Origin of the sequence: Nostoc sp. NMS9, assembly GCF_017114995.1 — a bacterium.
Lineage (GTDB): Bacteria > Cyanobacteriota > Cyanobacteriia > Cyanobacteriales > Nostocaceae > Nostoc.
On sequence record NZ_JABXKL010000061.1, the window covers coordinates 1 to 57,671 of the forward strand.

The 57,671-nt window shown below is 41.4% G+C and carries 49 protein-coding genes, 1 tRNA gene, 6 pseudogenes and 2 riboswitches (1 of these 58 running past the window's edge); of the genes and pseudogenes, 20 read left to right on the forward strand and 36 right to left on the reverse strand.

Features of this window, described 5'->3' with window-relative positions:
• Positions 1 to 53 precede the first annotated feature (53 nt).
• The 11 genes and pseudogenes from HWQ40_RS18450 to HWQ40_RS18500 form a co-directional block, all read right to left on the reverse strand.
• A pseudogene (locus tag HWQ40_RS18450) lies at positions 54 to 1,016 on the reverse strand (ABC transporter substrate-binding protein); the annotation flags it as partial.
• A gap of 130 nt (positions 1,017 to 1,146) precedes the next feature.
• A pseudogene (locus HWQ40_RS18455) lies at positions 1,147 to 1,551 on the reverse strand ((2Fe-2S) ferredoxin domain-containing protein); the annotation flags it as partial.
• Positions 1,552 to 1,967: 416 nt separating this feature from the next.
• On the reverse strand, positions 1,968 to 3,089 hold the full coding sequence (locus tag HWQ40_RS18460) for a fatty acid desaturase (protein ID WP_292780183.1): 1,122 nt from the start codon (positions 3,087 to 3,089) through the stop codon (positions 1,968 to 1,970).
• Positions 3,089 to 4,744, reverse strand: coding sequence for a radical SAM protein (locus HWQ40_RS18465; RefSeq protein WP_292780185.1), 1,656 nt, complete (start codon positions 4,742 to 4,744; stop codon positions 3,089 to 3,091). The genes HWQ40_RS18460 and HWQ40_RS18465 overlap by 1 nt, the downstream gene beginning before the upstream one ends.
• A 50-nt stretch (positions 4,745 to 4,794) precedes the next feature.
• Complete coding sequence (locus HWQ40_RS18470) at positions 4,795 to 5,250, reverse strand: hypothetical protein (RefSeq protein WP_292780187.1); 456 nt, start codon at positions 5,248 to 5,250, stop codon at positions 4,795 to 4,797.
• Positions 5,251 to 5,255: 5 nt separating this feature from the next.
• Complete coding sequence (locus HWQ40_RS18475) at positions 5,256 to 6,116, reverse strand: bifunctional 2-polyprenyl-6-hydroxyphenol methylase/3-demethylubiquinol 3-O-methyltransferase UbiG (protein ID WP_292780188.1); 861 nt, start codon at positions 6,114 to 6,116, stop codon at positions 5,256 to 5,258.
• A gap of 18 nt (positions 6,117 to 6,134) precedes the next feature.
• Positions 6,135 to 6,599 (reverse strand): hypothetical protein, encoded by a 465-nt coding sequence (locus tag HWQ40_RS18480; protein WP_292780190.1) that lies wholly within the window; start codon positions 6,597 to 6,599, stop codon positions 6,135 to 6,137.
• The gene (gene cobW / locus HWQ40_RS18485) at positions 6,583 to 7,641 is read right to left on the reverse strand and encodes a cobalamin biosynthesis protein CobW (RefSeq protein ID WP_292780192.1); all 1,059 of its coding nucleotides are present in this window, start codon (positions 7,639 to 7,641) and stop codon (positions 6,583 to 6,585) included. Before cobW ends, HWQ40_RS18480 begins: the two co-directional genes overlap by 17 nt.
• A gap of 241 nt (positions 7,642 to 7,882) precedes the next feature.
• Positions 7,883 to 9,241, reverse strand: coding sequence for an FAD-dependent hydroxylase (locus HWQ40_RS18490; protein ID WP_292780193.1), 1,359 nt, complete (start codon positions 9,239 to 9,241; stop codon positions 7,883 to 7,885).
• A complete protein-coding gene (locus HWQ40_RS18495; protein WP_292780194.1) occupies positions 9,207 to 10,208 on the reverse strand; it encodes a methyltransferase domain-containing protein in 1,002 nt (333 codons plus the stop codon). The genes HWQ40_RS18490 and HWQ40_RS18495 overlap by 35 nt, the downstream gene beginning before the upstream one ends.
• A gap of 22 nt (positions 10,209 to 10,230) precedes the next feature.
• Positions 10,231 to 10,485, reverse strand: a complete 255-nt coding sequence (locus HWQ40_RS18500; protein WP_292780196.1) for a hypothetical protein — start codon at positions 10,483 to 10,485, stop codon at positions 10,231 to 10,233.
• Between the two features lie 64 nt (positions 10,486 to 10,549).
• On the opposite strand from HWQ40_RS18500, the gene HWQ40_RS18505 reads away from it, so the two are divergent.
• Complete coding sequence (locus tag HWQ40_RS18505; protein ID WP_292780198.1) at positions 10,550 to 10,711, forward strand: hypothetical protein; 162 nt, start codon at positions 10,550 to 10,552, stop codon at positions 10,709 to 10,711.
• 12 nt (positions 10,712 to 10,723) lie between these two features.
• On the opposite strand, the gene HWQ40_RS18510 is transcribed toward HWQ40_RS18505, so the two are convergent.
• Positions 10,724 to 10,873 (reverse strand): hypothetical protein, encoded by a 150-nt coding sequence (locus HWQ40_RS18510; protein WP_292780200.1) that lies wholly within the window; start codon positions 10,871 to 10,873, stop codon positions 10,724 to 10,726.
• A riboswitch (cobalamin riboswitch) is annotated at positions 10,837 to 10,980 on the reverse strand. It overlaps the preceding gene by 37 nt.
• A 272-nt stretch (positions 10,981 to 11,252) precedes the next feature.
• Between HWQ40_RS18510 and HWQ40_RS18515 the strand changes: the two genes are divergently transcribed.
• The 4 genes from HWQ40_RS18515 to HWQ40_RS18530 all read left to right on the forward strand — a co-directional run bounded on the left by HWQ40_RS18515 (position 11,253) and on the right by HWQ40_RS18530 (position 14,736).
• Complete coding sequence (locus HWQ40_RS18515; RefSeq protein ID WP_292780202.1) at positions 11,253 to 12,218, forward strand: DUF4351 domain-containing protein; 966 nt, start codon at positions 11,253 to 11,255, stop codon at positions 12,216 to 12,218.
• A 263-nt stretch (positions 12,219 to 12,481) separates the two neighbouring features.
• Complete coding sequence (locus tag HWQ40_RS18520; RefSeq protein ID WP_292780204.1) at positions 12,482 to 12,874, forward strand: ATP cone domain-containing protein; 393 nt, start codon at positions 12,482 to 12,484, stop codon at positions 12,872 to 12,874.
• Positions 12,875 to 12,979: 105 nt separating this feature from the next.
• Complete coding sequence (locus HWQ40_RS18525) at positions 12,980 to 14,269, forward strand: ribonucleoside-diphosphate reductase subunit alpha (protein ID WP_292780205.1); 1,290 nt, start codon at positions 12,980 to 12,982, stop codon at positions 14,267 to 14,269.
• Positions 14,266 to 14,736: a hypothetical protein gene (locus HWQ40_RS18530; RefSeq protein WP_292780207.1), complete on the forward strand. Its 471-nt coding sequence runs from the start codon at positions 14,266 to 14,268 to the stop codon at positions 14,734 to 14,736. Before HWQ40_RS18525 ends, HWQ40_RS18530 begins: the two co-directional genes overlap by 4 nt.
• A gap of 28 nt (positions 14,737 to 14,764) precedes the next feature.
• Here the strand turns inward: HWQ40_RS18530 and HWQ40_RS18535 are convergent, their stop codons facing one another.
• From HWQ40_RS18535 to HWQ40_RS18550, 4 genes and pseudogenes are all read right to left on the reverse strand, one after another.
• Positions 14,765 to 15,166, reverse strand: a complete 402-nt coding sequence (locus HWQ40_RS18535) for a four helix bundle protein (protein WP_366934008.1) — start codon at positions 15,164 to 15,166, stop codon at positions 14,765 to 14,767.
• A gap of 8 nt (positions 15,167 to 15,174) precedes the next feature.
• Positions 15,175 to 15,615 carry a hypothetical protein gene (locus tag HWQ40_RS18540; protein ID WP_292780209.1) on the reverse strand — a complete coding sequence of 147 codons (441 nt, stop codon included), beginning with the start codon at positions 15,613 to 15,615 and terminating at the stop codon, positions 15,175 to 15,177.
• Between the two features lie 75 nt (positions 15,616 to 15,690).
• Positions 15,691 to 16,101 carry a DUF1636 domain-containing protein gene (locus HWQ40_RS18545; protein WP_292780211.1) on the reverse strand — a complete coding sequence of 137 codons (411 nt, stop codon included), beginning with the start codon at positions 16,099 to 16,101 and terminating at the stop codon, positions 15,691 to 15,693.
• A 297-nt stretch (positions 16,102 to 16,398) separates the two neighbouring features.
• Positions 16,399 to 16,547: riboswitch (cobalamin riboswitch) on the reverse strand.
• Between the two features lie 230 nt (positions 16,548 to 16,777).
• A pseudogene (locus HWQ40_RS18550) lies at positions 16,778 to 17,194 on the reverse strand (N-acetylmuramoyl-L-alanine amidase); the annotation flags it as partial.
• Between the two features lie 88 nt (positions 17,195 to 17,282).
• On the opposite strand from HWQ40_RS18550, the pseudogene HWQ40_RS18555 reads away from it, so the two are divergent.
• Positions 17,283 to 18,070, forward strand: a pseudogene (locus HWQ40_RS18555) (IS5 family transposase).
• Positions 18,071 to 18,094: 24 nt separating this feature from the next.
• Here HWQ40_RS18555 and HWQ40_RS18560 read toward each other — a convergent pair.
• The 9 genes and pseudogenes from HWQ40_RS18560 to HWQ40_RS18595 all read right to left on the reverse strand — a co-directional run bounded on the left by HWQ40_RS18560 (position 18,095) and on the right by HWQ40_RS18595 (position 31,155).
• Positions 18,095 to 18,856 carry a WD40 repeat domain-containing protein gene (locus HWQ40_RS18560; RefSeq protein ID WP_292780213.1) on the reverse strand — a complete coding sequence of 254 codons (762 nt, stop codon included), beginning with the start codon at positions 18,854 to 18,856 and terminating at the stop codon, positions 18,095 to 18,097.
• Positions 18,857 to 19,037: 181 nt separating this feature from the next.
• Entirely contained in the window at positions 19,038 to 23,282 is a 4,245-nt protein-coding gene (locus tag HWQ40_RS18565; RefSeq protein WP_366934009.1) for a helicase-related protein, read from the reverse strand.
• A gap of 51 nt (positions 23,283 to 23,333) precedes the next feature.
• Positions 23,334 to 23,732, reverse strand: a pseudogene (locus HWQ40_RS35665) (DEAD/DEAH box helicase); the annotation flags it as partial.
• Positions 23,708 to 23,908, reverse strand: a complete 201-nt coding sequence (locus tag HWQ40_RS18570; RefSeq protein WP_366934005.1) for a hypothetical protein — start codon at positions 23,906 to 23,908, stop codon at positions 23,708 to 23,710. The pseudogene HWQ40_RS35665 and the gene HWQ40_RS18570, both read right to left, overlap by 25 nt.
• A gap of 73 nt (positions 23,909 to 23,981) precedes the next feature.
• Entirely contained in the window at positions 23,982 to 24,311 is a 330-nt protein-coding gene (locus tag HWQ40_RS18575; protein WP_366934006.1) for a DUF2887 domain-containing protein, read from the reverse strand.
• Positions 24,312 to 24,327: 16 nt separating this feature from the next.
• Entirely contained in the window at positions 24,328 to 28,191 is a 3,864-nt protein-coding gene (locus tag HWQ40_RS18580) for a DNA methyltransferase (protein WP_292780215.1), read from the reverse strand.
• A gap of 117 nt (positions 28,192 to 28,308) precedes the next feature.
• Positions 28,309 to 28,677, reverse strand: coding sequence for a hypothetical protein (locus HWQ40_RS18585; protein ID WP_292780217.1), 369 nt, complete (start codon positions 28,675 to 28,677; stop codon positions 28,309 to 28,311).
• Positions 28,671 to 30,788, reverse strand: a complete 2,118-nt coding sequence (locus HWQ40_RS18590) for a helicase-related protein (protein ID WP_292780218.1) — start codon at positions 30,786 to 30,788, stop codon at positions 28,671 to 28,673. Before HWQ40_RS18590 ends, HWQ40_RS18585 begins: the two co-directional genes overlap by 7 nt.
• Positions 30,742 to 31,155: a hypothetical protein gene (locus tag HWQ40_RS18595; RefSeq protein ID WP_292780220.1), complete on the reverse strand. Its 414-nt coding sequence runs from the start codon at positions 31,153 to 31,155 to the stop codon at positions 30,742 to 30,744. The genes HWQ40_RS18590 and HWQ40_RS18595 overlap by 47 nt, the downstream gene beginning before the upstream one ends.
• A 130-nt stretch (positions 31,156 to 31,285) precedes the next feature.
• Between HWQ40_RS18595 and cas12k the strand changes: the two are divergent.
• Positions 31,286 to 33,178: pseudogene (cas12k, locus tag HWQ40_RS18600) on the forward strand (type V CRISPR-associated protein Cas12k).
• Positions 33,179 to 33,656: 478 nt separating this feature from the next.
• Here cas12k and HWQ40_RS18605 read toward each other — a convergent pair.
• The 4 genes from HWQ40_RS18605 to HWQ40_RS18620 form a co-directional block, all read right to left on the reverse strand.
• On the reverse strand, positions 33,657 to 33,872 hold the full coding sequence (locus HWQ40_RS18605; protein WP_292780221.1) for a hypothetical protein: 216 nt from the start codon (positions 33,870 to 33,872) through the stop codon (positions 33,657 to 33,659).
• 334 nt (positions 33,873 to 34,206) lie between these two features.
• A tRNA-Ala gene (locus HWQ40_RS18610) sits at positions 34,207 to 34,279 on the reverse strand.
• Between the two features lie 65 nt (positions 34,280 to 34,344).
• Positions 34,345 to 35,073, reverse strand: a complete 729-nt coding sequence (locus tag HWQ40_RS18615; RefSeq protein WP_292780222.1) for an HAD family phosphatase — start codon at positions 35,071 to 35,073, stop codon at positions 34,345 to 34,347.
• Entirely contained in the window at positions 35,070 to 35,957 is an 888-nt protein-coding gene (locus HWQ40_RS18620) for a class I SAM-dependent methyltransferase (protein WP_292780224.1), read from the reverse strand. The genes HWQ40_RS18615 and HWQ40_RS18620 overlap by 4 nt, the downstream gene beginning before the upstream one ends.
• 318 nt (positions 35,958 to 36,275) lie before the next feature.
• Here HWQ40_RS18620 and HWQ40_RS18625 point away from each other — a divergent pair, with 318 nt between their 5' ends.
• From HWQ40_RS18625 to HWQ40_RS18635, 3 genes are all read left to right on the forward strand, one after another.
• Positions 36,276 to 37,457, forward strand: coding sequence for an RtcB family protein (locus HWQ40_RS18625; protein ID WP_292780225.1), 1,182 nt, complete (start codon positions 36,276 to 36,278; stop codon positions 37,455 to 37,457).
• 216 nt (positions 37,458 to 37,673) lie between these two features.
• Positions 37,674 to 38,570 carry an AraC family transcriptional regulator gene (locus HWQ40_RS18630; protein WP_292780226.1) on the forward strand — a complete coding sequence of 299 codons (897 nt, stop codon included), beginning with the start codon at positions 37,674 to 37,676 and terminating at the stop codon, positions 38,568 to 38,570.
• Positions 38,571 to 38,676: 106 nt separating this feature from the next.
• On the forward strand, positions 38,677 to 39,489 hold the full coding sequence (locus tag HWQ40_RS18635) for a class I SAM-dependent methyltransferase (RefSeq protein ID WP_292780227.1): 813 nt from the start codon (positions 38,677 to 38,679) through the stop codon (positions 39,487 to 39,489).
• An 8-nt stretch (positions 39,490 to 39,497) separates the two neighbouring features.
• Here HWQ40_RS18635 and HWQ40_RS35670 read toward each other — a convergent pair whose 3' ends face one another.
• Positions 39,498 to 39,659 (reverse strand): DUF4351 domain-containing protein, encoded by a 162-nt coding sequence (locus tag HWQ40_RS35670; RefSeq protein WP_366934010.1) that lies wholly within the window; start codon positions 39,657 to 39,659, stop codon positions 39,498 to 39,500.
• Positions 39,660 to 39,858: 199 nt separating this feature from the next.
• Positions 39,859 to 41,151, reverse strand: a complete 1,293-nt coding sequence (locus HWQ40_RS18645) for a dihydrolipoamide acetyltransferase family protein (protein ID WP_292780229.1) — start codon at positions 41,149 to 41,151, stop codon at positions 39,859 to 39,861.
• A 530-nt stretch (positions 41,152 to 41,681) separates the two neighbouring features.
• On the opposite strand from HWQ40_RS18645, the gene HWQ40_RS18650 reads away from it, so the two are divergent.
• Complete coding sequence (locus HWQ40_RS18650) at positions 41,682 to 42,152, forward strand: hypothetical protein (protein ID WP_292780231.1); 471 nt, start codon at positions 41,682 to 41,684, stop codon at positions 42,150 to 42,152.
• A gap of 91 nt (positions 42,153 to 42,243) precedes the next feature.
• On the opposite strand, the gene HWQ40_RS18655 is transcribed toward HWQ40_RS18650, so the two are convergent.
• Positions 42,244 to 42,693 carry a YlqD family protein gene (locus HWQ40_RS18655; protein WP_012412623.1) on the reverse strand — a complete coding sequence of 150 codons (450 nt, stop codon included), beginning with the start codon at positions 42,691 to 42,693 and terminating at the stop codon, positions 42,244 to 42,246.
• Positions 42,694 to 42,735: 42 nt separating this feature from the next.
• Positions 42,736 to 44,712 carry an AMP-binding protein gene (locus HWQ40_RS18660; RefSeq protein WP_292780232.1) on the reverse strand — a complete coding sequence of 659 codons (1,977 nt, stop codon included), beginning with the start codon at positions 44,710 to 44,712 and terminating at the stop codon, positions 42,736 to 42,738.
• Positions 44,713 to 44,962: 250 nt separating this feature from the next.
• On the opposite strand from HWQ40_RS18660, the gene HWQ40_RS18665 reads away from it, so the two are divergent.
• From HWQ40_RS18665 to HWQ40_RS18680, 4 genes are all read left to right on the forward strand, one after another.
• Positions 44,963 to 45,208 carry a hypothetical protein gene (locus tag HWQ40_RS18665; RefSeq protein WP_292780235.1) on the forward strand — a complete coding sequence of 82 codons (246 nt, stop codon included), beginning with the start codon at positions 44,963 to 44,965 and terminating at the stop codon, positions 45,206 to 45,208.
• Between the two features lie 744 nt (positions 45,209 to 45,952).
• Positions 45,953 to 46,165, forward strand: a complete 213-nt coding sequence (locus tag HWQ40_RS18670; protein WP_292780303.1) for a DUF433 domain-containing protein — start codon at positions 45,953 to 45,955, stop codon at positions 46,163 to 46,165.
• A 27-nt stretch (positions 46,166 to 46,192) separates the two neighbouring features.
• Positions 46,193 to 46,585: a hypothetical protein gene (locus tag HWQ40_RS18675; RefSeq protein ID WP_292780237.1), complete on the forward strand. Its 393-nt coding sequence runs from the start codon at positions 46,193 to 46,195 to the stop codon at positions 46,583 to 46,585.
• Complete coding sequence (locus HWQ40_RS18680) at positions 46,582 to 49,053, forward strand: AAA-like domain-containing protein (protein WP_292780239.1); 2,472 nt, start codon at positions 46,582 to 46,584, stop codon at positions 49,051 to 49,053. The genes HWQ40_RS18675 and HWQ40_RS18680 overlap by 4 nt, the downstream gene beginning before the upstream one ends.
• A gap of 389 nt (positions 49,054 to 49,442) precedes the next feature.
• Here the strand turns inward: HWQ40_RS18680 and HWQ40_RS18685 are convergent, their stop codons facing one another.
• On the reverse strand, positions 49,443 to 50,414 hold the full coding sequence (locus HWQ40_RS18685; RefSeq protein WP_292780241.1) for an RsmB/NOP family class I SAM-dependent RNA methyltransferase: 972 nt from the start codon (positions 50,412 to 50,414) through the stop codon (positions 49,443 to 49,445).
• A gap of 163 nt (positions 50,415 to 50,577) precedes the next feature.
• On the opposite strand from HWQ40_RS18685, the gene HWQ40_RS18690 reads away from it, so the two are divergent.
• Positions 50,578 to 51,999 carry a DUF2157 domain-containing protein gene (locus tag HWQ40_RS18690; RefSeq protein ID WP_292780243.1) on the forward strand — a complete coding sequence of 474 codons (1,422 nt, stop codon included), beginning with the start codon at positions 50,578 to 50,580 and terminating at the stop codon, positions 51,997 to 51,999.
• 223 nt (positions 52,000 to 52,222) lie between these two features.
• Positions 52,223 to 52,933, forward strand: a complete 711-nt coding sequence (locus tag HWQ40_RS18695) for a GDYXXLXY domain-containing protein (protein ID WP_292780246.1) — start codon at positions 52,223 to 52,225, stop codon at positions 52,931 to 52,933.
• A 544-nt stretch (positions 52,934 to 53,477) separates the two neighbouring features.
• Here the strand turns inward: HWQ40_RS18695 and HWQ40_RS18700 are convergent.
• Positions 53,478 to 53,888 (reverse strand): universal stress protein, encoded by a 411-nt coding sequence (locus tag HWQ40_RS18700; protein ID WP_099103266.1) that lies wholly within the window; start codon positions 53,886 to 53,888, stop codon positions 53,478 to 53,480.
• An 89-nt stretch (positions 53,889 to 53,977) separates the two neighbouring features.
• Here HWQ40_RS18700 and HWQ40_RS18705 point away from each other — a divergent pair, with 89 nt between their 5' ends.
• From HWQ40_RS18705 to HWQ40_RS18715, 3 genes are all read left to right on the forward strand, one after another.
• The gene (locus HWQ40_RS18705; protein ID WP_292780248.1) at positions 53,978 to 55,180 is read left to right on the forward strand and encodes a phosphoglycerate kinase; all 1,203 of its coding nucleotides are present in this window, start codon (positions 53,978 to 53,980) and stop codon (positions 55,178 to 55,180) included.
• Positions 55,181 to 55,287: 107 nt separating this feature from the next.
• On the forward strand, positions 55,288 to 55,905 hold the full coding sequence (locus HWQ40_RS18710; RefSeq protein ID WP_292780250.1) for an NUDIX hydrolase: 618 nt from the start codon (positions 55,288 to 55,290) through the stop codon (positions 55,903 to 55,905).
• A 116-nt stretch (positions 55,906 to 56,021) separates the two neighbouring features.
• Positions 56,022 to 56,903 (forward strand): TauD/TfdA family dioxygenase, encoded by an 882-nt coding sequence (locus HWQ40_RS18715; RefSeq protein ID WP_292780252.1) that lies wholly within the window; start codon positions 56,022 to 56,024, stop codon positions 56,901 to 56,903.
• Between the two features lie 127 nt (positions 56,904 to 57,030).
• Here the strand turns inward: HWQ40_RS18715 and HWQ40_RS18720 are convergent, their stop codons facing one another.
• A protein-coding gene (locus tag HWQ40_RS18720; RefSeq protein WP_292780254.1) for a serine/threonine-protein kinase crosses the window boundary here: on the reverse strand, positions 57,031 to 57,671 show its 3' portion. The gene runs 1,534 nt beyond the window's last position; the window shows 641 of its 2,175 coding nt (coding positions 1,535–2,175); its start codon lies off the right edge, out of view; it ends in the stop codon at positions 57,031 to 57,033.

Consider the following 57,671-nt stretch of genomic DNA (forward strand, 5'->3'; position numbering starts at 1 on the left):
CTTACGACTTTATTCTTGAAGCCTTATTTGGCGCAGCTTCATAAAGAATTGGTATCAGCATTGGCTGCACGTTCGAAAACAACTTCAAAAGATAAAGGTAAACTACCAGAGGATTTATCATCACTCCAGAGATAGTTTGCTCCTGCGTCAGCCAGATATTTAGCTACATAACTTTTACCTCCAGGCATATACCAAGTTCCTTTAAAATTGAACCCCACAAATACAATTGGACGATTTTTTACAGATTTAGCTTTTTGAGCTACTCGTTCATATTTATTGGCAATTTCACTAAATATTGTTTCTGCTTGCTCGTCTTTATTAAAAAACAGAGCCGTAAATTTTAACCATTCGCTTCTTCCCAGTGGTGTGTCTTCCATATATTCAGAATTTATCGCCACTTTCAAACCCGCCTCTGTGAGTTTAGTATAACTATCAGTTTGGGAATTTCCAGTACCAAAAGTTGTCACAAAGTCAGGATTTAATTCTAGTACTTTCTCTATATCCACATTTGAATTATCACCTACTTGTGTTAACTTTCCGGCTTTGATTCTCTCGAATACATCAGGATTATTGACTTGTTTACTATTACTAATACCAATCAGTTTATCAACTACACCTAATTTGGCTAGGTGGGGTAAATGAGTAGTAGATAGAGAAACTATGGAATTAATGGGAACTGTAATTACCCGTGCTTGATTAAATCCTTTTGGTGTGGGAGTTCCACATTGGACTAAAACATATTGAAACTTTGTGTTGGCATTCTGCCAAGGATTTTTTATCGTGATAATTTTGTAGTGTTTATGATACTCTACTGCAAAGCCTGTTGTACGAGTAATCTTGATTTTATTAGGAAAGTAATCAGTATTGTGGTCATATTTTTGAATACAGCCGTTATTATTGGTATTTGTAGATGTATTAATTTCTGTACTATGGCAAGCAATAATTAAAGTGGCAATTAAGAAGAATTGGCATAAAAAAATAATGGGTTTTAAGTGATGATGATTTACCAATTTCATAGGGTTTGAGGAAATAGAATTTTTCTCACACAGAGGCGCAAAGCCGCAGAGAGTTACAAGAGAAGAAAAAAGAAGATGAACTAAATAAAATCTGTTTTATGTCTTCGCGTGAGATTTTTAAAAATAGAAGTTATACGGAATCTGGTGGATAACAATGTTCAATAACTTTGTTGCCTTTGATTAAGTGTTCATTGACAATAATTTCAGCTATATTTGAGTTAACACGAGTGTACCAAGTCCTATCATCAGAATAAAATACAACTGGCCCTTGTTGGCAAACTTCCAAACAGCCAGATGTTCTCACTTCTATGTCTAAACCTGCATTTTCAACTGCTGATTTTAAAGCATCAAATGTGGGTTGCCATTTGCGTGAAGGAAGACAGCGAGTAGAAGTGCAAACTGAGATATAAGAATGTTTTAGGGGGTTTTTAGTAAACGGTATAGGCTGGTTTCCCAATATATAAATATCTCGTAGTTCCTCATAAAGAGCTAACTTTGATAAATTCGGCTTACCTTCTGGTAATAAATTCTCACCTAAAGGAACTACCCCAGCAAACATAGAAGCATTGATTGGTTTAGTGAGTATATCTGGTGGACTCAGTTTATTAATAGTTGCAATATCTTGTAAAGGCGCTTTACTTTGGAATAAGAGAACTTGGCGTTTTTGCTGGAGATTAGGGGTAATGGAAATTGGTGTTTGGGAGGATTGTTCTCCAGCCCTTATTCTCCATTCCACAATTCCCGTTGCGGGCATTTTTTCAATTGATGATAGTTTTACGACCCAATGAGAGTCAGAATCTCTTCTGACTATTACACTTTGGGGAGAGACAGTGTAACCGGGTGCTAATTCAATTACGAGTCGGGTTGTCTGGGGGTCAAGTTGTGCTAACCGGATTTTTTTTTATTTTTGCCAAATTGGGATGCTCCCGTTGTTTGAAACAACGGTATTCTTTACGCCTCGTTAGCTCTCTCTAGGTCGATGGATTGTGCAGCTTGACGAAACGATGCTATCGACGTGAGGCGATTGGAGGGACAATCCCACAGAATGTATTTGAAGCAATCAGGAATATCTACCATTCGCAGCGTTTTTGCACTCCTAAGCAGGTGAACATTTTTATTGTGGCAAGCTTGGAGGTTGTAATTGGGGATTCTGTCGCAAAGATGATGAATGTTATGGTAACCGATATCGGCGGAAAACCACTTTAAAACGGTGGGGAACTCCAGATAACTGCTGCCCTTAATTGCGGCTTCGAGATAGTCCCACCCTTGAGTTTTGTGGGCGTAAGAGCCATCAAAGTTGTGCTGAACAAAGAAGACGCAGATGAGGATTGCCGCAGAACAAGTTAGCGTGATTGAGTAAACGCTCACGAAAAAACCAAATCCAAGTAAATACCCCAGAAAAATCCAGCTGCCGACTACACAAATGTTGTTGAACAACAGATGCCAAAACTCAGCCGCAGTGTACCAATTTCTAGACTTATGAGAGGAGATGATTTGAGGTAAATCCATAAAAGGATCTTGCTGCAAGCAAGTCAGTAGATGAGTGATAAAATCATATGTTCCGGCAATCAGGGCGAGTCTTGGCTTAATCGCAACATAGAAAAAACCTCCCGGAAAGATCATGAATGGGTGCCTCAGTAGTTCATAACGCCTTTGGGCAGATGGACTGAGGCGAGCAAACTCCTCAGTAGAGAGTAATGCACTAGGACCGCGATAGCGTTGCCAATCACCGTTGGTTTTGTGGTGATAGGCATGTCCTCTTGACCAAGGATATTGAGGGATCGCGTTGATCACCCCTAGAATAAAACCGATAATTTGATTAACCCTTTTTGAACGAAAGAGTGAATAGTGTCCGCAATCATGCATTAAAGAAAAACAACGCGCTGAAAACAGCGTCATCAAAACTATAGTAGGTACAAGCAACCAAAAACAAATAGCAGCTGCTTTGTATGCTAAAAACCATAAAACCACATAAGGCACAACCGTATTCAGGATTTGATAAGTTGCCCGCAAGTCGCTGCTGTTCATGTAAGGAGTCAGGACAAAATCCGACTTTTTCACTGCGGTTTCCATTAAATAAAACTTTCTCCTAGCGGCTGAAGTTCTTTTTGGGGTAAGTTGAAATAACTGGTAGCATCAGCCAGATGCTTTATTAGTGTGGATTGTGGTAAAGGTCCTTGCAAGTGATTCCAAAGTAATACAATATCTGTTGACCAGTTATCATGAACGTAGAAATCTAGGTTAGGTATTTGTCTTTTAAGTTGTTTGAAAGCACGACGATAACTGCCCAAGGAGTCGCCATAATTACGGGTAAGTTCCAAAAGGTGGGATAGTCTGCGATCGCCCCTGGATAACAAAGCTTGAATGATTGACCAATTATAACTTTCCGGTCGAAACTCGATTCCTTGCGGCTTAAGTTGTTTCTGTAAAAGTTGCAACCGCTTTTCTGCTTGCCGATTGACTCCAAACCACTGAAATGGTGTATGTGCTTTGGGAACAAAGGTGCTACAGCCAAATGTTAAGCGCAATCCTGGTACAGTTTTTTTCAGAGAGCGCATCATTGCCACAGTTTGTTCTAAATCCTCTGGTTCTTCACCGGGAATTCCTACCATTCCATAAAGTTTCAAGTTTGTTAATCCACCACCTTTAGCATTAATCGCTGCTTGGATAATTTCATCATTATGTAATTTCTTGTTGATAATTCTCCGTAAATTCTCTGAACCGCTTTCTACGGCAATTGTGAGCGATCGCGAATCTCGTTTCGCCAAAATTTCTGCTAATTTTACTGTTATGGTATTTGTCCGTACTGAGGCAATGCTGAGACGCACATCATCGTACTTTGGCTGATTCAGATGATCTAGTAGTCTTTCAAACTCCGGATGCTGAGTGACAGAAGCCCCCAATAATCCGATGCGTTTTGTCACTGATAAACCTTTTTCAATCGCTGGAATGAGAGAACCTTCCACACTTGCTATCCTAAAAGGAAGCGTTAGATAACTTGCCAGACAAAAGCGACACATTTCTGGGCAACTTCTGACAACTTCCACCATATAAATATTTTCCCACGCGGCTTTTTCCGTCACAACTGTTGATGTTGAGAGGATATCTCCCCGATAGGTTTGCTTTTGCACTACGGCAGGGATTTCTGTTGAGATTGGTTGAATTGACTTGACAGCGCCGTCTAATGTATGATAGCGTACCTCGTACAAACTAGGTACATATATTTCCGGTACTTGTGCAAGTGCTTGCAGTTTAGTTTGTCGAGAGGCATTTCTGACTTCTTTGTAAACGTCGATAAAATTTCCTAGCAGGTTTTCGCCATCTCCTAGCAAAATGACATCAAAAAAATCTGCGAAAGGTTCGGGGTTAGCAGTGAGTACGGGACCGCCACCAAAAACTATGGGATGATGATCACCACGGTAAGCTGCCCTGATAGGAATTTCTAAAGATTCCAATAAATTCAAAATATTGACATAATCCGGTTCCCAAGACATGGAAAAGCCGAGTATTTCTGGTTCTCGCGGAAGTTGTTCGTGGGTATCGGTAAACAGGCGACTCACCTGCATATCAGAACGCATCGCTAAAGTTGCCCACACCACTTGATAGCCAAGGCTTGTTATCCCCACCGTGTAATCATTGGGAAAAGCGAAGATGGTGGGGATGGCGTCTGTGTTGGGAGTTGCGGGGGTAAAAAGCAGGCGTTCGGTAGCGAATACGGATGATGTCACAGGCATTTGTGTTGTAACTATACATTATTGTTGATTTTTAGCTCTTTTTTTCAGTGTATTGTTGTTCGTATTGGGAGGGTATACTGAGGTTGAAATTCTGCCCATTCCTTGCATACAGTTTGGTAACATTGCGGTGGTGTGATTGGTAATTTAGTTAAATAGAAAAACCCAGCTTGATGACCGTACTCCAATAAAAATACAACGTCTTTTTGGGGATTATACTTATCTACATCTTCGAGAATATGAGCATTCATGAAGTGTCTTTGTAACAGTACGGTATCGGGTGCTGCTAACCAAGCATTTAAGAAAGCTGCAAGATTTTTACGCGGGATAAAATACGCTTTAAATGTTTCGCCAGCCATACTTAAATGCGGAGAATTGGTACTGCAAATTACGACACCACGTTCTCCTCCTAAATAACCGACCCAAGCGTTGTAACCAATTGCTAATATATTGGTGGCGATAAAAGCTTGTTGCCAATCTTGGGTGTTTATTTCTAGGGTCATCTTGATTAAACTCCTTTTGATAACTGCCAGAGTTGAATTTCATAACATAAATAGCTCTCAAAAATTGCGCGTGCTGCTAATCCCTCGACAACTAACTTTTCTAGCCAGCGCTTAAATGCCCAACGACCGAGTGAGTATAATGGTAAAAGTGCGATCGCTACAACATCAGCAATATATTTAACTGTAGTCAGCCCAAAAGTACGGAAGTTATCAACACACAAGTCAATCGTTGGTGCAACTTGAGTGGAGATGTCCTCAGTCTTAATTAACTTGAATCCAGCCTGTTCCAACGCCGCCTGTAGTTCGCTGGCGACATGACAATTAGAAAAAATACCTTCTCGGTATTCAGCATCGAAACGCATCATGTCTGCAAGCAGCAGGTAGCCACCATTACTCAATAATTGAGCTGCACCCTGAGCCAAATTGTCAACAGCAATATATTGACTGCTTTCGCTGAATAGAACTAGATCGTAGGAGTTTGATGAGTGAAAATCTTCAAATCTCGTTAAGTAAAAAGGTACTTGACCGTTGGTATTTTGAATAAATCTCTGTTGCTGAAGTGCGTCAGGTGCTAATCCCTCAACACTGAAACCGCGCTCGCACAAATATCCTGCATTACCTCCAATCCCACAGCCTACGTCAAGCACAGTTTTTGTCCCCTCTGGGATAAAACTCAAAAGTTTGGCTGCATAGGCAACTTGCGCCACACGCAGACGAGTTAGAGTTAATTCTTCACCCTGAGTAGGTAGAGGTTCCCAATACCCGTAATGAAGATAGGAGGAATTTGTGAGTCCCATGTAATAATCTATCGCTGCATTTTGGTAGCGAGTTGCTTTGGGAATCTTGCTTGATTTTGGCTTGAGCATTGAGGAATAAAGTAAGTTTTAGGGCATTAAGCTTGGTTCAAATTCTGACCATCGCTTGCAAACTTGTTCGTAGCAATCGGGTGGAGTAATTTTTAGTTGGTGTAAAAAATTAACCTCAATCTGAGGTTCAGCCTTTAGCACCAAAAGAATATCTTGATGAGGATTGTATGTTGCGACTGCTGGGGAAATTGATGAAATCATGGATGAGCAGATTGATTGCGATATGGCTCCACAATCTTGAAACGATCGCAAGTAAAACCCAATCAGATCGGAGGGAAGAAATTGGAGCGTAAAGGGAACTGTATCAAGACTTGTAATTGTAGGGTGAGTAACTTTAGTATCCACATCACAAATAACAACTCCCCGCCCAAATGACTGAAATCCCTTCCATCCTGTGTAACCAATTACCAGCAGATTATTATGAATAAAGCTGTTTTGCCAGTAGCCAAAATTTCCTTGCCAAACACTATTGGATGGTCGCATTGACTTCCTCCCCCAACACCAATGATTCAATGTGAACCTGCTCAAGCTCTCGTCCAATCAATACTAATCGCGTTTGACGGGGTTCGTGGGGTTGCCAAAGACGATCGTAAAAGTAGTCAAATCGATTACCAACTCCCTGTAATACCAGACGCATGGCTTTGTTTGGAACTGCTACAAATCCCTTAATTCGATAAATTTCTTGCTGTTGCACCAATGTTTGCAAGCGTTTGACTAGGATAGTCGGCTCAAATGCCTGGTCTAACAGTAGTTGCACTGCATTAATTCCTTCATCATGTTCGTGGTCTTCTTCAGTATCGTGGTGACTGGGGCGACTATCTAAGTTGTCTTCTACCGCAGCGTTGAAACCGAATAACAAATCGCCACTGATTTTACCATCCTGACAAGGAATGACTTTTACACCAGGGGATAAGTTCTGCTTTAGCCAATCCTGTACCCTAACCTGCGTTTGTTCGTCAACGCGATCGCTCTTAGTCAGCAATACTAGATCAGCACAAGCCAATTGATCTTCAAACAGTTCCTCAATGGGTGTTTCGTGTTCTAGACTAGAGTCGGCTTGTCGCTGTGCTAAGAGGGCTGCTAAATCACCTACATATTGATTAGTTGCCAACGCTTCACAGTCCACCACAGTAATTACGCTGTCAACTGTCGCGCCTGTGCGAATCTCCGGCCAACGAAATGCTTGCACCAATGGTTTTGGTAATGCTAGTCCAGAGGTTTCAATCAACATACAATCAAGGCGATCGCGTCGCTTCAGTAATTCTTGCATCGCTGGCAGGAATTCCTCTTGCACCGTACAGCACAGACAACCGTTGGTGAGTTCAACAATATTACTGTTGGAGTCTTCTTCATCGTCACAAACTCGGCAATCACGCAAAAGTTCCCCATCAATTCCGATTTCCCCAAATTCATTTACCAAAACAGCAATGCGTCGTCCCTCATTGTTTTGCAGTAAATGGCGAATTAACGTCGTTTTGCCTGCGCCTAGAAATCCTGTAATTACTGTGACGGGAATTTTTTGCATATAAAGTGTGTTGTTTGTTGATTAATTTTGCTTTTCACAAGAAAGAAGTTTTAACCGCAGATATCATGCAGTGTTGCTAGTGTTAAAATCCAAATATTTATAACTAGCTGTGCCCAAAACAAAACTTAATTCGTAGTTTTTTTAACGCAAAGGAACGCAGAGGGAAGCACAGATGGGTGCTGAGGTTTGCCAATTTTAATTCGCTATGAACAGTTAAAGTTGTGTCGGTTAGGTGCAAGCACTAATTCATTTTTATCTTCTGCAACGCCGCCGAGGATGAGTGGTCAGAGGCTATATGTTTAACGCTATCGTTGCCATTGGGCACTTTTTCGGCAGATAGAGCGTTAAGTTGTGGCTGGCGACCCCACAGCCCGGTCATTAGTCGCAGCAGTAGCCTTCGTGGGAAAGACCAGTAAATTATCAGCCGCAGTACCAACCGCCGCAGTTTAACCATTGGTAGCCATTGATTAGAAAAGCTGCGGTTGAGAAGATCGGTAAAGGCTAGGATGACCCAGTTTTCATAGCGTCGCCAGCGATCATAGCGTTTTAGAACCACCAGAGAACCCAGGTCTTGTCTGTGTTGTTGTGCAGTTTGCAGCACTTGGGCTAGGGCAGCTGCATCACGAATACCCATATTTAGCCCCTGACCGCCCACGGGATGACAGCAGTGGGCAGCATCCCCCAGCAACACCAAGCGCGGCTGACAATAGCTGCGGCTCTGCATCAACCGTGCTGGAAACACCAAGGGCTGGCTTAACAAGGTTAGTTTCCCCATTTGGTCGCCGTAGCGTTGTTGCAGTTCGGTCATAAACTGGTCGCGGGGCAGAGCAACTATTGCCTGAGCTTCTGCGTGGGGTGCAATCCAGACGATTTGGCAGCGATTATCAGGCAAGGGCAAAATTGCAAAAGGGCCGCTAGTCCAAAAACGCTCGTAGCCGATATTCTGGTGCCATCGCTCTGGGGCAACGAAAGCTGTGATACAGGATTGCCAGTAAGCCCAGCCGTTAGTTTTGATGCTAGCCTGTTGGCGAATTTGCGAGTTGATGCCATCAGCAGCCACGACCAACTTTGTTTGCAACCGTTGTTGACCCTGGGAACCCTCCAGCACCACCTCTGCGGCTTGAACTCCATAGCGCACCTCAACCACTTGAGTCTCATAACAACAAGTAATGTTAGCTGCTGTTGCCACTCGTTGCTGGAGTGCCGCCATCAGTACCCCATGCTCGCCACAGTAGTAAACTGCTGCTTCACCCAAATCCTTTGGGCAAAACTCGACTCGGTGAGGATAGTCCGCGTCCGATAATAACACCCGTGAAAAGTGGCTAATTTTTGGTGCAATTTGTTCCCACAGCCCCAAATCACGAAAAATTTTGCTCGTCATCGGCGACAGGGCATAAGCTCGCGCTCGCTTTGTTACTTGCTGTTCCTGTTGTGCTTCCACTACTAAAATCAAGAGACCTGACGATCGCAGTCCACAAGCTAGTGTCAAACCTGAAATACCGCCGCCGACAATAACCACATCGTAGTTTATCGTTGGAAACTCAAAATTGGTCATCATGCAGTCGCTACCTAACCAAGCTTGAGGGATTTTGGTTGGCAAAGTTTCTGTCCATCAATTCTGTGCGTGAGTTTGCCCGCACAGCCCGGAACATTCCAAATCGACACAACCCTGCACCAAACGCCAAACGCATCAGTAAAAGCGTCGGTACCTCCCGCACAGACTTGACAAAACCAGACAGCCCAAAACGCACTAATCCCTCTGGTCGAGCCACTCCTTGCCAAATCGAATCGAACCAAGAAGGAAGGGTTTCTTGCGTCCAGTCTGCCGTAATTACCTCCCCCTCAACTAATTCTGTCCCCGCCAAAAGCTCGGAAAAGCCTTCAATACTGGAAAAAGCTGGATGCGACCACTGATCGAGGAGTTGCCGCATTACTGGTTTCTCCCAAAAATTTAGCGGCTTTTGGCGGTCATCCCTCTGATTCCAGTCAGCTACAACCAAGACTCCACCAGGCTTTAGCACCCGCATTAATTCTCTAGCAAAAACGGTTTTATCTGGCATATGGGGACCTGCTTCAATCGACCAAACCACATCAAAACTGGCATTTGGAAACGACAGTGCCATCGCATCATCGACCGCAAACTGGGCATTTAGCCCTTGGGGTGTTAACTCCTGGGCGCGTTTTACCTGAATAGGGCTGATGGTAATCCCTGTAACAGCAAACCCATAATCTCGCGCTAAAATCCGGCTGCTGCCCCCAATCCCACAGCCAACATCTAAGACGGTAGTACCATGAGGTAATTTATCTAAACCTCCCCATTTAACCATTTCATGTACAAAATCAGATTTAGCAGCTAAAAAATCCTTGCGTCGTGGCGGCGAACCGTAGTGACCGAGGTGAATGTGTTCCCCCCAATAAAACTCTAGGATGCCGTCAAGTGTCCATTGATCGTAGGAATTGGCGACTGTGGATGAGGATTGATACTTGCGGGCAGTTAGGAGATAAGCCGCAATTCCAATCACTAAAAGCACAAAAAAACCAATTATAAAATATAATAAATTTGACATTTTTTTGAACGCTACTGTACACCTATTTGAGTCGATCTAACGGTTTACTTATTGCTGCTCCTCCCGAATCAGACGAGCGATGGCCTAACCGCCCGACAGAGGCGATTGCAATATAAATCATCCGATACATCGACATTGCAATATTTTGAACATCTGGAATAATTTTCCCTTGAAGTAGACTGGGGTTGTGTTTATCTTGGGGGAGAGACGTTTGTTTGACAAAGGGATGAATAGCAGTAGGAATCTTCCCAGTTCGGTGAAGATAGAATTTCGGCATGATGATTAATTGAAGTATTAGTCTAGTAAATTAGCAATTTCTATGGGTAATGTGGAACAGGACTATGTACGTCATACACGCCATTTACTACCTGTTTTTTAACAACTTCCACCTGTTAGGTAATACAGCATTTCCTTGTTGCTGTGACTATTTGCAACCGATACTCTCATCTGGAGTAGCGATCGCGATCACTGCATCTAAAGACACAACTTGTACCGGAAATTAATCGCTTACCCTCTCATAGAAAGTCGTAATCTGTAGCGTCTTGATATGTGGGGCTATGAGAACGTAAAGCTGAGTAGTTGTAGAAATCTTCATAAGAATACTTATCTGTGCCTCGCAGATGTACAAAATTTACAAGTTCACTTCGGCGGGCATTCTGACTCACAAGGCTTGCCTTGATTACAGCTGCGGGACAGCGCCGGATTTACACCGGACTTTCCCCGTTTCCTCTAGCGGCTGTTCCCCACTAGAACCGAGATTCATCTGAATACTAACACAACTGTGATTTGCTTGCATAAAAATCAATGGTCGATCTATGACTGGCATTCGTCATTAATCGGAGCAAGTCTCATTCTTTACCAAAGCTTGCTCTGGATTTTTATTGGACAATTCTTCTAAAAATTTTTCAACCCAACAAACTTTTTCGGGTTGCCAGCGTTTGCTGACATAGCGCTGGCATTATTCCTTAGACCATTTTCATAACTTACGCAAAAATTGTTAAAAAGCTTAATTCATTTGTCAGTCCACCATCTACCAATCAACTGATGACCGAGGAACTTGAAAGAGCAGATAATGATAGTCCGTGGAAAGAAATTTTAGAAGCTTACTTTCCCCAAGCAATGCAATTTTTCTTCTCCCAAACAGCAGCATTAATTAATTGGGAACGTCCCCACGAATTTCTCGATAAAGAATTTCAGCAAATAGCTCGTGAAGCTGAACAAGGTAGGCGATATGCAGATAAATTAGTCAAAGTATGGCAAATTCAAGGACAAGAAATTTGGCTATTAATCCATGTAGAAATTCAGGCAAAATCAGAAGACATTTTTGCAGAAAGAATGTTTTCCTACAACCTGCGAATTTTTGATAGATTTGCCAAACCTGCCATTAGTTTGGCGATTTTGTGCGATACTGACCTGACATGGCGACCAAATCAATATAGTTATAATTACCCCGATACTAGGTTTAACTTTGAATTTGGCATCGTCAAGCTTTTAGATTATCAAAATAATTGGGCAGAATTAGAAGCCAGTGACAATCCATTTGCAACCGTAGTCATGGCGCATTTGAAAACACAGCAAACAAGTAAAAAGCCAGGAGAACGTAAAACTTGGAAATTTAGCTTAATTCGTCGGTTGTATGAATTAGGATTACAGGAAAGGGACATTCGTAACCTGTACCGATTTATTGATTGGGTTATGATTTTATCAAAAGCCTTGGAAGCAGAATTTTGGCAAGAGTTTAAGCAATTTGAGCAGGAGCGGACTATGAGCTACATTACCACAGGCGAACGCATTGGCTACGAGCGTGGGAAGGAAGAAGGAAAGCAGGAACAAGGACAAACTCTTGTAATACGGCAACTACAAAAACGGGTAGGGGAGTTACCAGAAGAGGTTCGGGAGCGCATTCAAACTCTTTCTTTAGAGCAATTAGAATCACTTGGTGAAGCTTTGTTAGATTTTACAGCTATTGAAGATTTACTTAACTGGTTGGCAGCAAATCAAACAACATAGAAAACGTCCTTAGAGGTTGTTTGAAAAATCTAATTTGTTACTAGCCCTAGCGACTAGAAGTCGCGGCTACACAGACAAAACCTGCCTCCGCAGGTTAAAAACCCTTGATTTTGATTAGTCCACGGAGGTGGACTTCATTTGTGTAGTAGCGAATTATATTCGCCCAAAACTTTTCAAACATCCTCTTAACTATTGCCAAACCTAGTTAACAATTCTTTTCCATTTTTGCAATTATTTTTCTACAATTCATCAACACATCTTGTATGCAAGCTTCATCCACACTTTTTGAGGACTCCACAACGGATATCCATGTTGTTCGTCGCGATGGTTCGACAACACCGTTAGAAATTAATAAAATTCGCACAGTAGTTAATTGGGCTTGTTGTGGACTTTCAGCAAATTCTATTGCTCTAGAAGCACATCTGACAACTCGATTGCGTCCTGGAATTACCACACGAGAAATTCAAGATAATTTAATTCGCTGTGCTTTGGATTTGTGTAGTCCTGAAGAACCTGATTGGCGCTATGTAGCAGGGCGATTACATATTTGGAGTTTGTGGAAAGATACTAAAGTTAGCCGTGGTTATCAGTACGGGCAATATACTCGGACTGTACATTCCAAAGTTTTGTCAGAACAATACGATCGCCGCATTTGAATCTACACGGACGCAGAATTAGAGATTGCTAACACTTGGATCAATCCCAACTGAGATGCCGACTATGATTATGCCGGAGCTGTATTACTGACGAAGCGATATCTTTTGGCGAATGAGCTACCACAGGAAGCATTTTTAACTTGTGCTTTATTGATTGCCTCAGTGGAAACACCAGAGAATCGATTAACCTGGGCAAAGCAATTTTATGAAGCGTTAGCGAATCGTCAAATATCTTTGGCAACGCCCATTTTAGCGAATTTGCGGATTCCCAATGGCTCCCTAGCCAGTTGTTTCATTACGGCGATGGACGACAATTTAGAAAGCATTTTTGGCAGTATTCATGATGCGGCTCGGATTTCCAAAAATGGTGGCGGTGTCGGCGTAAATCTGTCTCGCATTCGTGCAACGGGCAGTTGGGTGATGGGGAAAGCTAATGCCTCTGGTGGCGTGGTTACCTGGATTAAGTTGTTGAATGATACAGCGATCACAGTTAATCAAGGTGGACGCAGAGCAGGTGCTGTCACTGTCAGTCTGGATATTTGGCATTTGGACTTGCCCGAATTTTTGGAAATGCAAACAGAGAATGGGGACGGGCGACGCAAAGCTTATGACGTGTTCCCGCAACTGGTTGTCAGTGACGAATTCATGCGGCGAGTAGTAGCCGATGAAGAATGGACATTAGTTGATTCTTATGAGGTACGAACTCGTTTAGGCATTGAATTGGCTCAGTTGTGGGGTGAAGAATTTGAAAAGGCTTATCTTCAAATCGAAGCCAGTAAAGAGTGCGAGATTACACTTTACAAACGGGTGAATGCTCGTCTTTTACTCAAACAGGTGATGCGAACCCAATTAGAAACCGGGATGCCTTATCTGTGGTTTAAAGATACCGCGAACCGAGCTAATCCCAATCAGCATGAGGGCTATATTCCAGGTGGAAACCTGTGCCAAGAATCGTGGTCAAATGTGAAACCGGATGAAGAAGCACATACGTGTAATCTCGTAAGTATCAATCTGGCAAATCTTGAGGATGAGAAACGAGCAGAGATTTGTCAAATCGCAGTACGTATATTAGATAACACGATTGAACTCACCTCACCGCCCTTTGCTGCTAGTGCCACCCACAACGCCAAATATCGCACAATTGGAGTGGGCTGTATGGGATTAGCCGATTGGTTAGCAAAACGTCATCTCACCTACACCCATCTTCAGGAAATCAGCGATTTATTTGAAGATATCGGTTACCATTGCACATCTGCATCAATGTTCCTTGCTCAGGAACGAGGTGCGTATCCTGCTTTTGCAGGTAGTGAATGGAGCAAGGGACATTTAATCGGAGCAAAACCTGTGGATTGGTTTTTGCAACACCCTAGTCTTCCAGAACGCTCACAAAATTGAGTCAGGATATCAAACAACATGGTATTCGCAATTCACACATTACAGCGATCGCACCCAATACTTCTTCATCTTTAGTTCAGGGTTGTACAGCCAGTGTTTTACCCGTTTACAGCAAATTCTTTTATGAAAAATGGGCAAAGGGTTCAGTACCCATTGCACCACCTTACATTCGGGATAATCTATGGTTCTATGTCGAAAATAAGACACTAGATCAGAAAAAAGTGGTGCGGGCGATCGCCACAATCCAACAATGGATTGATACAGGAATTTCAATGGAACTACTGTTTAATCTGAACGCTGGAGTTTATTTCCCCGACGAACTTGAGCGTTCTCTCAGCGCTCTTGATATTTTTGAAACCCTAATGCTGGCTTGGGAATTGGGTTGTAAAGCAATCTACTATATTCGCACTGTCCAAAAAGATAGTTTCAAAGAAACGAACGAGCAATGTGTTGCTTGTGCAAACTAACTAGGGAGTAGGGAGTAGGGAGTAGGGATTAAGAAAGCTTTGCTTTCAAGGATTTTTGTAAACCTCGAAGCATTCGTTGTATTTCGTCAGTTTTGGTCAGGATTTCTTGGAGTTTAGGATTGGTTATGTATTCCAATTGTTCGGCTACAATGAGTTGGGTTTCAAGTTCCGCCAAAGAACCGAGAGCGATCGCAATAAATCGCAGGAATTCTTGTGTTGAATCTCTAGCATGACCTTCTGCCAAATTTGATGGGATCGATACCGCCGCCCGTTGCATTTGGCTACTCAAACCATATGTTTCAGACTTAGGAAAATCTCGTGTTAATAGATAAACTTGCTTGGTCAAGCTTACACCCAACTGCCAAACTTTTAAATCCCGATAACTATTAATTGCGATAGATGCTAAATCAGTGTATGTATCTTTTTTAATCCTACTCCCTACTCCCCACTCCCTACTCCCTTAACCCGTTCTAAAAAGTCACTGAAATCAGATGGTAATGTTGATTCTGCAATTTCCGGGACGAGATAGTGATAGTTAGTATCAAACCACTTGGTCATTTCCAAGGCGGGAATTCCTTCTTTACCTCGTGCCATTGTAAAGTAGCGTTCTAAGCCAGAAAGCTGTTGAAATCTTTCAGGAATCAGCCCAAAACGAAATGTCCAGTCAAGTACATGATCGTAGAGAGTTGTGTCTCCAATTACAATATGGTCAATTCCGGCTTCAAGTTGAGTTTTCCAGTTATATTCCTCGACTTTTCGCACAGTTTGGAGTAATGATTCTGACTCTATATTACCACTCCAAAATGATTCTAGCGCTTTCTTAACTTCCCGGTTTTTACCAATGCGGGGATAGCCTAATGTTGCTATTTGAATCTGCATTACTTTCTATTCCTTTGAAGACTAATGATTTAGGTACTGGTGATTGGGAACTGGAAAATTTTACCCAATCATCAATTAACAACAACTTATGTTTAATTTTGCCCACTTATTTAGTGGTGGAATCTTTGCTAAAATCCCCTTTTTCAAAGGTTCAGGTCGTTCTGACCAAAATAATAAACCATCAGGTTTAGTATAATATTGAGTTGCACATTTCAGTACAGCAGATGCACAGCTGTCAACTGGTAAATCGCCAAAGAGATAGGTTGATTTACCTTCTGCTGTAAAGGCAATGACACAAGAACGACTACAAGCACTCATGCATTCAACTCCCTGAATGTGGAATTTATTTCGCAATTCCCAATCTTGTGCAAGTTGTTGAAGCTGTTGTAGTAGTTGTTCACCTTTACTTTCACCAACTCGTTTACCGTTTTGCCACACGCTGTCACAAGTCGTGCAAACAAATAAAGTATGTTGTTTATTGAGCATTAATTTTGAAGTTTGTAGAAAGAAGTCTGAATCGCAGATATGACAACTTTTTGCAGTCGTGCAACTGCAACATAACTGTAAATTTGGCAGAAATAATTCTGTAGAAGCTTTCACGCCAGCAAAAAACTAGCGCAAATGACAGTTGCACCAAAGCATAATTGCAATTATCAATAAACTGTCTGTAATTTCACAGCCATGAGTAGTCTGTGGGGTATCTCTGGCACTATGAGAACGTGAAACTGATGTATCGTTGAAATATTTATAGGAGTATTCACCTGTACCTCGCAGATGGGTATGAGTTTGTCTGTTACTTTCGGCGGGCATTCTGACTCACAAGGCAAGCCTAGCCTTGATTACAGCTGCGGGACAGCGCCGGATTTACACCGGACTTTCCCCCTTTCCTCTAGTGGCTGTTCCCCACTAGAACCGAGTTCTAAACTTAGACTATATCATTGTTTACAGTTTAATGCAAAATTCAATCACCTGTTTTGTTATTGGCGGAAAACTTTGATTTAGGGAGATCCCAATAATAAAATGCCCAGCCAGATCAAGGATATTATGTCCACACGACTATATCTTTGGCGATGAAAGCCTTTCCCTACGGGACGCTGCGCGAACAGACGAAAGCGACGGCTGGTCACTTTATGATTGGTAAGTGCCTTCACAAGAAACTTACTTACCTTTGCTGTAAATACTGGAGGATACCGCGAACGATCGCCTCAGCCATCCGATTATCATACTCTGGGTTCGCCAGTCTGGGGTTATCTTCAGAACCTGTTACAAAACCAGTTTCTATTAAAATTGCGGGCATAGAACTTTTTCTAAGCACATAAAATCTAGCTCGTTTTACTCCTCTGTCTTTTAATGTCGGAATGGCTTGAAGAATGCTTTTGTGAACCACTTGCGCTAAACGATAACCCCGGTCGTAATGATAGGTTTCTAAACCATTTGCACTAGGGTTGTTATCAATTGAATTTGCATGAATGCTCACGAATAAGTCTGCATGAACATGTTCTGCCATGACAACTCTAGGAGCAAGATCGATAAAATAGTCAGCATCCCTTGTCATGATGACTTTAATACCATTTTGCTCTTAGAGGATGTCTGAAAAGTAAGAAAGCCCACGTAACTGTATCCTGTCATTAGAAAAAATACTTAAGTATGACAGAGTTACGAGAGCCATGAATCCATCGTACCCAAGTAATCTGACTTCTGAGCAGTGGGAACTACTATCAGGGCTAATTCCTACGCCAAAAACAGGTGGTCGAAAACGTAGTGTTGATATGCAGGCGATCATTAACGCCATCCTCTACATCTTGTGTGCAGGTTGTGCATGGCGAATGCTGCCAAATGACTTTCCCAAGTGGAAAACTGTGTATCATTACTTCCGGCAATGGCGAAAAGATGGAACATGGTTTGAAATTCACGAGCGGTTACGTTTATGGGTAAGGGTAAGTCAAAACCGAGAAGCATCCCCCAGTGAGTTATGGACAGCCAAAGCATTGAAACAGCAACAATGGTATCGCAAGAAGTTGGTTATGACTCTGGCAAAAAGATTAAGGGACGAAAACGCCATATACTTGTTGATACACTTGGTTTACTCATTGTTGTTGTGATCACTGCTGCCAATGTTAGCGAGCAAGCAGGTGCCAAACTAGTTTTTTCCAAACTCGATCAAGTCCGCGATCGCTTCCGTCGTTTAATCACAATTTGGGTTGATGGCGGCTATCGTGGTAAGGGTTTTCAGCATTGGGTGATTGATATCTATCGATGGATTGTAAGCGTTGTCACCCGCCACGAAGAACAGAAGGGTTTTGTTGTATTACCCAAACGCTGGCTTGTTGAGAGGACTTTTGGTTGGTTTAATTGGTGTCGGCGATTAAGTAAAGATTATGAAATCTTACCGGAAACGACAGAAACCTTTGTTTACGTTGCGATGATTCGTCTGATGCTCAAACAACTTGCGTGATTAAAATTACCTCTAAAAAACTTTTCAGACATCCTCTAAGGTGCGCTCTAATTCTCCTGATTGTAAATTCCATAATTTAACGGTTTTATCTGTACTACCACTGGCAATAACTTTTCCATCTGGGCTAATTGCTAGACTTAAAACTGAACCCGAATGGTTTTTAAGGGTATGTTGCAATTTACCTGTATTTAAATCCCAGATTTTAATTGTTTTGTCTGCACTGGCGCTAACTATAGTTTTGCCATCAGGCGTAATTTCTACGGCATTAACCCAGTTAGAATGAGCATTGATCTCCCAAATTAATGAGCCTTTACTTAGATCCCATACTTTAATTGTTGTATCTGCGCTACTACTTACAAGGGTATTGCTATCTCGATTAATAGCGACAGATAAAACCCAATGAGAATGTGCATCAATGGTGCGAAGCAATTCTCCTGTTTGTAAGTTCCAAACCCAAATTTTTTGCCAGCTTCCTCCCACTAAAATTTCATTATCAGGACTGATGGCAACACAGGCAATTGTATCTGTAGGGAATATCGGTTTATTAGAGCTTATTTCTCCAGAATTTTTGCAGAGATAAGGGTTGTGTTGATGGAGTATCCAGTAAGCAGATTGTCGGATTTTTTCTGAATTATCCTGTAAGGCTTGCTGTGTGAACAAATCTAAACCTTGCTGACCCAAAGTTAGTGCTTGTTCTAAAGCTATGAGTCTCTGCTGTTCGCAATTGTCTGCTAAATGCCGCTTGGCTTTTGCTAACGGTAAAGATTCCTTTGATTTATTAAACATAAGGTTCTAATTTATATACTATTCTCAGTATTACCATTTATGAGGTTGTAACAACAATGGCGAGTAATGTTTAAATGAGTGATTATAATGAAAAAGAACTTATGCACAATCAGCAAAAAATTTAGTTACTTATTGATGCTTAAGTTCTAATTTTGGAAGTGCGATCGCACTCTAAAGTCACTCATAAACTTGCTAGTTTTGTCAACTCTCTTCGCCAATCTTCATCATGCCGTAGAGTAAGGATATGGTAACTGGTATTGTGCTTGAGATTATCCCGTTCAATTTGGTCTTGCTTACATTTTTCAGGGCTGTCATGAACTGAACCGTCGCAGAAAACAGCAATGCAATTTTCTTTATAAAGAAAATCTGGCTTACAGTTTGACTCTGGAATCAATTCCTGTGCAGTATCGGGTAATTTATACCCACTGTGATAAATTTCATCTAAAACTACGCGTTCAAATTCAGAATTAGGGTCTGTTTGTAGCAGCAGTTGTTGATACTGTTCATCACGACATATTCCTTCTATCTGCACTGTACTTTTTCGCAGTTCGTCAAGCAAGGGTTTGATGAGATGGCGATTTATCAAAGCATGGTCGAACTGGTTGCGGTAAGAAAGCAAGCATTCATAGCAAGCTTGGACACAGCTATCTTTAGGTTCTTTGAAATGGCAAATATCTAAAGCTGCATCGGCTATTTTTTGAAAAGAATCAGGTTTTTCTAATAGTTGAGAAAGTACACCTGCACCGCCTTCCGTAGCCTCCCAGAATAGCAAATATTTTCCGTCTCCCAGGCCTTCGGAGTCGAGTTCATCGGCTTCTAATTTGTACACTGCTTGGATGGCAGTTTCCAAGACATATTGCAGGGTGGCAATAAAAGCTTCTCTTTCGTCTGTGGGTACACCTAATGGTTCAACAACCAAAATATTGCAGGTGTTTTTCACCATTAAGTTAACGTCGGCGTGAATGCTATCTTTTGCTGAGTCGTTTTTGGCATCGCCCCAAATACCAGTTTTGATGTCGAGTTTAAATCCTCGTTCCTCGCTTTTTTTCTTGTTCAGTCCACGATTAATATGCCAGATGTCTGCCGTAGCGCCGTAGGTTAAACGTAATAATTCTGTACCATCGGCAGTCTGTACCGTTGCTGATTGGCGTTTTTGCTGGTCATAACGGAAATGGGTGGTAATATTGTAACCGTATTTAAGGCGTTCTTCTTCGTCGCAGGTAATGCGTTCTCGTCTCCAGGCGATCGCAGTTTCCATTGATAATAAGCGTGTAAGTAAAGCCTTATTATTGTTACTATCGACAAGTTTTGCCCCGCAGTTCTCACAGGTATCGCGGTGACTGGTTGCCCCTTCATGGAAATAACCGCATTTAAAGCAGACATTTACGCGTTGATAGTCAGCACCACCAACAGGGATTTTGGTTTTAGCTACCATAAATTTACTACCCTCGTAGTAAATAACATTACCTGGGGCAAATTCTCTCAAAGCTACGCTACGGAGGCGGGAAATAAATTCGCCACTTTCTTCTGTGGGAATAAATGCCCGGACTGGTAAGCGGGGGAAGTTAAACCCAGGTAGAAATCCCTCGGCAGCAAAGTAACGATAGGGGTAAAATTCAAATTGATTATTGCTTTTGCCTTGGACTTGTCCTACTAGCAGGTCAATTTGTCGCAGTGCTTCTTTTTCTTGGGCTTTAGCGATATCTCGTTCTTCTTGGGTTGCATAGCCTCTGGTATAACGACTTGTGCTGTCGCGGGCTTTTTCTAATTGTTCAACTGCATCTTTGTATAGTCTACGCCAGCGATCGCAAGCTTGATCGAAGGCATTATGTGCATTTTCTAGGGTAAACTGTAACCAATTTTCCGAATACCAAGAAGTTTTGTTCAGATCGTTTTGGCAGAAAGTATCAGATAAAATCAGTTTTGTGGCTGCCAGACATTTGGCTAATTTTTCCTGACTCATCTTGATTTGCTGACTGACATCTTCTTTTAGCGGACAGTCCGGCGAATCTAACTCCAGAATTTGGTTCATGGAATTTTCCAGATATAAGCCAGTGTGTGCTAGCCAAATTGAATACACATGAGATTTAATTAAATCCTGATTTGCTAGTTCTAATTTGGGCGGGGCGACGACACCAGCAACCATTTGACTTTGACGTTTAAAGAAATATTGGTCGTGACCGCTACCAATGGAGGCATAAGTAATTACTAAAGCTTCCTGTCCACTTCTCCCAGCGCGACCACTACGTTGGGCGTAGTTGGCTGGACTGGGGGGAACATTCCGCAGATGAACAACGCTGAGGTCGGAAATGTCTATCCCCAATTCCATTGTCGGAGAGCAAAATAAAGTTGCTAATTTGCCATGACGGAATGCGTCTTCTCGTTTCTGGCGGTTTTCGTTTTTTACCTGTCCGGTATGTTCTCGCCCTTCTAATGCTTTAATTTGATGAGCGTTAGTTTGATAGAAGTCTTGAAAAAATTGGTTGACAGAAGTATTTCTGTCGCTACCTTGCAAGCGACGGGAGGTTAAAGGGTCGGGGGGAATTTCACTTAATTTTGAGGCCACCCAGACCATTGAATTAATTTTTAGTTGGACTTCTTCTTCCTTCTTGTATAAGTAACCTGCGTCTGCTAAAGCATTTACCAGAGCATTAATTAATTGGTTATAATCTGACTCTGGCAAAGGTTTTTGCAACCAATTCCATGCCCGATTAGAACGCAGAAAGCGCCCGATTTCACCACGAATTGTCAGTCTAATTGTATTTCGTCGTGATTTACCTTTTTTCTCTGTGGGGCTGAGGCTTGCCCAACTAGCTTCGTGTAAATATTCAAAATTATCAATTGTCCAAGGGTCTTTTAGTGCTTGGGATACTTCCTTTTTCAGTTGTTCTGTTCCCTCTCGCTGTAAAATTATCGCATCAATTACCAATTTTTTTCTGAGGTGGTCGAGGAAGGTTTTAACAACAAAATATCTTTGTGACGGTGAGGCTTGCAGTAAAATTGGATGGCGGTATTTTTGCCAGAGTTGAGTATTTTCACAAGTTGCTAATAGTTCGGCGTATTCTATGGTTAATAGACCGCATTGTTCTAGATTTGGTTGGACAATTCGCCAACCGCGACGTAAATCTTCATATAGCCGATATTCAATTAAATTGCTAAAAGCTTCTTCATTCTTGCGTTTACCAAAGCCAAATTCTGCGGCTTCGATTGCATAATCTGCTTGAGATAAAGCCATCTGTTTGACAACTTCCGCCGCCAGTGCTTTGTGAGTTAACTTTTCATTTTCTTGAATAGCACTATTCAAAGCTGCCCGTAAGAAACTGGTTTGGACAAAATCATTGAAATGTCCTGCCTGTAATGAAGCATCTTGACGGTTATCAGTAAAGCTGAGGATTTTTGCGGCTTTGGCTTTCTCGCCAGTGAAAACTTGCTTGAGGCGACTAACGGTAGAAAGACAAAGTAGAGTTGTTGCGGTACTACGCCCTTCACTACTTAGACGAGAGAGTTTGGTAAATTCGTTTTTCTTTTGGTCGTACAATACACCGCAGTGGAGACAGGTAAGAAAGGGTTTAGGAATAAACCAACAGGTAGTTCCCTGTAATACAGAGTTTATGACTTTACCGTTGGGTAGAACTTGCAGTTTGTGGGGAATAAAAGGTGCATATTTTTTTTCGGGAATACGCCCTTGCCTTTTAGTTTCTTTAAACCATGAGTCAGGAAGTCTCTCTTCGTCTTCTTTATCCCAAAGTCCGGGTTCATCAAGGGTTAGGTAGCCTTCCTTGATATCTTCATTGTCAAGACTATCTAAGGCTGTGGGTAATTGGGGCAGTACAATATCTTTTTCAGAATCGTAGCGCACCACATAATAGTCTTGTCCGCATTCCCGACAAAAGACGAGGGGGTAAAGCAGTCGGTTTTCGGTGGTTGTGTACTGGCCTTCCAGGGTGAGAAGTCGTTTGTCTCGATTTTCAATGGTGGCGTAAACGCTACCGCCTTGGGAAATAAACTGATGCAGGCGGAATGCTAACCCCTTAGTTTTGCTTCCCCAAAGAAATATTTGTTTGAGGATATTTAAGCAAGTTTCCTCGTTGAGTTGGGTTTCATTTGCAAGTTGATTTGCACCTGTTTCTAGGGTGATGGGTGTGCGACGCACGAGATGTCCTTGTTTGTCTTCTAAACCAAAGTTCATCTCTACCCAGTGGCTAAGGGAATGCTGTTTAAAAGCGTCTAAGGTTTGTTCGGACTTTGGAGGTAAACCTTGAATAATGCTTTCCCGCAATTTTTCTGTGGTGGGTGCAGCACTTTTGATAGAACGTTCTAAAGTTTCATCAATGACGTTGCTGGGTTGAATTTCTACACCGAATAATTTACTAGCAACATCTGCCACTACCTGACGGCGTTGCTGGCGGGAACCTTCGGAAGACATGGTGGCGCTAGTGCCAATACACAGAAGTTTCTGGCCGCAGCGTTGCCGAAGTTTGCGAATTAAGATGGCGACATCTGCACCTTGCCGTCCTCTGTAAGTATGCAGTTCATCTAGTATCAGAAATTTTAAATCGGGGGATGCTACTAATTTATCTTCGTGCGTGCGAGAGAGCATTAACTCTAGCATCACGTAATTTGTGAGCAAGATTTGAGGCGGGTTGTTTTGAATTTCGGTTTTCTTATCTAGTTTTTCTTGCCCAGTGTACTTTTCAACGCGAATATGGGTGTTAGGTACTTGTTTGAGAAATTTTCTTAATTCTTCTTCCTGAGAATTAATTAGGGCATTCATGGGATAAACCAAAATAGCCCTAACTCCTTTGATTTCAGGATGGTGTAGCAAATCATCAATGATGGGTACAACATAAGTTAGGCTTTTACCGGAACCGGTTCCTGTGGTGACAACGTAGGGTTCTTGACGTTGTGCTGTTTCAAAGGCTTCTTTTTGGTGGTAGCCGGAGTTGTTCTGAGAGTTTCTCCAAATAGTTTTGTAATTCCTATCGCTATAGAGTCATTCGTTTCGCTGCTAAGTTCGTTGAGGTAAATACGGCGCAGATGATGTTCTATCAAAAACTGATAACGTGGGTGGGGTAGAATTTCATTAATACGTCTGTCGTAAATAACAATTGCATACCATTCGGAGTTAGCTGGTTTGTATTGACTGAAGTGAAGGAAAAACTATTGCGAACCAGTCAGGGTTAGGTGGCTGATATTGGGTGAAGTAAAGGAAAATACTTGTAAACAGTCTGTTATAAAATTGTTCATCTTTGTAAAACTGAACTTCTGCAAAATAAAGTGGTTCATTAGTAAATTCTGCAAGGGGAGCAAATAATCCATCTAATCGGAAGCTTGTTTGTTTAATTTCTGGTGCGGTAAACTCGTAAATATCGGTGTTAGTTGGTTTACCAATAATTTCAAAGAAGATGTTAGGGAATTCTTTCAATATTTCATAGAAAATTGCATCTGTTTTCATAATTAGGAATTACGAATTATTTAAACATTCTATCCCATGCCTCTAGCACTAACCTTTGTGTGCGGTATTCACCAAATTGCTTAATTTCGTTATTCTTCAAAACGCGGAATGTTTCGCTGGGGAAGTCTGCGCCGTAGACATCAGCAGGGTCGAGAATATATCGCAGTTCATCACGGGTGAGTCCGTAGAGTTTGGCGTAATATGCGTCTAGTTCTGCTCTTAATAATGCGCGTCTGTTGGGATTCCAAATGAAGGGTTCGCCGTCGTATCCCATATCTTTAGCGAAGGGTTGCATATCCCAGGCAGTGTAGACTAATTCAAGTACGCGATCGCTAATAAATTTGATATCTTCTGCGGTGTATAATTCTGGGGGAAGAACGGGAAGTTGTCGAACAACGTAGAAATTTAAATTTCCACCACTAGCTTTTTGCTTGGCTACATAATCAAGAACTAGGGAATTAAAATTCGCAACTAATGCACTTATTTTTTTAGGATGTTGGTTAGAAAAAATTAAAGGCATAGAATTTCCAACACCAAATTTAGGAATAATTGTGAATCGAACACTTCTTGAGTCAGCAACAGCACTCATAGCATTTCTAAAACCGATCAACCAGGAATACTTCCAACTATCCGGTATTCTAGCTTTGACTTCGGTGTCTGGAACCCAATATCTAGGAGTAATAGACCAGTTTGAATTCTCTAAATTTTCCAATGTTGCTTTGGTTGTGCGAGGACGTGTTCCATACATATCGCACTCTGAAATCCCAGCAAAAGTAGATTCTCTATGATTAAAGATATCTGTCAGCTTTGATTCATACATTGGTAAGTAATATTTATTATCTTTTCTCAGTAAATTTTTATCAAGATACCATCCATTTTCTTCTAGCTGACTTTTCTTGCGGAAGAAAGCTGATGAGTCATTAGTCATATGAAACATTGCAGCAAATTTAATGCCCCAGAAATTTTGTTGCAAAGCTTCATTTTCTAGTACAGGTACACTTTGATAAATTTTTTTGATTAGGTTGACATCTTCAACTGTTCTAAGTATCGGCAGATTTAAAGTGTTGGGATTTAATCTTTCAATATCTTGAATACTTAAACTATAAACTCTGCCATCTTTTGCTGCATCTTTGAGCTTCCAAAGCTGTGCAGCAATTAATACATTGCCTACTTGATTTTTAGAAAAAGTTAATAACGAAAATGAATGTGTACTCTCCAAATCTTTAAATATATAGCCTCTGTTTGTAAAATCATAAAAACTCACAACAGATTTGCTTTTTACTAATTCCTGAATAAAAAGTTTAGTAGAATCATCAGTGGCAATTCCAGGTGGTACAATACAGCCTACTCGACCAACAGACTTAATAATAGTCCTGTTAAGTTCTGCAAAAAGAGCATAGGTATTGACATCTCCTACGGCAGTGAGTGAAAATTTGCCAGACTTACGGACAAATTTACTCTCTGCCTCTGCATCATGCTTTGCATCTTCAAATTCGTATACTAATTCAGAATTTGTTTTATATAATTTTTTTATTAAAGTTTCTCTTTCTGTTTTACCTGCATTCGCAATTTCTAGATTACGACCAGCAAAAAAGTCTTTCTCTTGTAGCTTAATCCGTTCCCAAGGTGGATTTCCCAACACACAGTCAAATCCACCTGCCTCAAAAACTTCAGAAAACTCTAAACACCAATGAAAAAAGTGCTTTTCTTCAGCTAATTTATTCGCCGCATCCACAACCTTTTGTGTTGAGGTATCACCTTTTAATAGGTGAGATAAAGCTGCTGTAGTGGGTAATAACTGTAAATTATCTTCAGTTAATGGCATAAAAAATGCCGCCGTCCACAAATTACACGCTGAATAGTCTTGCCACCAACTAGGATTTTTACGACTTTGCTGATATTGTGCCTGCTTATCCTTCACTTGTTGGGGTGAAGTTTCAGGAATTTCTCCTAACTCTCGAAAACTTGCAATATATTCTGTACGTTGCTTTTCTAAATGATTAAATATTGATAATTGTCCTTGTAAATCTGTCTCACGTTGTTTTTTATTTTCCTTTTTACGACGATTTGCTAAAGCCTTATCATCACCCGTTACTGGCTTAAACGCTTCATCAGGTATTCCCTCTTTCAGGCAATCTAAATTCATTACTCCCACAAGGGAATTACCACACTTAATCCTGTGGTCTAAAAAATTAAGAGGGAAGCCGCGAGAAAAACCTTCAATCCATAAGGCTACTTTGCACAAATCAACAGCCAAGGGGTTTAAATCCACCCCATAAATGCAATTTTGAATAACATCTCGAATCGCTAACTTTAAAGGTTCACTACCTGGTTCAGCTTCCCCAGTGCGAATTTTAGCTAATTCCTTTCCTACCCGACGTGCTGCGGCTAAAAGGAAATGACCTGAACCACAGGCGGGGTCTACAATTTTAAGGTCGAGAAGTGCTTTTTCTAATTCGTAATTGCTTTCTGCGTTCCGAAGCTTTTCTTTTGTACTACGAAGTTTTTCTTCAATTACAGGTTGTAAAGCTGTTTTTATCAGTTGTCCCACTAGCTGCGGTGGCGTATAGTAAGAGCCAGTAGTTTTCCTCTCACTACCAAATACTAATTTAAATTCGTAATTTTTAGGAGAGATTTCTGGGTGAAAATCAAGGAGACTTTCATATACGCCACCTAATTCTTCTACGTCTAAGGCAGCATAATTTACCCGTCGTAATTGCCCCTTATCTTGATATAATGATAACTCCCGAATCGCTACTAGCAAGTCGTAATTATCAATAGCACAATCATCTAAAGCTGGTAGAGTATACGAACCAAATAAATCGCCATTTAATGGTGATAATCCTAAATATTTTCCCCGCCAATTTTCATCAAACAGCAAGAATGTAACCCGCAAACCCTGCCATAAATCTTGAAAGCCTTCCCGCCGCCAATGGGGACGCTCGGCTAACTCTCGCAGTCGCTCAATGCTGTAATATTCTCGGTAGATTCGTGCTTTCTCTACATCTTCACCAATTATTAATAAATTACGGGACTCTGCCACCATCAAAAACAGCAGGCGATAAATCAGCCGCAACAGTTGGCGATAATAAACTAATTCGTAATTCGTAGTTCGTAATTCGTAATTATTAAAAAACTTTTGGCGGAGGTGTTCGTTTTGTGGATGTTGGAGAAAACCTGTCCCTAGCTGTATTAGTGCTTTTTCTACCCCATCTCGGAGTCTGTCGCGTACCCGTCCGCCCTGTTGCAGTGCTTCTTGGTGATAATATTCCAGTAAGCACTTATCCGCATCATCGATACCTTCAGGCAAGCGAGAACGGTGAAACAACCGATAAAATAGCCCAAACTCGGCAAAGTTCTCACCGTTGAGAATCTGTTCTAAGTCAAATTCGATATAAGTTAAACGAGTCATCAAGGAAGAGTCGCGCAGTAACCGCCAGCGAAAACCGTTAGTTGCGATCGCCCACAGATGTTCCGTTTTGTTAAGATACTCCTGCACCAGTGCGTGTGCTGATAACCTGGGTGTGCCACTGGGAGGACGATGATCTACCTTGATTCGACAACCGATAATGTGGATCGGTGGCTTGTTTTCGCCTAATTCTGCACGATGAGAAATCGCATAAGTTTGTCCCTCCACGACTTCGGCTTTAGCAGTGTAAACAGGGTTATATCCGAGACTGCGTAGTAAGGGAACTACCCACAGTTCGCGGGTAACGCTGGTAGCGATATCATCTGCATCTAACCTGTCTAATTGCCGTTGAAATGCAGCCCAATAAGCTTTAGCATCACCCCAAGCGATCGCAATTTCATCTGCTAGCTTGTCAGTTTTCGTAAAACCAAAATCCTCTGGTGCTTGCCCTTTGATATTACCTGCCAGCAATTCGGCAGTTTATCTGCTGCTAGCAAATTCCCTTCAATCTGAACGCCTGCTAAAGTAATCCTTGTTACACTCATCTCTGACGCACCTAATATTAAAAATTGTCTAAAAAATTACGAATTACGAATTACGAATTTTCCCAGGCTGGAGAATATAAACCCCTAGAATATCCATTGTTAGCTGGGGTTTAACCTGAATCTGTCCTTCTTGGGTGATTGCTCTGACTCGTCGATGTGATTGGGAAAGAGAATGCGATCGCTCTCTGGCAAATAGTTCTAAATCAGACTCAATCTCTGTAATTTTGCTGAGTAACTCTTCAATTTCCGCCTGTTTGATGCCTAGAGGCGCATCACCCACAGGGTTAGCTTGTTCCAGCAAAGATTTTGCATCCTCCGGTGTCAGCCAGATGGGATTAGATGGAGGCCCAGTAAATCCAACTACTGCACACTCCTCCGCCAGCAAACTTTGGTGTTTGGGACTGTTTAACAAATGCCGTAGCCGCAATAAGAGCAAAGTCGTGCGCTTGGTGACAGTATCCGTCGTAGTAAAACCACACCGTGCTGCGACGGGTCTTGATTATTGGAGAGCGCATCTTCAATAATGTGACGCGCTAAACCTTCTACCAAAGGGTGATTCCGTCCTACATATTCCACCCCTTCTGGTGCAGGGGTTGTAAAGGTGAGCAAGCGCGGCTTATCCCCCAAGGAAGGCTGGAGAAAATTAGGAATTGTCGATAGTAGCCAACCCTGTTTTTTCTTACTTAACGAACAAGATAGGCGATTTGCTGCTGACAACACGAACCGTTCCACATCCTGTTCATTACCTAGAATTTGGTCAGATTCAATCAGTTCTTGCTCTACCTCCACAGGTTTGATTGAACGTTGAGCAAAGCGAGTACGGCTAGTTTTTTCTCGCTCTACAGCTTTGTCCCAATTTTTATGAACTTGGTCAACAGCAGATTCTTTTTCATTCAATAAATCCAGCAGAGACAATTGCACCGCATCTTGAGCGCGGTCAAATAAAGATTTAAAAACAGCTTCCGACACTGTGGTGCTGTCCATTGGTACGGGGACAGTAATTCCCAAGGTCTTGTGAATTTGTACAGCCTTGCGAATTAGCACGTCCAAAACCGCGCCATCTACCGGATTATCTGAACCGTAAAGCAAGAAAGTTTTAACTTGACTTGCAGTTTGACCATAGCGGTCAATACGTCCTTCCCATTGTTCCAAACGATTCGGATTCCAGGGTAAATCATAGTGAATCACTGCACTGAAGTGAGATTGCAGGTTTACCCCTTCACTTAAACAGTCGGTAGCTACCAAAACTCTTTGAGGATATGACTTTAACTCTTGCAGGCGAATTTCTCGTTCGTCTTCTGAAAGTTCCCCAGTAATGGCAATGACTCGAATTTGACTCCCCTTCTTTTCTAGTTTTTGCTTGAGAGTATCAGCAACATAATTTGCTGTGGCAATATAGCGACACCAGATAATCGGGTTAAAGCCTTCTGAAAGCAGGGTTTGTATGGAAGCGATACATGATTGTAATTTTTGGTCTTTCTCACCCTGTAACTTTTGGGCTGCTTGCACAAAAGCTCTAAGTTTGCGTTTATCTGTATCGCCATAGCTTTGCTGTCCCTGTTCTACAACCACAGTCGGAGTTGCATCAACAGCTTGTTCCTGGTCTGTGGAGTCGTAAACGTAAGAACTCATTAAGTCTTTGTCTAAATCAGCAAGCAAACTATCGTCACCGGATTTACTCACCTGACGGTTTAACGTTGTTATTGCGGCGGCGGGAGAAGACATCACACAACGAATCAACGCCAAGGCAGACCAATAACGTCCCCGACGCTGGGCATAGCTCATGTCTTGTGTCGTAGTTTTTACTAGCCCACGAGCAAAGCTGTAGACATCATCAAATAATTGCTTATATTCCTTCGATAACTTGTAAGGCTTTTCTTCTGAATCTCTTTCAGGAAAAGGCGTTTCATTCCCCAACCACTGTTTAACATCTGCCCGCCGACGCTGAATAAAATGACTCGCCAGTTTGTCTCGCTGTTTCTCTGTTAGGCGGTCTAGGGTTAATTGCTCAAACTCCGGTTGGAGCAATCCTAGCAGTGATAAAAAAGACTCTTCAATGCCACTGTGAGGAGTAGCCGAAAGTAATAATAAATGGCGATTATTTTTCTCGGCAATCTGCTGAATTAATTGGTGACGTTGCTGCTGAAATGTACTCTTGCTGCTGGGACGGGTACAAGTATGCGCCTCATCCACAATTACAAAATCAGGACAGTGTGTAATAAAACTTGCACGACGGCGTTCTGCCTTGGCATAGTCCAAGCTAACAATCAGGTGTCGATAGTAACTAAATATATGAGAACCATTCGGGATTGCTCTCTCCAATTTAGAAGCTGTTCCAGAACGGACTACCACAGCATCAATATGAAACTTTTCGCGTAATTCCTGCTGCCACTGGTCGCATAAATGAGGAGGGCAAAGGACAGCTATCCGCTTTACTTCACCTCTATCTAAAAGTTCACGAGCAATTAATCCACCTTCAATGGTTTTCCCAATTCCCACGTCGTCTGCAATGAGTAGACGCACTGTCTGTCTCTAATCGCAACGCCATCAATAAAGGCACTAACTGATAAGGACGAGGACGCAATGATAAACGTCCTAAACACCGAAATGGCCCTGCTCCACTTCGCAGCAAATGACGTGCTGCATCCATCACTAGGATTGCTGCTGTATGGTCTTTAATACTGATAGCGTTTGGTAAGGGAAAGGTTGCTGGTTGCAGAGTTTCTATCCCTAACTCTTGAAGCTTCTGATAAATTCCTGCGATTTCCTCTTCGTTCCCTGAGAGAGGACGCAAGCGAATTATATCTTCAGTTTCGGTAGGTAATACAACCCAATGCCGATTGCGACAATTGACTATAGAGCCTGGTGTGGGGTTTAACGTTTCCGTCATCGTTTCTCTGTATTTAAGAGTAGGCAGCAAAGGATAGGCAGTAAGGATTGATTTCTTACTACCTGCCCTCTCTAAAGTGCCAATAGATATTATTTGTAATGTTTAATCGGTAACTAAGTTACTTCGTAAAATTACAATTCAATGTCGCTTGGTTGCGGAAGAAGACACTCTCCGTCAACTGTGGGAACTTATGGCTGAAAAAAATACACCACTTATCAATGAATTGTTGCTACAGGTAGGAAAGCACCCAGAATTTGAAACCTGGCTAGAAGAAGGCAAAATACCTACTGAATTACTTAAAACACTTGTTAACTTCCTCGAAACTCAAGAGCGTTTTGCTGGTCAACCTGGACGCTTTTACACCTCAGCGATCGCTTTAGTGGATTATGTATATAAATCCTGGTTTGCGTTACAAAAACGCAGAAAGTACCAAATAGAAGGGAAAGAGCGTTGGCTGAAAATGCTCAAAAGCGATCTAGAACTCGAACAAGAAAGTCAATGTAGCTTAAACGTAATTCGTACTAAAGCCACCGAAATTCTTACCAAATTTACCCCCCAGTCCGAGCAGAATAGCAACCAGAAAAAGGGCAAAAAGACTAAAAAATCTACAAAGTCCAAAAAATCTTCACTTTTCCAAATTCTCTTAAACACTTACGGAGAAACAGAAGACCCTCTTACTCGTTGCGCTCTCGCATGTCTGCTCAAAAATAAGTGTAAAATCAGTGAAGTCAACGAAGATCCAGAAGAATTTACTAGAAATAGACGCAAAAAGGAAATAGAAATTGAGCGATAAAAAGACCAACTTCAAAGTCGCATACCTAAAGGTAGAGATTTGACAGGAGAAGAGTGGTTAGAAACTTTAGAAATTGCTACAGCTAATGTAACTCAAAATGAAAAAGAGGCAAAAGCTTGGCAAGCAGCACTTTTAAGAAAAACTGCTGATGTCCCCTTTCCCGTGGCTTACGAATCTAACGAAGATATGACATGGTTAAAAAATGACAAAGGTCGTCTCTTTGTTCGGTTCGATGGCTTGGGAAAACTGACCTTTGAGATTTACTGTGATCAGCGTCATTTGCATTACTTTCAACGCTTTTTAGAGGATCAAGAAATTAAACGCAATAGTAAAAACCAACATTCAAGTAGTTTGTTCACTCTGCGTTCAGGGAGGCTTGCTTGGTTCCCAGATGAAGGAAAAGGTAAAGTCTGGAAAGTAAATCAGCTGCATCTTTACTGCTCTTTAGATACTCGGATGTGGACTACTGAAGGAACTCAACAGGTGGTTGAGGAGAAATTTACAAAAATTACCAAAACTTTAACGAAGGTAAAACAGAAAGATGACCTCAAAGATAAACAGCAAGCTTTTATCACTCGTCAGCAATCAACGCTAGATCGAATTAATAACCCTTTCCCTCGCCCCAGCAAGCCTAATTATCAAGGTCAACCCTCAATCCTAGTTGGCGTTAGTTTTGGTCTAAAAAAGCCAGTCACAGTAGCGGTGGTAGATGTTGTTAAAAATGAAGTTCTAGCTTATCGCAGCGTCAAACAACTACTTGGTGAAAACTACAATCTTCTCAATCGTCAGCGACAACAACAGCAACGCCTATCTCACGAACGACACAAAGCTCAGAAACAGAATGCGCCAAACTCCTTTGGTGAATCAGAGTTAGGGCAATATATAGATAGATTATTAGCAGATGCAATTATTGCGATCGCCAAAACCTATCAAGCAGACAGCATAGTTATCCCAAAACTCCGCGATATGCGTGAGCAAATCAGTAGCGAAATTCAATCCAGAGCAGAGAAGAAATGTCCTGGTTACAAGGAAGCTCAACAAAAATATGCCAAAGAATATCGTATAAGCATTCATCGCTGGAGTTACGGTCGATTAATTGAGAGTATTAAATCCCAAGCTGCAAAAGTTGGAATTTCTACTGAAATTGCTACACAGCCAATCAAAGGTAGTCCACAAGAAAAAGCGGGAAATTTAGCCGTCTTTGCTTACCAAGAACGTCAAGCCGCTTAAATTTAATTCACTAATCCGAACCTAGAAAATATAATATGTTTATAACAGCGCCGCAGTTCATGCTCTTTTGAGCCAATGTACTGTGAAAAATCTGGGTTAGTTTGGCGGTTGTCAGACCGTCATGCTTTCTGACCCTGGTAGCTGCCCGCTTCTGATGCTGCTGTCGCAAGACAGGATAGGTGCGCTCCCAGCAATAAGGAGTAAGGCTTTTAGCCATAGTCGTTATTCATAACGGTGTGGATTACCACAGTGGTGGCTACTGAATCACCCCCTTCGTCGGGGGAACCCTCCAAATATTTTTTTGGCGTGTCAAAGTGGGGGCAAAATCCCTGGAGTCCCGCCAAAACTTTAAAACCCTTATCCAGTCTTGACTTAAGAAACTAGTGTGTCAATGCATTTAGTTTTTTAATTTGCAATTCGAGACATTTTAAGCACACCTGCCAAATTATGTGTATGGAAAGCTTTTATAGCAAGGGTTCTAGACGGGTAGAGTTTCAACAACCATCCCGGCTAGGGGTGGGTTGAAAGAATGCTGGCGCGAAACGCTTACTTGGGCAGGAAGTGTTTCAACAACCATCCCGGCTAGGGGTGGGTTGAAAGAAGCAGGCACTAATCCAGTCTCCCCACTGGATACAAGTTTCAACAACCATCCCGGCTGGGGTGGGTTGAAAGGAGAAGATTCAACTCCATACATCAAACTCCCAGAGTTTCAACAACCATCCCGGCTAGGAGTAGATCAAAAAAATAAGCAATAGAAAATATGTATTCCTACTAACCACATTTGAAAATGGTTAAAGAGTACAACTAAGTTATTAGGAGGGTTGAAAGGAGTGCTGCGATCGAACAAATGTCAGGGAAAAATAATTTCCTTGTGGTAAGTTTTACAGCTAATGACGGAATAAGACGACATTAATTTGCGAAAACCTAATATACTAAAATTAGTGACACAAACGTTACGAAATCGACCTTAATTTGCAAAAAGCGACATCAATTTGCGAATTGCGACATATAATTTGCGAATGTACAAATGGAGAATAACGGATTCGAACCGATGGCCTCTGCGGTGCGATCGCAGCACTCTACCAACTGAGCTAATTCCCCTTAATCGGTGCTAAGTCAAGAGTAATATCACTCATTAACTCAATACATTATCACCATAAACTATTCTAACATTCAGTTACCGATGGTTGAGGCTGTTTTTGGGAATAAACTTTTTGCACCCGTTCGAGTTCCAAATCACTAAGATAATCAACAGTCCAGTTACAGCAGCGTTGAAGCATGTGGAATGGGTAAGTATTTGCGACACCAACAACTTGCATTTGCGATCGCTTTGCCGCTTCGATACCTGCTGGAGTATCTTCAATTGCCAGACACTCTTGTGGTTGAAGATTCAAGTCGGGATATTTTTTATTTAGGCGTTTTACTGCCAGTAAATAACCATCGGGTTCTGGTTTACTGGTGGTGATGTCATCACCCGCGACGATAATTTTAAAATGTTCGGCTAGTTTAGCGCGATTCAGTACCAATTCTATTTCTTTGCGAATCGCGCCACTAACTAATCCTAGTTTCAGATTCCGCGATCGCACCTGAAATATTAAGTCTTCTACACCTGGATATAAAGGCAGTTTCTTTATTTTTTCTAGTTCCACCGTATAAGCTTGGGCTTTGCGGTACAGCAACTGAGTTAAATAGCTTTCATTGCCTACTCTACCACGATTAGCGAGTAGTTGCCCAAAACAAGCGCGATCGCTGCGTCCTAAAGAAGCTTGACGCTCACTCACCTTTTGGGGTTGGAGATTTTCTTCAATGAGAATCTCATCGATCAGTTGCAGGTGGATTGGCTCATCGTTAATGATGACACCATTAAAATCAAAGAGAACTGCCTTTAAACTCATGCCATTATGCCAAACGCTGGAGAACCAAGTCCCTCCAAATCATTATTATCTACTGATGTGGGAGTGTACTGACGGACATTTTCGATTGCTATTGGTTTAAAGCCACTAGTTACCTGATTTATCCACCATACATCCTGCGATCGCACTGCTTCAAATCCGGCTGCACCCATATTCGCTTCTATACTACCAGCAGCATACTCACGAATATATGGCTCCTCAAAAACATCATTGAGCCATTCTAACTGACGCAGAGTCTTCTGATTCCCATCTAAAATTAACACTTGACCTCCAGTTACCAGCAACCGGAAGCTTTCTCGCAGAATAGCTAGAGACACCGCATCTGGTGTTTCGTGGAATAGCAAAGAGGCTGTTACTAAGTCAAATGTTGCATCCCTCAAACCAGTTTTTTCAGCATTTCCGTGTCGCCAGACTATCTCCAAGCCAGCATTTCTAGCTTTATCTTCCGCCCTTACCAGCATATAGGGTGATAAGTCCAAACCAATAACTTCCGCTTCGGGAAAAGCCTGTTTTAACATTAAACTAGTGGAACCAGTGCCGCAGCCTAAATCGAGTATGCGTCGTGGTTTCACCTGAACGGCATCAACTAAAGCTTGACGGACAATACTTTCATTAGGCGGTAGAACGTATTGAGTAATCGGATCGTAAGTAACTGCTGCATCGGAATTGAGATATCCGCCAGCAATACCGTGAAAGTTTTGATTACTGTAGTACGACGGAATTATGACATCATCTCGTCGATAGCGATCGCTCTCTTTCTCCCAATCAATACTATCAGCGTAACGCCGTAACCCGTCTTCATCAATCAAAAGACGTACTACAGGGGATAAAAAACGTTCCCAGATTGTATCTTGACGCACTGCCATATTGTGTCAGAACTTTAAAGAGCTACTTAAACAAAGTGATTTTCTTTACAAATTTTAATACATCTGGGAAGCATCTGCTTTCTCCCTGTGGTGATATGTTGACGATTGTAATTTACTGTATTATGATTGTAGCATAAAAATGTAACTCCTAAAAGTAGTTCTTCAGCTTCACGAAAATTCAGAGAGCCAAATGAAAGACAATACAACATTTATATTGCTACAACTAACTAAGTAATGGGTTATAAGTCATACCGATAAGTATCACTACCCTATACTCAATCAAAAATCTAAAATTTAAAATCCAAAATAGAAAAAATTATGCCCTACGAAAAGTTAGAAATTACCACACCAGCACCCGTCTTATCTTGGGCAAATCACTCTTTGGGCCCAGAAGAAACCAAGATGGCCAAGAATGTGGCATCATTACCATTTGTATTTAAGCACGTGGCATTAATGCCAGATGTTCATTTAGGAAAAGGTGCTTTAGTGGGTTCTGTAATTGCAACCAAAGAGGCAATTATTCCAGCTGCTGTAGGTGTGGATATTGGTTGCGGTATGAGCGCTATCAAAACAGCATTTACCGCCGAACAACTAGAAGGTAAACTCAAGAAAATCCGTCTGGATATTGAAGCAGCAATTCCAACTGGATTCAACGAAAATAAAGATGTTGAAAAATCTGTCAGCAACTGGCAGCACTGGGATGATTTTAAAGACTTGCATCGCGGTGTGCAAGACCTACAAGGTAAAGCAATGAAACAGATGGGTTCTCTTGGTGGAGGAAATCACTTTATTGAAGTGTGCCTGGATACAGAGAATCAAGTTTGGCTGATGCTGCATTCTGGTTCGCGTAACATTGGCAATAAGCTTGCCCAGTGTCATATTCACACAGCCAGGGAATTAGCAAAAATGGCAGGTAATAAATTGCCTGACCCTGATTTAGCTCACTTTGTCGCTGGTACCCCAGAATTCCAGGCATATTGGCACGATTTGCAATGGTCACAAAACTATGCTCGTGTCAACCGCGATGTGATGATGGCGCGTTTTAAGCACATAGTTGAGAAGCATTTAGCCGGTGGGAAGGCAACTAAACCTTTATTGCAGGTTAATTGTCATCACAATTACGCCGAAAAAGAAGTGCATTTTGATGAGGATGTATACGTTACTCGTAAGGGTGCAGTCCGCGCCCAGACTGAAGATTATGGGATTATTCCTGGTTCGATGGGGGCGAAATCTTTCATCGTTAAGGGTAAAGGTAATGCTCATAGTTTTTGTTCTTGTTCTCACGGTGCAGGGCGTTTGATGTCTAGAAATAAGGCAAAAAATGTCTATACGCTTGATGATTTAATTGAGCAAACAAATGGTGTAGAATGCCGCAAAGATGAGGGTGTGTTAGATGAAATTCCTGGTGCTTATAAGTCGATAGAGCAAGTTATGGAAAATCAAGCGGATTTGGTTGAGGTTGTAGCGACTCTCAAGCAAGTTCTTTGTGTGAAGGGATAAGTTTGTCGGGTGGGTAATACCCACCTTTTTTATTTTTTTAAACGCAGAGGTACGCTGAGGTAAGCGCAGAGGTACGCTGAGGAATAAATGATTGTTTTAAGTGCGACTGAACAAATAGAGACATCTGCTAGGGCTAGTGAAAAGAAGTTAATAGTGTAACTTTGTCACGTATTAGCTTATTATCTTTTTTGTAGTGGCTTACAAGTGAGTAGCAACATGAAATCTGAACAACTCTCAGCCATTCATGTGGCAAGCGGAAATCTTGTGCCGATGAGCAGCAAACCTCCTATTTTATCAAGCACTAATCACTGGAACGGGATTGTGCTTGAACAGCATTATTTACCCGCCTTTGAATGTCCAGAGCTTTGCTTACAGCAGCACAGCATTAATATTTGGCTTGGTAATTCATGTCAAATAGACTGGCGGCTAGCAGGTGGAAGGTTACACAGTACGCAGATGAGGAGAGGTTTGGTTAATGTCACTCCAAAGGGGATTCCGACTCAAGCACGTTGGCACCAGGAAATAAAATTTTTTTTAATTTCTTTTGATTCCAGTCTATTTAAGAGAGTAGCAGATGAGACGATCATTGGGAGCTATCGCACTATTGAAATTATCCCACAGCGCGGAGTCTGTGATCGCCAAATTCTTCATCTGGGAATGGCACTTAAAGCAGAGCTTGAAGTCGGATGTCCATCTGGTAAACTATATGGTGAATCAGTTGCTACTGCTCTAGCAGCCCATCTCCTCAAGACTTATTCTGAAACACAGCAACTAATTGCATTTGAGGTTAATCTTTCCAAGTGTCAATTACGGGAGGTAATTGATTATATTTATGACAACATAGCACTAGAATTAACGCTGGTAGAACTGGCTAGTCTAGTGAATATGAATTCTTATTCATTCTGTCGTTGGTTTAAACGTTTAATGGGTCTTTCTCCACATCAATACGTTATTCAATGTCGGATTGAACGAGCTAAATTTTTACTCACTTATACTCAATTACCTATTATCGAAATTGCACTTCAAGTAGGCTGTTCTAGCCAAAGCAACTTTACTACCCTTTTTCGTAAGCATATAGGAATCACACCCAAAGCATATAGAGAGATGATATAAATTTTGGGATTTTGCAAGATTTAAACATTTTGAAAGCAAGTTTTCAGAAGACAAAAGTTTCACTCACAATTTATTCTCATAATTGACCAGTGAAATCGAGAAGATCATGCAAAATAGCCAATACGAACAAGAGTATAAGAAAAGAGTAATTGATTTCTTCGATAGCAGAACTAGCTATGACAACGATTATACAATTCATCGCGCTCTGCCTCTACTAGATTTAGTTCAACTGCAAAAGGGACAAAAAGTATTGGATATGGCAACTGGCACAGGTATCATTGCCATTGCTGTTTCACAAATTATCGGTTCTGAAGGAAAAGTCACTGGAGTAGATTTTTCTTCAGAGATGCTAACTCAAGCACAACATAAAATCGAAGAATTAGGCTTACAAAATATCGAACTTATTGAAGCCGATGCTGAGTATATCGACTTCAATGATGAGGGTTTCGATGTAATTCTTTGCTCTACAGCGATAGTGTATTTTAAAGATATTCCTGCTGCTCTACGTAAATGGTATCGTTTTCTCAAACCAGGGGGAGTTGTAGCTTTTTCTTGTTGCTCTGAAGAATCTTGTGGAGCGCCACTCATCATCGATATTTGTAACAAACATAATATTTTGCTGACAAGTATCAATGAGCCAACAGGCACACCCGAAAAATGTCATCATCTGCTTGCAGAAGCTGGTTTTCAAAATATTGAAGTGAAGATCCAACAACTAGGTTTCTACCGCAATCTAGAGCAAGCTAAAGAATGGAATGGAGGATGGTTTAATCCCAGAGAAAATCCTTTGTTACAGGTTTCATCAGAGAAAATGACAGAATTAAAAGCAGAGTATCGTCAAAAAATTGAAGCAGAAGCAACCGAGCAAGGAGCTTGGTACGAAAATCTGACTTTTTTTGTAACTGGTCGAAAAGTTTAAAGCAAACTCTAATTTTCTATTGTATTTAGCCAATTCATTAAATCAGCTTTACTAGCAAAATCTAGTAATACTTCACCCAAGTTTTCTAACTGAGCCAAGAGGATGTTTGAAAAGTTTTGGAGGCAGGGGGAAGGGGGCGTCAGTCCCGTAAATTTTTGGAAAATTGGGATGTTCCCTAATAAACCTTGCTATGAGCAATGAATCGCTCACTACGAACTAGGATTTTATTGTATGTTTAATTATGCCTACCTACTTATTAGTTTAGACATAAAAAATTTAAGTGTAGGTATTGTTGGTTGTTAGCGCTACTCTACGACAAACTGCTGTTTGCTGATAGCGCTAACATTTAAATTTGGTGTTTTTTCAAAACTACAGTGTCAAAGATTGAGGATTTGTCTCAATCAATTTTGCTAAATCTTGCAGGAACGCCGCAGCATGGGCACCATAAATAATCCGGTGGTCAGAAGTAATATTGACTTGCATTTGTTGCCGCACGCCAAATAAACCGTCGGGTGTTGCTATTACTTGCGGACGGGATGCCCCGATCGCTAAAATTGAACCTTGTCCAGGCGGTAAAATTGCATCAAATTTGTCTACGCCAAACATCCCCAAATTGGACAGGGTGAAAGTACCACTGTTGTATTCTTGGGGCTGTAATTGTTTTGCCCTAGCTCTGTCTACCAAAGACTTCCAATTACGCGATAGAGAATATATGTCGACTGCATCTGCATTTTGCAGGACAGGTGTAATTAATCCGCCATCATCCATCGCTACTGCTACGGAAATGTTGATATCAGAATGGTAGACAATTCCCTGGTCTGAGTAGCTAGCATTTAACAATGGGTGTTTTTGCAATGTCACTGCTACAGCTTTCGCCAATAGCGCTGTCATTGTCACACCTTTGGATTTAATTTGTTTATAAAGTTTGTCTAATCCATCGGTGGTAATTGTATAACCGACACGGAAGACGGGCACGGATATGGTAGCTACCATGTTCCGCACTACGGCATTTTGGAAGGTAGTTAGAGGTACGATTTGACCAGGAACAGCCGCCGCCACGGGTGCGGGTGATGGTGTCCGAGGTGCTGGGGGTGTAACTGGGGCGCTGGTTGGTACAGGTGCTGCTGGGGCAGTGGCGGGTTGTTTGCCCTTGTTAGACAATGCTTCTACATCTTCGGCGACAATGCGTCCGTGGGGGCCACTACCTTGGAGTGTAGTTAAATCAACTTTGAGTTCTTTGGCTAACTTGCGGGCACGGGGTGAAGCTACAAGCCTTCCTTCTTTGTGGTTAGACCCGTTTTGAGACGCTAAGGCAGGTGTTGCAACTGAGGCTGTAGCGGCGATTGGTTCAGGGGAAGAGCTAGTAGTAGCAGCCGCGCCGCCAGAATTGGCAAGAGATTTGGCAGTTTCAATTTCAGCTTCCGTTTCGGCGATGAAGGCGATCGCAGATCCTACCGGGGCAGTTTCACCAGCTTCAACTATGATATGGGCAAGAAATCCCTCATAAAAGGTTTCTACATCCATATCTGCCTTATCTGACTCTACAACCACCACTGTTTCGCCTTTTTCCACTTTGTCCCCAGGCGATTTCACCCAGGAGACGATTTTGCCTTCTGTCATGGTGGAACTCAGCGCCGGCATAAATACTTCGTGAATGCTCATAGGGTGGTTTGGAAATCAATGGTTTATGGACTTTAACAGTTTTTGTCAGATCGAATTGTATCTTGATGGGAGAGTTTTAAACTGTTTATATTTTAGGTTGGGGATTGGGGATTGGGCATGGGGCATTGGGCAAAACAGTTCCTTTTTTTTGAGTTCCGTTAGCGGATAGCTAGGGTTTAGCCCGTGCTGAGTAAAGAAGTGAGATTCCCCACTCAGCACTCCTGAAGGGTATTGGGCATTGGGCATTGGTTATTCACTAATGATTAATGGCTCTAGGAACCTAAATATAGCTTAGAGGTCTATAATACAGAGCTATCCTCTATGGTTAGCCAATATCTCGATCTTGTTTTAGTCATTTACTTGCAAAAACCACCACGAGTTTCTCACAGATTAAATGGGATTGCTATTTAATATTCCTCATAACCACTACTTAAGATACAAGAGCTTCTCACGGATAGAGGATATAGGATGTAGTTCAATCTAGAATTCAAAATTGGTAATAAACCTATTTGAAATTCCTGTTTACTTTTATGTCGGCAAAGCTGAAATTCTTTTTGATTGTGATATTAAGTATCTCTGCTACGGCTGGTGCTGGAATTTATATTATTCAGCACCAGCAATCTGCACCGATTGTTGAGACTAGTGATGAGCAAACCCAGCAGATGGGAGCAATACATCAGTCTCAGGAAGTTGCAGTATTCTCGGAGCGCTCCAATTATCAAACTATACCTTTAGAAAAACTTAACTCATCTCTCCAAGGCAGTAATCCTACTACCCTCGCCCTGAATGCCTTTGAGGAGATAGCAGTTGGAGGAACGCGAAAGATAGAGGTAGTTTATCCACAACCAAATCAGGCGTTAGTGACGATTACGCAAATCAAGCGGGGTAATAATTCAGTTGGGACGGTTAAATATCGGGCGGAGATGACAACCTTTGGGCGATCGCTGTTTATTAGCTCACCTCCAGTGTGGCAAATTGTTTGGGCTGGAGTCAGGAGTTAGGAGTTAAAAGTTAGGAGTCAGGAGTTAAAAGTCAGGAGTTATAAACTCATAACTCATAACTCATAACTCATAACTCATAACTCATAACTTTCTAAATGTCACCGCGAATTTCTTCTACAACGCCATCGCGTAGAACGATTTCGACTTGCATTTTGCTAATCAGGTTATCACCGATTTCTACCCGGAAAAAGCCTTCCATTTGGAATTGGTTGACTTCCTGATCTTGCTGGAGAAACTGCACTTGCTGGAGGTTTTGCAGCAACTGATTTTTTTGCTCTAAAAATTCACTCTTTTTTTGATTGACTTGGAGTTGAATATTGTCAATTTGTTGGAGAGTCTGGGGACCAGGTGGTTGCAGACTCTGCTTTTGAATTGCCGCGATCGCTCTTTGTCCTTCAACGTCTAGCTGTTGCAATTGCTGGTCAAGTTGATTGATTTGGGTTTGCAGCTGCTGTTGGACTTCCTCTTTCCAAAGGGGAGTCACAATGACTTTGACGTTAACGACGCGTTTCAGAAGCAAATTAGATTTGGAGACATCCATAAATATTTCACGTTCACTCTTTACAGTTAGCAGGTGGAATGATCAGGCAAACATGCCGTCAATAATATCGCGATAGCGTTCCGTGACGACATGTCGGCGAACTTTTAGTGTTTGTGTCATCAAGCCATTTTCGATGGAAAACGGTTCCAGGATGAGTTTAAACGTTCCGATGCGGTCATCTGGTCGATAGCCTGGACGATTTTGGACTTCCCGATTTAATTCTTGCCGAAATAAATCCTGGATCATTCTACTCTCGAAGTCAATTTTTTGACTATCTGAGGAAGTCACTTGATCGTTAGGCGTATCCAGCGTTAGATTCTGACTTGCTGCCCATTTTTCTAAAGCTTCGACATTGGGGACAATTAAGGCTCCCAAGCTGCGCTGATCTTGACCGATGAGCATAATTTGATCAATGTATGGCGATCGCAAACACACATCTTCAATCGGCTGTGGCTCGATGTTTTCCCCGTTAGTCAATACAATCGTATCTTTAGCTCTGCCAGTCAGCACTAAGTCGTCTTGTGGTGTCAGCCAACCCAAATCACCGCTATCAAACCAACCTTCAGCGTCAATTGCTTTCGCTGTCGCTTCGGGATTTTGGTAATAGCCTTGCATAATCTGCGGGCCCCTCAACAATACTAAGCCTCGCTTCTCTATTGGTAAAGGCGCTTTTGTTTCAGGATCGACGATTTTAGCTTCTGTAGCAGGTAGTGGTAGCCCTGATGCGCCAATCAAATTTCGCCAAGGACGCCGCACATGGGTAACAGGAGAAGTTTCTGTCAAGCCATAGCCTTGCAAAATCTGCACGCCAATAATTTCAAAGAAATTATCTATGTGTCTGGGAAGCGCACCACCACCGCTAATCATCTGCTTAACTTGTCCTCCTGTGGCTTCCCGAACTTTGGCGTAAACCAGTCGTTCTCCCAAGGCATGGAGGGGTAACAAAGCCGATGCTTGTATCCTAGCTGCTAATCGTTCACTACCTGAAGCATGAAGATTATTTAAGCTCAACCCTTGAGCAACTCGCCGCGCTTTGATATATTTCTCGCTAATGCCCAATAAAGAGTTAATTAGGCGTTGCTTATTTGCTGGTTGTTCCCGGAACTGCTTTTGCACTCCTTCATAAATCGATTCCCACAAGCGGGGTACACCCACCATGTAGTTGGGTTTAAATTGTCTCAAATCCCCTTTTACGGAGCGCAAGTTGGTATAAACTTGGGTGCAACCTTGAGATAGTAGGTAGTATTCAACGGTTCGTTCGTAGCTGTGCCACGAAGGCAGGATACTGAGAACAATATCGCCCACGTTTGGCTGCAATACTGTCCCAAACGTTGTTACTTGGTGCATCAAGTTACTATAAGACAGCATTACACCTTTGGGTTTACCTGTAGTGCCAGAGGTATAAATTAGGGTTGCCAGAGCGTCACGATTTTGCTTGACTGGCACAAAATTATGACTTTTCCCAATTTCGAGTAACTGGGTAAAATTCAGCACCTTTAAGGTTGCGTCTGTTGGTGGTGCTTCATCGGAAAGTAAGATTACCACTTGAATTGGTAAATCTTTGAGGCGGTCTTGTAGTTTTTTAAGTGTTTTTAAATCCTCTACTACGATCGCTGTACTGCCGCTATTAGTGATAATAAACAGCAATTCTTCTTTTTCGGCTTGGGAACTACGCACCGCATCAACGCCTCCAGCAGTCATGATGCCTTGATCGGCAATAAACCAGCGAGGACTATTATCAGCAATTAGAGAAATGCGATCGCCTACTTTTACTCCCAACGCCTGTAAGCCAGCAGCAAATAGTCGCATTTGCTCTGCCAACTGGGTATAAGTAATCGCTACTTCTGGTTTAGCATGAGGATTGCGGAGAGCCACAACATCACCAAATCGTTGAGCGGCCAAAGGCCAAATTTCTGGCAGCGATTCCACATTTGTGTAATCTACCAACCGCTTTAATGCCTGCCGTTCTCGCTCACTGATGTTAGATAAAAAAGAAGACGCGGTTTGGGTTTTTGACATAACACCTTACCTAAAGATTTTAAACTGATTATTTTCCAGCTTATTTTGTTATTACGCTACAATATCCATCCTTATTATCCACATACCCTTCTGTGTATGATAATTCCAGGAATTCCACGTTTATATTTACAAAAATTTATGTTAAAGTTAATTTACATAGAGTGCAAGCAATGATTGTGTTTGCATCTAAGAACAGCGATGTCTACGACGGGCTACGCCTACGCCTATGTTTCACAGGAGATGATTACCTATGAATTTTATCGACGGCATAATGCTAACGTTGCTCAATATTGCTGCTTGCATAGCGTTACCTAAGCTTTTAGCTATCCTTCTGGCTGATAAAACCAAACTTACTGAAACGTTGGCGAATGGTTCCAAATTACAAGCAGCCAAAATTGAACTTACAAGTTTTCCTTATTGTACAGCTTACCAATTGACAGGTAGCCAATACTGCAAATTCAGTCCTGATTTTTGTGCTAAGTGTTCTCCGAATTAATGGACTGTTTGTCAGTAAAAATTCCTCAGTGCTTCCGACGGCTAGCTATTAAATTAACTTGTCAAAACATATTCATTCTCATTTGTCAAATATCTTATGTTGTTCGCAGTTTGCGCTTTCTTCGCTAAAGCGCAAACTCTGATGGCTAACCCTAACCTGAATAAACCTGTGTTCAGTATGGTGACAAATGGCGACGAGATTTTATTTATGAAAGTTGCAAAATACATTAAGCTCCTTGCATCGCAAACACACAAAGAGATTTTCCTCTTCTGGGAATGACTTGGGTTAATATTTCTTGGCTTCTAAGTGAATTTTGTAATTATTTTTACTCTTATAGTCTGCTAAGTGTCAAAGATATCAATCGGTATAGTTATTGATTGATACTACTTTTTATGTTGCGTGCCAACTGATAGCAAAATTACACCAAGAGCGATCGCCCCTCAAACACTCCAAATTAAAAGCTCCACGCAGAGGGCATCTCGGTGGAGTGTTGATATCAAATGTTAATTACACAATGTAGGGTATAACCTATGACAATAAACAGATTCGGCAGTGCAGAAATCCTCACCCCTGATCAAATTAATCTCCTATTTAACGAGGGCTTTGTCAACCCAAGAGACTAAGCTTTATTTGGGGTGTGTCTGTGTGTGGCTGGGTATTGAGGGCGTTAGTACTCACAGCTTCCGAAGAACTGCGTTAACCAGCATAAGTGATGCCAGAATACTGTTGTGCCACATTCAAGAGATAATGAGTCAGTCAGCAATCATTACCGCATCGCCAGATGTGATAAGTGGTACGCCAGTCTTCGCAGGAACGCGAGTACGTGTGCAAACCCTGGTGGATTATTTGAAAGCGGGGGAGTCAGTTGATGATTTTCTAGAGGGATTTCTTACAGTGAAGCGAGAACAAGTGATTGCTTTTCTGGAAGCCCCAGGACTTCTCCGATTAAAATCTTAGTGGGTGAAAGGACAAAACCTTGCTTTTATGCTGATATCACACTTATGGAGACAATATAAGCAGACAGTGGCATTAAATAATCCTTCCCAATCACAAACCCAACGACAGAGATTACAACAAGAAAGAGACTCACTTGAAAAAGCCCATGCACTCCAAAGTGAAAAAGTAGCTGAGATACGAAAAGCACGGATTGTTGAAACAGATCCATCCCGGAAGTTTCAGTTTAAACAGGAGCTTCAGGAAGAGGAACGCAGTTTGGAGGAGCTTGCTGACAGGTTGAATGCAATTGAACAACAGTTGCAAGCTACTGATAGTTCTGGACTAGAAGCAGACGCAAGTATATATATTCAACGACCTCCCATTGAGGAAAGATGCTATAGAGCGAAAGTGCAACCCAGGAAACCTGGTATGCAGACTTGATTGTTAAGCTTATTGATAGTTTTGATTCAAATTTTGAATTTAAATCCTGGTGGCTAAATAATCAATTAAATTCACCTTTACAGCGTTTTGGAATTTTTATAGAAAAAATATTGCTGACTGAAATTAAAGAGCATATTGTTATTTTTATTGATGAAATAGACAGTGTTTTAAGTCTTGATTTTCCTACAGATGATTTTTTTGCTTTTGTGCGTTCTTGTTATAATAAACGTGTTGATAATCCTGACTATAATCGCCTTAGTTTCTGTTTGTTGGGAGTTGCATCACCCAGCAATTTAATACAGGATAAAAAACGTACTCCATTTAATATTGGTAAAGCTATCCATCTTAATGGCTTTCAATTACAAGAAGTTCAAGCATTAGAAAAGGGGTTGTATGAAAAATTCTCTGAACCCCACGCAGTGATGAGGGAAATTTTAAAATGGACGGGAGGGCAACCATTTTTAACTCAAAAATTATGTCAACTTATGGTTGAAGAATCTAAAAAAGAAAACCCTCGCTCAGTTGAACAAGTAGTAGATTCACGTATTATTGAAAACTGGGAATCACAAGATGAACCAGAGCATTTACGAACTATTCGAGACAGAACTCTTAGAGATGAACAACAAGCTGGTTACTTACTAGAAGTATATCAGCAAGTTTTACAAGAGGGAGAGGTAATTGATAATAAAAGCGATGTAAAAATAGAAATAATGTTGTCAGGCTTAGTTATTCAGCAACATAGGAAATTAAAAGTTTACAACTTAATTTACAAAAAAGTTTTTAATTTAGACTGGATTCAAAAAGTATTAGCAGATTTACGCCCGTATAGCCAAGCTTTAAACGCATGGTTAGCTTCTAATAAAGATGAATCCTGGTTGTTACGTGAGCGAGCATTACGAGATGCTCAAGAATGGGCAGCCGATAAAAAGTTGGGTAGTGACGATACTCACTTTATCGATATGAGTCGAGAACGCGAAAGGCGAAAATTAGAAGAAGCTTTAAAATCACATACTTTTAGATTCAAAACTGAAGAAGCTTCTTCAGTTACAGAGTTAATAAAATTATGTGATAAGCACCCTAATGAAGCAGAGGATTTCTTGTTCACTGGTTATTTTGAACGATGGTTAGTAGGACAAGGAAGAACAGATTTAGCAATCGTATCAGAGCATATTGTCAATTCGTATAAACAACAACGGAGCAGAGGCTTAGAGAGCTTTGTACGAGAACTGTGTAAATCTGAGGGAGTTCATCCATATCCGAAGTTTATTATTAATGATAATAAAATACTAAATATTGGTGAGGTACCAGTAGGTTATAAAGACACTATTAATGTAAGAGTGGATAATATTGGGCGCGGATTTGCATGGGGAAATATAAAATGCGAACCTTGTCTTGCAGGAATAGATATATCCAACGCTTTTGATTCATCTATAGATAAAATATTATCTATTAAGTTAGATACAATTGATGTGGTTCCTGGAAAATATAATGGTTACATAGTTATTCAAATCGAGGGAGTTGATGATAATTGCCAAATCCATGTACATTATAAAGTACACCCAATTAAACTTTATATAAATAAGACAGAAGTAAATTTAGGAAATGTTATATATAATCAAGTTTATTTTAAAAATTTATTAGAACTAAATTGTGAACCTATTACTGGTATAATGAAAGGCGTTGTCTCAAATAATTTGGCTCAAATTCAAATAATACCCAATTATTTTGAAGCCTCTTCATTAAGTTTATCCCTACAATTGAATACAACATCCTTAGAAGAGTATGGTTGGTATAAAGATACAATTTTTATATCTACAAATGCTGGTAATTATCAAGTTAATGTTACTTTTCAAACACCTATTAAATGGGAAGCAATTGCCGGAAATATTGCACTAGTTGCTTCTTGGTCAGCTATATTAATGTTTTTTACTCGTTGGTTAATTACTAATTTAGCTATAGATGCAAAGTCCACAACTTTTTGCTATCTTAAGTCTGCACTCATAGACAATCAAAATTTTATAAACTTCATATTACCAAATGAGAGATTTGGGGTAACATCTTATTTCATAGGTTTAATTTTATTTATTTTTTTAGCGTTCAGTTCTATCCCAATACTAGGCAAGGTTAAATCTGAACTATTTCTACATTTAATAGTAGTATCTATATTACCTCTATTAATAATTAGTATTGTAACAGGCTATTTTTTAAAAATTTTGAAATTGTTAGGATCTATTCTTATTATTGTATTTGATTTAATGTCATCTTCATTTTTATTTTTTAATGTAAATAACTTACTAATTGCATGGTTAATATTAGGTTTAATAATAGGAAGCTTAATTACAATTATATATCGTATAAAAGGGAAAGATTTTTTTAGATACAAAATTGTTAGCATCACATTTTCTGTTTCTGTATTATTGTTAGCTGGATGTATAAATTTAAAATTTAAAACATTTGTATGTAATTAAAAAAATATTTTCTCCAAGTTTAGAAGGTAAATGAGCAGTCATGGTGACTAAGCCGCCCTGTCACCAGAGCAACTCGTCTACAAAACCGGACGTGAGATAACATCTTTGTGGTTCTTTCTTTGTGGTAAGTTTCTATGCGGTCTTCTGGCAGAAAATAAAGTCCACAGTCTAAATATTCTCCCACTTGACCTTCTAAAAGTTTGGCAACTTTTAAGTCAATGCAGTGACGGTTTTTGTCAGGATGACGACGATGTTACCAAGCCTGAAGTTTGAGATAAAGATAGAATTGCTATCGTGAACAAATGTAGTAAACCAGATTGAAATTTACGTGAAAGTATAGATATCGTTATTCATGAATGATTTAAGATTGCTAGATGTTACCAATATAACTAACTTGACTTTTTCAGATTTTGGTAGATATACAGCGAAGAGATTGTATTTAAATTTATTTCTTTAGGCTCATCTTCATCCTCATTAGTATTTTTAAATAGGACTGTAAATGCACCAGCACCTAACCTATCTTGAGGAAATATCCGATAACAAGGTATCGTCGTTAAATGCGATTGATATTTGGCTAAATTACTAATTTCTACCGTTTTAAACTGGGGAAAACGTTCTAAAAACCATTCACAAACTTGCTCGTTTTCTTCAGGCGAATATGTGCAAGTCATATAAGCAAGATAGCCTTGCGGTGAAACAATTTTAGCAGAGTTAGCTATAATACGCTTTTGCCGATTTGCACTCTTATTAATAGCAGTTGGGTGAAAACATCCGGGTGCTTTTTCACCTTTAGCAAGTAAAGATTGTCCAGTACACGGAGCATCTACTATTACTAGATTGCTAGAGCCAGGAAACATTTCGGCAAATATGCTCGAATCTCGATTAACCACTGCACTATGGCTAATCTGGCAACGCTTCAAATTAGAAATTAGCATTCCTAGACGTTTGCCAATTACTTCATTACTGATGAGTAATTCAGGTTTTAAAGCTCTCCAAACGAAGATACTTTTACCTCCTGGTGCGGCACACATATCAAAAACTAAATGCATTGACTCAGGAATAGCTAACAAAGTAGTAGCTGCAAACACCGAAGAAAAATCTAAACAATAGAAATATCCTTTTTCATGCAAGGGATGCTGACCAGGTTTTTCTCCCAGAGATAAGCGGTCTATAAATTGTGGTTGCCAAGAGGTTGGTGTTTCCACTGCTAAAGGTGAAATATCTGGCTTTTCTTGACACCAAAGAATACTAGGTAAAAAAGGCTGAGGATTCATTAAAGCCTCGATAAATTTTTCTTGCTTGTCTACATTGGCGAACAAACGGCGCGAGACTTTAAGTAATAAATTAGAAGGTTTTTCCATGAAAATTATGAATTATGAATTAATAGAAGTACGTTGTATCTGAATCAAAATCAAACTGTTACACAAGAACAATGTAATTAAGGCTTTTGGCTTCATACTCAAAATATAATGACCGCCATTGGGATCGCAATGGCCAAGCTACCCCACTGCACCGGAGAAGGTCATGTTCTTAGATAGTTTTCAGGAAAAATTACGCAAACAAGCACAACTATGGAGGGATGAAGGATTAATTAGTTCTTCGCAGTATGAGCAGATAGCAGAACGTTATCAATTTAAAAACCTGGAAGCTGCTGCACGCGATCGCAATAAAGCGATCGCGATCGCTATCGGTAGCATACTTTTATGCTTAGGCATAATTACCTTTGTATCAGGAAATTGGCAGGGAGGATCGCGAGAAATCAAAATTATTCTGATGATGAGTTTGTTTTTTGCGATCGCCATCACTGGATTTTACACCTGGAGGCCACCTGAAGGAAAGAAGCCAGAACGAAGCAAACGCCTACTAGGAGAGGGGTTGCTTATTTTAAGCGCCTTCATCTTCGGTGCAAATTTACTGCTGATGGCCCAGATGTTCAATATCATCGGTTCTACTTCCCAACTGTTTCTCGCTTGGGGATTCGGTGTTGTAGTCATGGCCTTCAGTTTGTCCTTAAATTCTTTAGGAATTCTGTCAATTGTCCTTGTGGAAATCGGCTACTGGACTGGACTAGAAGACTTGTGGTACGCTTCAGGTGAGTTAACTTGGTCGCGGTTAGTAGTGCAGCATATGCCTTTGTTGGCATGGCTAGTATTTGTACCTTTAGCCTACTTCTGTCGATCCCGTTGGATTTTTGGTCTAGCAGCCTTTGTTTTTGCTAGTTCCTTACAAGCTAACCTTAATCCTCTGCCACTGCTGAATTATGCTGATATAGCCCCTTGGGTGGCATCTTTTGCTTTTGCACTCCCACCTGCATTATTCTGGAGTTATGATGACTTACTGTTTCCAACGATAAATTACAGATTGTTTCAATCTCTAGCGCGTAATTTAGCGTTGCTATGCTTCGGCATTGTCTTTTACGTTTTGTCTTTTCGTTGGGTCTGGGAATCTCCAGATTATAGTTATAATCAGCCAACGAATTTGACGAACTTATTCGAGTCTCTGCCGATCATCGATTTGGGGATTCTCAGTGGCTTGGCGGTATTGCAATGGTTGTTTCTACTGCGCCAAAGAAATAACCCTCCGCGCCGCGAAGTGATTTTCACAACTGCTGTCATTAGTACATTTCTTGTCTTTATTGCAATAGTACCTTTTTGGCATCAAACTATCAGTCGGATTGATGAACTTGGCATTTTTATTTTCAATGTACTTCTTGCAACATTAGCCTGGGGACTAATTCAAGAAGGATTGAAATTAAGCAACAGAAGCTCCTTTTGGGGCGGTATGCTGTTAGTAACACTGCAAATTATCAGTCGCGTGCAGGAGTACGACACCGACTTACTTTTTAAGTCGCTGGTCTATGTTCTGTGCGGTTCTGCTTTAATTAGCGCTGGACTCTGGTTTGAACGCCGCCTACCCGGTGGCTCTAGCTCTACAAGTAAAAAGTAGTGCAAAAGATGAAATAATTCAGGAGTCAGAATTCAGGAGTCAGAATTCAGGAAAAGTTCACTTAATCTAAAATTGAATGATTCCTAACTCCTAACTCCTAACTCTTAACTCCTAACTCCTAACTAAAAATCTCTGTGCATCAAAATTTTTAAGTTTCTCTGCGTCAGTCCTAATCTCGTTACTTTTAACCTCCTCAAGACCTCTGCTTTTTAGGACTACGCTCATGACTAATACTTCTTCTGAATCTAAAAATAAACCCTTGTCTCCTGAAGCCGAATTTTCCAGTAAGGTGACTTTTCGGGATTACTTGATTGCTACTGAACAAAAATCGAATAAGCCCTTACCTTTTTGGCGGTTACTTGCTCCCCTGGCGCTGCAAACAGGGCTAATTATGGCAGTACCAGCCCAAGCAGTTTATACAGACGTAACAGGTAAGACGGTGATTTTACAAACCGTACCTGTAGACCCTAACAATGCGATCGAAGGTAACACCTTAGCGTTAGATTACAACATATCCCGTACCTCAAATTTGAGCAGACTACCTGGCTGGCAAACATTAGTCAGCAAAGGTCGTGGAAGCGGCAGAAGATTGCCTGAAGGAACCAATATTTACGTGACTTTGCAAGAGCAATTATCTTCTGGTCGCGGTGTTCCGAGAGCTTGGAGACCGTTACGAGTAAGTAGCGATCGCCCCACAACTCTAAGAGCCAACCAAGTAGCCTTAAAAGGTGTTTATCAAGATGGCTCTGTTAACTACGGCTTGGAAACATATTACATCCCAGAAAACCAACGGCAGCAGATTCGGAACGACTTACAAGCCCAACGCGCCCGCAGAGGACAAGTACCACCCATTGTGGTAAAGGCAAAAGTAGATCCACAAGGTAAGGCAGTGCCACTTAGTATGTGGGTACGCGATCGCAACTATCGTTTTTAAACTGTTAGGCAAATAAACAGTGCATGTTTACACCACGCCAGGTTTGTCTTTGAAGTTCTGAGCGCCGACTTCCGACGCTCAGAATTTTCTGTTTGTCATTAGACTTCTTGCATAAATCAAAAAAAGAACCCCACCCCGCCTTTGACTTACGTCAAAGTCTCCCCTCCCCGCAGGCGGGAAGGGGCTGGGGGTGGGGTGTTAGGGGACTTTTACAAGAGGTCTATTCTTTTTGGAGGAATCAGAAAATTAGATAATAATCAAAAAATTCAGAACACTAAGGTTTAAGGAGGCAGGAGGCAGGAGTCATACCATTTCACTATAAGGTTGATACATTTAGGTAAGCAGAGGAGCAGAGGAGAAAATATTTGTATCTTTCATTTGGTGAAATGGTATCAGAAGTCAATAATGCTCGATTAAGGCTAAAACTTGATGCCTGTATTTAGCACTACTAAATCTAGGACAACCTTCCTCAGCCCCGTTTTTACAACAACCGCAGAACTTTTTATTAGCGATCGCACTACAATTAGTATTGAGCAACACACTGCTAAGGCACAATCAACACTGGGCAAGGGGAAAGGTTAATCACACGAGTGGTAACACTATCATCTGCTCCCTCTTCAGTCAAACCTAGCCCCCGACAGCCCATGATAATTAAATCTGCCCCGATTTCATCAGCAACATCGCAGATCGTAAAAGCTGGTTTGCCTCGCCTTTCTAAGGTTTCAGATTGAATTCCTTGCCCAGAAAATAAAGATTGGGCATTTTCCAGTAGTTTCGCAACTACCTCTGGCGACACCATCGGATCGTCTGCACTAGGCGCGTCTGGAGGTGGTTCTTCTACCACAGACAGCAGTATCAAGCGACTGCCGTACTTTTTGACTACGTTGGTAACAACATCAGCAGCTTCCCGCGTTTCCCGACTTTGATCGATAGGAAATAATACCGTCTTAAATATATCTGTCACTTGGGTACCCCTGACTCCGGTAAAATCTTGATGGTTCTACTTTCAAAACAATAACAAAAAGGCAATCAGGAGAGTTTGGTGTGTCCAAAAAAAGTTTAGCAAGTTTATCTTCGGCTGATATCTCTGGGAAACGTGCGTTAGTGCGGGTTGACTTTAACGTGCCTGTGGACGATCAAGGCAACATTACTGACGATACTCGCATTCGCGCCGCTCTACCAACCATCCAAGATTTGACGCAGAAGGGAGCTAAGGTCATTCTCGCCAGCCATTTTGGCCGTCCCAAGGGTGTGGATGACAAATTACGCCTAACTCCCGTTGCCAAGCGTCTGTCTGAGTTACTGGGGCAAGAAGTCATTAAAACTGATGATTCCATTGGTGATGAAGTTGCAGCTAAAGTTGGCGCGTTGCAAAATGGCCAAGTGTTGTTACTCGAAAATGTCCGTTTTTATAAAGAAGAAGAGAAAAACGACCCAGAATTTGCGAAAAAATTGGCAGCTAATGCTGATTTTTATGTAAATGATGCTTTTGGTACTGCACACCGCGCCCATGCTTCTACTGAAGGTGTGACTAAATTCCTCAGCCCTTCTGTGGCTGGATATTTGGTTGAGAAGGAATTGCAATATCTGCAAAACGCCATTGAAAATCCCCAACGTCCTTTGGCGGCAATTATTGGGGGTTCCAAAGTTTCCAGCAAAATTGGCGTAATTGAAACTTTGCTAGAGAAGTGTGACAAGCTGATCATCGGCGGTGGGATGATTTTCACCTTCTACAAAGCCCGTGGTTTGAATGTTGGTAAGTCGTTGGTGGAAGAAGACAAGCTAGAATTAGCGAAATCTTTGGAAGCTAAGGCTAAAGAACGGGGTGTTGCTTTATTGCTTCCCACAGATGTGGTATTGGCAGATAATTTTGCTCCTGATGCCAATTCTCAAACCGTTAGCATTGAGAATATCCCCGATGGTTGGATGGGTTTGGATATTGGGCCAGATTCGGTGAAATTTTTCCAAGATGCCCTTGCAGACACCAAAACGGTAATTTGGAATGGGCCGATGGGTGTGTTTGAGTTTGATAAGTTTGCGGCAGGTACGGAAGCGATCGCTCATACCCTCGCTGAAATCGGTAAAACTGGCACAACTACCATTATCGGCGGTGGCGACTCAGTAGCGGCTGTGGAAAAGGTTGGTTTAGCCGATCAAATGAGCCACATATCCACCGGTGGCGGCGCTAGCTTGGAGTTACTTGAAGGCAAGGTATTGCCTGGAATTGCAGCTTTAGATGATGCTTAATACAGACGTTACATATAACGTCTCTACATTACAGCAATCTTCAGGTAATTAAACCATCGTTAGGGGCGCACAGATGTGTGCCTCTAATGTAGATAGGAGAAAAAACTGTGGAAACCAAATGGCTGGAATGGGCACAGAATTTACAAGCGATCGCTCAAAATGGTCTAACCTATTCTGAAGGTGTTTATGATCTAGAACGTTACAAACAATTACGAGCGATCGCCACGGAAATCATGGCTACTTACTCAAATGTAGAACACAGCTATGTCCTCGATTTATTTAGCCGTGAACTAGGATATGCAACTCCCAAAGTTGATGTGCGAGGAGCAATTTTTCGTGACGATACTATATTGTTAGTCAAGGAGCGAGTAGACGGCTGCTGGACTTTACCTGGTGGATGGGCTGATGTTGGCGAGTCGCCCAGTGAAGCAGTTGTGAAAGAAGTATATGAAGAATCGGGATATCAAGCACGCGCTATCAAACTCCTAGCAGTCTATGACAGAAATAAACAGGGACATCCACCATTACCGTTTTATGTCTACAAGCTGTTTTTTCACTGTGAACTTATTGGTGGTTCTCCATCATCAAGTATTGAAACTGAAGAAGTAGGTTTTTTCCCTGAAGGTGCGTTACCAGAACTTTCTCTCGGACGTGTGACACCAGCACAAATCAATCGACTTTTTCAACATTATCGCCAACCAGATTTAACGACAGACTTTGATTAGCAGCCCCTTAAATATTTAATATACTTGGTCAACTTTTTTAGGTAAAATACCACTACACAAATTTCCTATCTACACTAATTAACTATATAGTTTGCTACCAAAATAAATGCATAGCAATGACTCAAATTACTCAACAACAACAGCCAATCCAGCACCATCCAAGACTCGGAGTTGAAGTCCTGCGCGGTTGCAATCTTAACTGTCTCACAAATCTAGAGTCGCGTGAATTAAAAGAATCACTTTGGAAACATGGTGTTGTAGTCGTCAGAAAGCAACAGATGACTGCACAACAATTAAAAGAATTTGCCAAGCAGACCTTTGGCGATTTTATGTTTGGCGGCCCTCCGAAAACATTAGATCCTGATATTAGTCCAGACTTACAAAGCCAATATGTCTATATATTGGGCAATCCTAAGGGGCCGATTCCCGATCCATCTGGGAAATATGCGTGGCAATGGCATCATGATAAAGATGGTCTCCCTCGTGGAGAGGGACTAGATATGAACGCACTATATGTTGTGATGCTTTATGGAATACAAGTGCCGGAAGGTGTAGATGGGCAACCTCACACTACCGAGTTCCTCGATATGGTAGAAGCTTACAAGAACCTAGATCCTCAACATCAGCAGCAATTAGAACAGATGTCGATGTATCACTCGCCACCAATGTTTTCTAAAAATCCCAATGTAGAGACTGATGTACCGAGGAAACTGCATCCCATTGTGTCTACTCATAAAGTCACTGGTAAAAAGGGATTATATTTAGGTTCGGACACTGCGATCGCAGTTGGTATGGAAGATCGACCAGAGGAAGCAAAACGTTTCTGGGAGGATTTGTTTGCGGCTGTTCTAGACTGCACGCCAGTCTACTCCCATGTTTGGCAGCCAGGAGATATTATTTTTTGGGACAACTCACAGGTGATGCACAGAGGTAGACCCTACGATCCAACCAAGCACCAGCGAATCGCGTTGCGTTTAGGTGTAGTAGAGACAGGTTGAAAGACACTACTACAATGTCTAAGCTAGTAATGAAAAGTTTGTAGTAAGGACTTTAGTGCTTAGAAAATTAAGGACTAAAGTCCTTACTACGAACTTGCTTACCGATCAATTTAAACTTGACAGACTACTAGGGCGTTGTCTCAGGAGTTGGAATTGGTGTCGCTTCAGGTGTGAAAGTTTCAATAGGCGTGGGAGTTTGCGTGGGCATGGGTGTCGGGGTTAGTGTGGAAGTTGGTGTAGGCGTGGATGTTTCCGTGGGCGTTGGTGTTTGTGATGGGAGAGGGGTGGGATTTTCCGCTGTAATAGTGAGTTGATAATCTACTGGTTTCGTTGCTGTAGAAACTACGACAAACTCATAAAATCCATTTTCTGGTAATTTCGTTGACAAACTACGCTTGGTAGAATCTTCTAAAAATCGAATTTTGCCAGAGGGTGAATAGACTGATAACAAAACTTGGGAATTTGCTTCTAGCTTCAAGTCCAGAGATTGGTCTTTGGCAAGTCCAGCAATGAATACTTTACCACCACCAGGTTGAAGAGTACTGCTGACTGTTTTGCCAGTAGCCCCAGGATCGAAGACAAGTTTCTGGAAAGCTGTACCAGCAAGGATTGCACTGAGTTGATCGCTAACAAATCCGTACCAAACTTGTCCAATCGGCTGACCCTGGAAACTTTTACTCCGTTGCTCAGGAAATACACGGAAAAAAGCCGCATCTCCCAAATCATACAAAGAACGACTACCAACGTTGATTTTGTTAACTTCCACTT

Coding starts and splice junctions, on each gene's coding strand:
- HWQ40_RS18460 (WP_292780183.1), bottom strand. CDS start 3,089: ATGGAAACCGCAGTGAAAAAGTCGGATTTTGTCCTGACTCCTTACATG.
- HWQ40_RS18470 (WP_292780187.1), bottom strand. CDS start 5,250: ATGACCCTAGAAATAAACACCCAAGATTGGCAACAAGCTTTTATCGCC.
- HWQ40_RS18475 (WP_292780188.1), bottom strand. CDS start 6,116: ATGCTCAAGCCAAAATCAAGCAAGATTCCCAAAGCAACTCGCTACCAA.
- HWQ40_RS18480 (WP_292780190.1), bottom strand. CDS start 6,599: ATGCGACCATCCAATAGTGTTTGGCAAGGAAATTTTGGCTACTGGCAA.
- cobW (WP_292780192.1), bottom strand. CDS start 7,641: ATGCAAAAAATTCCCGTCACAGTAATTACAGGATTTCTAGGCGCAGGC.
- HWQ40_RS18495 (WP_292780194.1), bottom strand. CDS start 10,208: ATGTCAAATTTATTATATTTTATAATTGGTTTTTTTGTGCTTTTAGTG.
- HWQ40_RS18500 (WP_292780196.1), bottom strand. CDS start 10,485: ATGCCGAAATTCTATCTTCACCGAACTGGGAAGATTCCTACTGCTATT.
- HWQ40_RS18505 (WP_292780198.1), top strand. CDS start 10,550: ATGTACGTCATACACGCCATTTACTACCTGTTTTTTAACAACTTCCAC.
- HWQ40_RS18515 (WP_292780202.1), top strand. CDS start 11,253: ATGACCGAGGAACTTGAAAGAGCAGATAATGATAGTCCGTGGAAAGAA.
- HWQ40_RS18520 (WP_292780204.1), top strand. CDS start 12,482: ATGCAAGCTTCATCCACACTTTTTGAGGACTCCACAACGGATATCCAT.
- HWQ40_RS18540 (WP_292780209.1), bottom strand. CDS start 15,615: ATGCAGATTCAAATAGCAACATTAGGCTATCCCCGCATTGGTAAAAAC.
- HWQ40_RS18545 (WP_292780211.1), bottom strand. CDS start 16,101: ATGCTCAATAAACAACATACTTTATTTGTTTGCACGACTTGTGACAGC.
- HWQ40_RS18560 (WP_292780213.1), bottom strand. CDS start 18,856: ATGTTTAATAAATCAAAGGAATCTTTACCGTTAGCAAAAGCCAAGCGG.
- HWQ40_RS18565 (WP_366934009.1), bottom strand. CDS start 23,282: ATGTCTTCCGAAGGTTCCCGCCAGCAACGCCGTCAGGTAGTGGCAGAT.
- HWQ40_RS18575 (WP_366934006.1), bottom strand. CDS start 24,311: ATGAAAACAGATGCAATTTTCTATGAAATATTGAAAGAATTCCCTAAC.
- HWQ40_RS18595 (WP_292780220.1), bottom strand. CDS start 31,155: ATGACGGAAACGTTAAACCCCACACCAGGCTCTATAGTCAATTGTCGC.
- HWQ40_RS18605 (WP_292780221.1), bottom strand. CDS start 33,872: ATGTATGGAGTTGAATCTTCTCCTTTCAACCCACCCCAGCCGGGATGG.
- HWQ40_RS18615 (WP_292780222.1), bottom strand. CDS start 35,073: ATGAGTTTAAAGGCAGTTCTCTTTGATTTTAATGGTGTCATCATTAAC.
- HWQ40_RS18620 (WP_292780224.1), bottom strand. CDS start 35,957: ATGGCAGTGCGTCAAGATACAATCTGGGAACGTTTTTTATCCCCTGTA.
- HWQ40_RS18625 (WP_292780225.1), top strand. CDS start 36,276: ATGCCCTACGAAAAGTTAGAAATTACCACACCAGCACCCGTCTTATCT.
- HWQ40_RS18630 (WP_292780226.1), top strand. CDS start 37,674: ATGAAATCTGAACAACTCTCAGCCATTCATGTGGCAAGCGGAAATCTT.
- HWQ40_RS18635 (WP_292780227.1), top strand. CDS start 38,677: ATGCAAAATAGCCAATACGAACAAGAGTATAAGAAAAGAGTAATTGAT.
- HWQ40_RS18645 (WP_292780229.1), bottom strand. CDS start 41,151: ATGAGCATTCACGAAGTATTTATGCCGGCGCTGAGTTCCACCATGACA.
- HWQ40_RS18650 (WP_292780231.1), top strand. CDS start 41,682: ATGTCGGCAAAGCTGAAATTCTTTTTGATTGTGATATTAAGTATCTCT.
- HWQ40_RS18655 (WP_012412623.1), bottom strand. CDS start 42,693: ATGGATGTCTCCAAATCTAATTTGCTTCTGAAACGCGTCGTTAACGTC.
- HWQ40_RS18660 (WP_292780232.1), bottom strand. CDS start 44,712: ATGTCAAAAACCCAAACCGCGTCTTCTTTTTTATCTAACATCAGTGAG.
- HWQ40_RS18665 (WP_292780235.1), top strand. CDS start 44,963: ATGAATTTTATCGACGGCATAATGCTAACGTTGCTCAATATTGCTGCT.
- HWQ40_RS18675 (WP_292780237.1), top strand. CDS start 46,193: ATGCTGATATCACACTTATGGAGACAATATAAGCAGACAGTGGCATTA.
- HWQ40_RS18685 (WP_292780241.1), bottom strand. CDS start 50,414: ATGGAAAAACCTTCTAATTTATTACTTAAAGTCTCGCGCCGTTTGTTC.
- HWQ40_RS18690 (WP_292780243.1), top strand. CDS start 50,578: ATGTTCTTAGATAGTTTTCAGGAAAAATTACGCAAACAAGCACAACTA.
- HWQ40_RS18695 (WP_292780246.1), top strand. CDS start 52,223: ATGACTAATACTTCTTCTGAATCTAAAAATAAACCCTTGTCTCCTGAA.
- HWQ40_RS18715 (WP_292780252.1), top strand. CDS start 56,022: ATGACTCAAATTACTCAACAACAACAGCCAATCCAGCACCATCCAAGA.